This window comes from Stutzerimonas stutzeri, assembly GCF_024448955.1.
Lineage (GTDB): Bacteria > Pseudomonadota > Gammaproteobacteria > Pseudomonadales > Pseudomonadaceae > Stutzerimonas > Stutzerimonas stutzeri_AQ.
In genome coordinates this window covers 167575-223889 of the sequence record NZ_JAMOIH010000003.1, presented here as the reverse complement: position 1 = coordinate 223889, position 56315 = coordinate 167575, and the positions used below count along the sequence as shown (strand labels likewise).

The window sequence follows — 56315 nt, the reverse complement described above, 5'->3', positions numbered from 1 at the left end:
TGTCCGGCTCGTGATAAGCCGCGCGCAGATTGGGCGCCAGCAGGCGCATGGCCTGCAGCGCCTGGGCATCGCTGTAGAGGCTGGCCTTGCGGCTGACATACGCCTCGATGGCGTGCGTCAGCGCATCGATACCGGTATCGGCGGTCACCCGCGGAGGCAGCGAGAGGGTCAGCTCGTAGTCGATCAGCGCGGCGACCGGCATGAAACCCAGCCCGGCGCAGAGCATTTTCTCGTCGCTGGTCTCGTCGGTGATGATGGTGAAGCGGGTCGCTTCCGAACCGGTGCCGGCGGTGGTGGGAATGGCGATCAGCGGCAACCCGGCCTCGCTGACATCGCGCGGGAAGCGGTAGTCGCGCATCTCGCCGCCGAACTTGCCGAGGATGCCGATGGCCTTGGCCGAATCGATGGGGCTGCCACCGCCGAGGGCGATGATCGAGTCATAGTTGCCCTGGCGCACCATTTCGACGCCGGCATGAATCGAGGCTGCCGTCGGCTCGGGCAAGGTATCGGCGAAGCAGTCGCTGGGAATGTCGGCCTTGGCCAGCGTCTCGCTGATTCGCGCCACGTAGCCCAGCTCGACCATCATCCGGTCGGTGACGATCAGCGGGCGTTTGCAGCCCAGGTTGTGCAGCACCGAGACGATTTGCTGACTGGCGCCGGCGCCGACTTCCATCAGACGCGGCAGGACGATGCGATGGCTCATGGTGTTCTCCGGTGGGTCTCGCGAAGCGCTTATCACGACGGCGTGGCCGCCAGGCGAAACGCTTGCACGAACGAGTTGCACGGGGAGACTCGGGGTCTCGTTTGTTATTTGGATGGCTCGTCTCATTCAGAGGCCAGACTAGAAGCAGACCGTAGAATATACAAGCTAAAACGAGACATTATTTCTCAATATAGGATTTCAACGAGGGCATCTCGCTGACATTCGCTTTGCCGCGCAGGACAGCATCGCCCGTCAAACCGATGTCTAGACGAAGCTTCGTGGGCCTGGTTCAGCGATGTTCGGGTGAGCTGCTGGCGTCGGATGCAACCCGGTCGAGCAATTGCTGCAAGACCTTATCGGCGTCCGTCTGCAAGCGTTCGCGAGCGCGCCCGGCCTGTTCGCGAGCCGCAGTGTCATCGAGACTTGCCATATCGGCATCGACATTGATCAGCGCGGCGCTGAGCCCGGCATGGATCAGCAGCGCGCCGGCCTGCACGTCGCTGCGCACCACAGCCGCAACCCGCGGCCAGGCCTCGTTGGCCAGATCCAGTGCCTCCAGGCAACTGTGCGCGGTCGCCAAGGGCACGGCGCAGGCTTGGCGTGAGGCCGTTTGGAGATCGGCCGTATCGTCGCGGCTGGCGTGCAGATAAGCCTGGAAGGCGCGGATATCCGCATCGGCGAACGCGCCAGGCCGGCCGATCAGGCTTTCAGCCGTTTGTAACAGCCGACGCCGCGCGGGCTCGCTGCCGCGCGCCTCGCTGATTCTCAGCCCCTTGAGCACCAGCGCCAGGCCGATATCCGAAACCACCGCGGCGGCGGCACCGCAGCCTGGAGTAGGCCGGTCCGCCGCAGTCGCATTGCGGAAATCGGCCAGCGACAGCCGCCAGACGCTGTCACCAGCTGGGCTATCCATATTCAGACCGTGCCGTTGCCCCAGGCCAACAGGACGTCGAGCATGCGGTTGGAGAACGCCCACTCGTTGTCGTACCAGGCCAGCACCTTGACCAAATCGCCCTGCACGCGTGTATGGCTGAGATCGGCCACGCAGGATGCCGGGTAGCCGAAGAAGTCGCGCGAGACCAGCGGCAGGTCGTTGCACTCCATCACCCCGAGCGGCATCGTCTGCGCGCCGTCACGCAAGATTTGGTTGACCGCCTCGACGCTCGCAGGCGCACGCTCGGCGACGAAGGTGAGGTCCACCAGCGAGACGTTCGGCGTCGGCACCCGCACCGACAGGCCATCCAGCCGCCCGGCCAGTTCCGGCAGCACCAGACCGATGGCTTTGGCGGCGCCGGTGGTCGAGGGAATCATCGACTCCGCCGCGGCACGGGCGCGGTAAAGGTCCTTGTGCGCCTTGTCCAGCAGATTCTGGTCGTTGGTATAGGCGTGCACGGTATTGAGCAGGCCCTGACGAATCCCCATAGCCTCATGCAGCACCTTGGCCAACGGCGCCAGGCAATTGGTGGTGCAGGACGCATTTGAAATCACTCGCTGGGTGCCCAGCAGCTCATGGTTGACGCCATAGACTACGGTCAGGTCGGCGCCATCGAGCGGGTGCGAGGCGAACACCCGGTTGGCTCCGGCCTGCAGATGTTGGTCGACCAACGCGCGCTTCTTGAACTTGCCCGAGCACTCCAGCACCACATCGACGCCGAGCTGCTTCCAGGGTAATTGCGCGGGGTCGCGCTCCTGCAGCAGTCGAATCGATTGCCCACGGATCTGCAGCATGTCCTCGTGCAGGTCGACCTGGCCATGAAAGCGCCCGAAGGTGGTGTCGAAGCGCGTCAGATGCGCCATCGCAGCCCGGTCACTGAGGTCGTTGATCGCCTCTATACGAATCTGGCTTTCCAGATTCCGCTCGAACAGGGCTCGCAACACGGCTCGGCCAATACGGCCATAACCATTGATGGCAATACGCAACATGGCGGTCTCCCAGGGGATCGTTGAGGCTTGTGCAAGATTAGTCGGACGATCACGGCGGTCGTTCACTGCATCCGAAGAAGATCGCCGAACGGCGAACCCGAGCGGCCCACATCAGTCGTAACCAGACAGGTCCGCCAACCCGGCCTGCCGAACACTGGAAACGAACACCAGAAAAGGGAACGAGCATGAGCGAGTCAACCCAGCCACCCTGGTGGAAAGGCGCCACCGTCTATCAGATCTACCCGCGATCCTTCGCCGACAGCAACGGCGACGGCATCGGCGACCTCAATGGCGTGCTGCGCCACCTCGACCACCTGCAATACCTCGGCGTCGACGCCCTGTGGTTGTCGCCGATCTTCCGTTCGCCGATGCGCGATGCCGGCTATGACATCAGCGATTACTGCGACATCGACCCGCTGTTCGGCTCGCTGGAGGATATCGACCGTCTGATCACCGAAGCCCATGCGCGGGGGATCCGCGTGCTGCTCGATTTCGTCCCGAATCACACCTCCGATCAGCACCCCTGGTTCATCGAATCGCGCAGCTCGCGGGACAACCCGAAACGCGACTGGTACATCTGGCGCGACGAGCCGAACAACTGGCGCGCAGCGCTCAATGCCGGTAGCGCCTGGACTTGGGACGAGCACAGCCAGCAGTACTACCTGCACCTGTTCCTGCCCGAGCAGCCGGACTTGAACTGGCGCAACCCCGAGGTGGTCGAGGCGATGCACGGCGTGCTGCGCTTCTGGCTCGAGCGCGGCATCGACGGCTTTCGCGTCGACGTCATTCATTGCACGGGCAAAGAGCCGACATTTGCCGACGATCCGCGTTGCCTGGCCGGCCAGCCGCTGGTGGAATTCAACGACCAGCCCTACAGCCACGAGGTATTGCGTGGTTTGCGCCGGCTGGTCGACAGCTATCCCGGCGAGCGCGTGCTGGTCGGCGAGGTCAATATCCGCTCCACCGAACGGGTCCTGCAGTACTACGGGGCTGGCGACGAGCTGCACATGTCATTCAATTTCCAGCCGCTGGACGCGCCCTGGGAGCCGGTGATGTTCCGCACCTGCATCCGCGACGTCGAGGCGCTGCTGAAACCGGCCAACGCCTGGCCGACCTGGGTGCTGTCCAATCACGACAATCAACGCCAGCGCAGCCGCTATCAGGGCTCGCTTCGCAGCGCCCATGCCGCCGCGGTACTGCTGCTGACCCTGCGCGGCACGCCGTTCATCTTTCAGGGCGAAGAGCTGGGCTTGGAGGACGCGGTGATCGCGCCGGACGAGCAGGTCGATCCCGGCGGCCGCGATGGGTGCCGAGCGCCGATTCCCTGGCTGGCGACAGCGCCCCACGGCTGGGATGGCGCCGAGCCCTGGCTACCCTTTCCGCCCGAAAGCGACGAATTGGCGGTCGAACGTCAGCTGCGTGCACCAGGCTCGACCCTCGAGCTGTACCGCCGCCTGATCGACGCACGCAAAAGCAGCCCGGCGCTGCTGCACGGCGACTGGCACGAACTGCCATCGCACCCGAACGTGCTGGCCTACCGGCGGCAACTGGGCGATGACCTGCGGGTGATCTGCCTGAACTTCTCCGATGAACCCCATGCCTTTCCGATCAATGGGTACTGGCAGATCGAGATCGCCAGCGATGCCCAAGGCGAAGGCGAACCCTACAACGGCGAACTGGCGGCAGGCCAGGCGTTGATTCTCAGCCGGGAGGAACACTGATGCGCCCACTCTGGTACCGAAATGCGGTGATCTATCAGATCGACCCATCGTTGTTTCTGGACATCAACGGCGACGGCTGCGGCGACTTGCGCGGGGTTACCGACCGCCTCGACTACGTGCGCGGCCTGGGCGCGACGGCGATTTGGCTGATGCCTTTCTACCAATCGCCGTTCAAGGACGCCGGCTACGATGTCAGCGACCACTTGCAGGTCGACCCGCGCTTCGGTGACCTCGCCGACGTGGTGTATCTGCTGGAGAAAGCCGAGGAGCTGGGCCTGCATGTGATGATCGAACTGGTGGTGCAGCACACCTCCACCGAGCATCGCTGGTTTCAGGAGGCGCGGCGCGATCGGCAGTCGTCTTATCGAGACTATTACATTTGGGCGGATGAGCCGGACGACAGCATCGAGCCGATCTTCCCCACCGTGGAAGACAGCGTCTGGACCTGGGACGAGGAAGCCGGACAGTACTACCGCCACCTGTTCTACAGCCATGAGCCGGACCTGAACCTGGCCAACCCGAAGGTCATCAAGGAAATCGAGCGGATCATCGCGTTCTGGCTGCGCCTGGGCGTGTCGGGTTTCCGTGTCGACGCCGCCTCGCACCTGATCGAGCAGGCCGGCAAAGGCGACGGCGATAACGGCTACTGGCTGCTTGAGCATATGCGCGATTTCGTCACCCTGCGCCGACCGGAAGCCGTGCTGCTGGGCGAGGTCGACGTCGAGCCGGAGCAGTACCGGGATTATTTTGGCGAAGGCGATCGACTGACCCTGCTATTGAATTTCTGGGCCAACAACCACTTCTTCCTCTCGCTCGCACGCAGCGAGGCAGAACCCCTGCATCGGGCACTGGAGCACCAACCGGAACCGCCCGAACGTGCGCAGTACGCTATCTGGATGCGCAACCACGACGAGTTGGATCTAGAGCGGCTGACCGAGGACGAGCGCGAGGAAGTCATGCAGACCTTCGCACCCGACCCCGACATGCGCGCCTACAACCGCGGCATCCGTCGGCGGCTGGCACCGATGCTCGGCGGCGACGAGCGGCGCATCGCCATGGCCCATGCGTTGATGTTCGCCCTGCCCGGCACGCCGATCATCCGTTACGGCGAGGAGATCGGCATGGGCGACGATCTGTCACGACCCGAGCGCCTGGCGGTACGCACGCCGATGCAATGGTCCAACGAGCCCAACGCCGGGTTTTCCTGCGCGGGCGCATCGCAGCTGGCGGCGCCGGTGATCGAGGACGGCGAATTCGGCTACTCGCGGATAAATGTCTACGCTCAGACCCTGCGCGACGACTCCCTGATGGCCAAGACCGGCAACATGATCCGCACCCGTATCGGCTTGCGTGAGATCGGCGGCGGCCAGCATCGCCCGGTCGACACGGGTTGCCCCTCGGTCTTCGCCATCCGCCACGACAACGATTCGACCGTACTGATGCTGGTGAACCTGGCGGACCAGGATGTCGAGGTCGAAATCACCGAGCAGGATCTACAGAACATGGTCGACGTGCTGGCCGACAGCGATTACGAGCAGCCCCAGGGCCACCCGCTACGGCTACGTCTGCGCGGCTATGGCTATCGCTGGCTGCGTCGCAAACAGCAGCTGTTCGGCTAATGGCTATGGAAATCCAACTCGATGCCGATGACTGGCGCGGCTGGAATGCCGATGACTTCCCCACCGGCAGCTGGCGGCGTCACGACGGTGAGCTACAAGCCATCGCCGGCGCGCCGCGGGTCGATCTGGTGTCGCGGCGGCGCTATCGCGATTTCGTTCTGCGTTTCGAATTTGCCCTGCCGATCGCCGGAAATTCGGGCGTGCTCTACCGAGTCGAGAATGATGCCGAACAGAGTTGGCACAGCGGCCCGGAGATGCAATTGCTCGACGACGCCGGCCATCCCGACGGCCGCGAGCCCACCACGCGCAACGGCGCGCTGTACGGGTTGCTGGCAGCCAAGCAGGAAACGCCCATCGAGCAGGGGGAGTTCGTCAATGCGGCAGTGAGTGTTCGCGAGGGTCATGTCGAACACTGGCTGCGCGGCCGTTGCGTGCTCGGCTATCGGCTCGACGATCCAGGCCTGCACGCCCGCATCGCGCAGAGCAAGTTCGCCGCCTTTCCACGCTTCGCCCAGGCCACGGAGGGCTTCATCGTGCTGCAGCACCATGGCGAGGCCGCACGCTTTCGCCGCTTGTCGATCGAAACGCCGGACTGAAAGCTCCGCTTGGACCCAGGCATGAAATTGAGCGAGAATGCGCGGCTTTCCAGGCAGCGGGAACGCTGGCGAAATGGATGCAGGATCGAAACGGGCTGGGCGCTCGCCATCGTGGCGTAGCGCCCAGTCGCCTTTCGGGACGGCGAATCGTCAGAAGTACCGGGCCGCCCACGCATGAGGTAGCGCGTTTGTGGAACAGCTGAAACAGAAGATCCGCGATGAAGGCATCGTACTGTCCGACCGAGTACTCAAGGTCGATGCCTTCCTGAACCATCAGATCGATCCCGTGCTGATGCAGCAGATCGGCCAGGAATTCGCCCGGCTGTTCCGCGACGAAGGCATCACCAAGATCGTCACCATCGAGGCCTCCGGCATCGCGCCCGCGATCATGGCCGGCCTGGAACTCGGCGTACCGGTGATCTTCGCTCGCAAGCATCAGTCGCTGACCATGACCGACCATCTGCTGACCGCCTCGGTGTATTCGTTCACCAAGCAGGTGGAAAGCACCATCGCGATCTCCACCAACCACCTGTCGGCTGCCGACCGCGTGCTGATCATCGATGACTTCCTGGCCAACGGCAAAGCCGCCAAGGGCTTGGTGTCGATCATTCAGCAGGCCGGCGCGAGCATTGCCGGGCTCGGTATCGTCATCGAGAAGTCATTCCAGGTCGGTCGCCAGGAGCTGGAAGAGGCGGGCTTCCGCGTCGAATCGCTGGCCCGCGTCGCCGCGCTGGCGGACGGTCAGGTGGTGTTCGTCGAGTAAACGACCCGCCGCGTTACTCTCTGCGCCACAGCGTTACCAGCGCGCCTTGGGTACCAGCGACCGGATCACTCACCGGCACGCCGACCCGCTCGGCGCGCGCCCGCGCCTCATCATGGCTGCGCTCGTCCGGGCGCAGCAGATCGTACTGCTGCTCCACCGGGTAGCCGCCGACCACCTCGAAGTCCTCGCTGGCGCTCAGCCGACAGTGGCCGGTACCAGCCGGCAGCACCAACGCATCACCCGCACGCACCTCCACTTCCTGCCCATGCTCGCCGCCAAGCATCAGCCGCGCCGAGCCACGCGAAACGCCGAGCACTTCATGGGCGGTGGAATGAAAGTGGTGATAGTCAAAGACGCTCGCGCGCCATTGCGCCGGCCACAGATGGCTGTCGAACAGGTTCTCGAAGGCGCTGGCGTAGTCGTCATCGGCCAGCGGTAATTGCCGGTACACCAGCGCCGGATGCGGGCTGTTCGGCGTGCGGCCGTCACTGGAAAAATGCAGCTGCTCGGGTTGCGGGGCGGAACTGGGCATGGGCACCTCATCGTCATGCCGAGGGCCGACATCGCATCGGCCCTCGGAACGGGTTCGTAGATTCGACCCGATGCCCCGTGGCTTTTCTCCCCGCCAGAAACGACAAAGCCGCCCGAAGGCGGCGATGTCTGTCCAGCAGAAGCTTAGAGGCCGGACATGTGCTGGATGGCGGCTTTCAGCTCGTCGTCCGAACAATCGGCACAGGTGCCTTTCGGCGGCATGGCGTTGATGCCGCTGATGGCATGCTTGAGCAAGCCATCCAGGCCGCCGGCTGCGTCGGCACGTGCAGTCCAGGCAGCCGAGTCGCCAGTCTTCGGTGCGTTGAGCAGACCGGAGCCGTGGCAGGCAGTGCAGAACTTGCCATATACGTCTTCGCCACTCCGAGCGGCGCCGCCAGCGGCCGCAGTTGCCGGACCGGCCGCTGCGCACTCTTCACCTTGAATACATACTTCGCCTACCGGCTTGAGTCGCTCGGCGATGTCGTCGTTGGTCGCAGCCTGAGCGCTCACTGCCCACAGGGCCACTACGGCAGTCTGTGCTACCAGGATCTTCTTAATCAGGTTCACCTTACACCCTCATGTGGCTAGACACGCCCGCGGCCACGGTTACGCGGGCGGCGGCTAGTATAGCGGCAAGCCATGCTTGCCGAAACAACCCATATCGCGCATGCCTGCCCAGCGACGCCGTGTCGCACCGCCAGCCCACCTGCGCCAATGCCGCCGGCAGGCTCAGAAATTCGCGGGCGTGGTCGCACTGATCAGCTTGGCAGGCGTATCGAACGGATTACGGAAACGATGCGGTTTGCTGCTTTCGAAGTAGTAGCTGTCACCGGTTTCGAGCAGATAGGTCTGCCCGCTCACCGTCAGTTCCAGACGTCCCTCAACCAACATGCCGGCCTCTTCGCCCTGGTGCGCCAGCATGTCCGTTCCGGTATCGGAACCGGGCGGATAGGTTTCGGCGAGAAACGCGATGGCCCGCCCCGGATGCGCCTTGCCGACGAGCTTCATGCTCACCGCACCGTCGGAAATATCGATCAGCTCACCCGCCTTGTAGACCACCTGGGTGTCGCCGTCCTGCTCGAAATCGGGCGAGAAGAACTCGACCAGCGACATGGGAATGCCGCTCAGCACCTTTTTCAGCGAGCTGATGGACGGGCTGACGCTGTTCTTTTCGATCATGGAAATCGTGCTGTTGGTAACGCCTGCACGTTTGGCGAGTTCGCGCTGGGACAAGCCCTTGAGTTTGCGGATGGTTTGCAGTCGAACGCCGACGTCCAATACGGGAGCCCTCAATCAAGCGCGAAATACAGTGCCGCTATGATGGCGAGGGCGTTCAGTATTTACAACACGTCAGGCCGAAATGAAGTGACTGACGGCAACGGACGGGATTCACTCCGGCAGCGCCGCTACGACCGACAGTTCGACGAGAATTTCCGGCTCGCACAGTTTGGCTTCGACGGTGGCCCGTGCTGGCGCGACGCCGTCGGGCAACCACTGATCCCAGATCGCATTCATGCCGGCGAAATCCGCCTCGATGTCCTTGAGGTAGATGGTCACCGACAGAATGTGCTGCTTGTCCGTGCCGGCCTGACGCAGCAGCCGCTCGACGTTATCGAGGGTTTCGCGCGTCTGCTGCTCGACACCGGCACTCATGTCTTCACCCACCTGACCAGCCAGATAGACGGTGTTGCCGTGAATGACGATCTGGCTCATGCGAGCGTCAGTGTGCAGGCGCTGTATGGGCATGCTTGTGCGGCTCCTTGGTCGTGCCGTAACGGGAAACATCCAGGCCATCAATGCTGATCTGGGTGCGTTTATTCGCCAGCAGATCGGCCAGCAGGCGGCCAGACCCGCAGGCCATGGTCCAGCCCAGGGTGCCGTGGCCGGTATTGAGATACAGGTTGCGATAGGCGGTGGCACCGACAATCGGGGTGCCGTCGGGAGTCGCCGGGCGCAGTCCGGTCCAGAGTTCCGCGCCGCTCGGATCGCCACCCAGCGGAAACAGATCGCCAACGACCATTTGCAGGGTTTCGCGCCGGCGCGGATTGAGCGACAGGTCGTGACCGGCAATCTCGGCCATCCCACCCACACGGATGCGCTGATCGAAGCGAGTGATGGCGACCTTGTAGGTTTCATCCAGCACCGTGGATACCGGCGCCATGGCCGGGTCGCTGATCGGCACGGTGAGCGAGTAACCCTTGAGCGGATAAACCGGAGCGCGGATGCCCAGCGGCTTGAGCATCTGGGAGCTGTAGCTGCCCAGCGCCAGCACATAGCGATCGGCGGTTTCCAGCTTGCCGTCGATCCACACGCCGTCGAGGCGGTCGCCGGAATATTGCAGGCGCTGAATGTCCTGATTGAAGCGAAACTCCACACCCAACTCACGCGCCATCTCGGCCAGCCTGGTGGTAAACAGCTGACAGTCGCCGGTCTGGTCGTTAGGCAGGCGCAGCGCGCCGCTGAGCTTGTCGGCCACCTTCGCCAGTGCCGGCTCGGCACGGGCGATGCCGGCGCGGTCGAGCAACTCGTAAGGCACGCCCGAGGCTTCCAGCACGGCGATGTCCTTGGCTGCGGCGTCCAGCTGCGCCTGGGTGCGGAACAGCTGAGTCGTGCCGCATTGCCGACCTTCGTAGTCGATACCGGTTTCGGCACGTAGCTCGTCGAGGCAATCACGGCTGTATTCGGACAGCCGCACCATTCGCTCCTTGTTCACCGCATAGCGCGCCGCCGTACAGTTGCGCAGCATCTGTGCCATCCACAGGTATTGCTGGATGTCGCCGGTGAGCTTGATCGCCAGCGGCGCGTGCCGTTGCAGCAGCCATTTTATGGCCTTGAGCGGCACGCCGGGCGCAGCCCAGGGCGAGGCGTAACCGGGCGACACCTGCCCGGCGTTGGCAAAGCTGGTTTCCATCGCCACGGCTGGTTGACGGTCGACGACCACCACTTCAAAGCCGGCACGAGCCAGATAATAGGCACTGGTCGTGCCGATCACGCCGCCACCCATTACCAGAACACGCATCGCCGCCTCCCACCCGCTCGCTGACCGGGTTTTCAGTCACTGTTAGTGCGGAGTATAGAAAGCGTCGACTAGTGGTTTTCTCTATATAAACAGCTATCTTTGCGTTTTATTCACGTCGAAAACGCTTTTTGTGGAGGCGATAATCCTGTGCGAACCAAGCATCAGACCCGCCGCGAGCTGGACAAGATCGACCGTCAGATCCTTCGTCTGCTTCAGGCAGAGGGCCGTATGCCGTTTACAGAGCTGGGCGAACGCATCGGCCTGTCCACCACGCCCTGCACCGAGCGAGTGCGCCGACTGGAGCGCGAGGGCATCATCATGGGCTACACCGCGCGGCTAAACCCGCAGCATCTCAAGGGTGGGCTGCTGGTGTTCGTCGAGATCAGCCTGGCTTACAAATCCGGCGACATCTTCGAGGAATTCCGCCGCGCCGTGCTCAAGCTGCCCCATGTGCTGGAATGCCATCTGGTGTCAGGCGACTTCGATTACCTGATCAAGGCGCGCATTTCGGAGATGGCCTCGTACCGCAAGCTGCTGGGTGACATCCTGCTCAAGCTGCCGCACGTACGCGAATCCAAGAGCTATATCGTCATGGAAGAAGTGAAGGAGTCGCTCGAACTGCCGGTTCCGGAATAGCAGCTTCATGCTTTCCAGCTTCTAAGCTGCTTTTTTGCCCCGCAACCACCCGCCGGTCTACCCTTGAAACAGGCCATCAACTCAAGGTTCGTTCATGCACACCCGCCAAGCGGCCATTCACAGCGAAGATCACGCAGCCTCCTATTACGCAGCCAGCGTCAACCAACGGCTCGCCCTGTCACGCCTGGAAGGTGAGCAGGTTGCGGACGTCTGCATCGTCGGCGGCGGTTTCAGTGGGCTCAACACAGCTATCGAACTGGCCGAGCGCGGCCTGTCGGTGGTGCTGTTGGAGGCGCACCGGATCGGCTGGGGCGCCAGCGGGCGCAATGGCGGCCAGTTGATTCGCGGCGTTGGTCATGACGTCGAGCAGTTCCAGTCGATAATCGGTGCCGAGGGCGTCGACGAACTCAAGCGCATGGGCTTCGAGGCGGTCGATATCGTCCGCCAGCGTATCGAGCGCCATGCCATCGACTGTGATCTGACCTGGGGCTATTGCGATCTGGCGACGAAGCCGCGACATGTCGAGGGCTTCGACGCCGATTACGCCGACCTCATGCGCCTGGGCTATCCGCATCCGCTGCGCCGCGTGGCGAAAGATGCCATGCGCGAGGTGATTGGCTCCGATCGTTACGTGGGCGGCCTGGTGGATATGGGCTCGGGACACCTGCATCCACTCAATCTGGCGCTGGGGGAAGCCGCCGCCGCGCAGTCGCTGGGCGTACGCCTGTTCGAACAGTCGGCAGTCACGCGCATCGATTACGGTCACGAGGTGCGCGTGCATACCGCGCAAGGCAGCGTCCGCGCCGGGCAACTGGTGCTCGCCTGCAACGCTTACCTGCGCGGATTGAATCCGGAACTCGCCGGCAAAGTACTGCCAGCCGGCAGCTATATCATCGCCACCGAGCCGCTGCCCGAGGCGCTGGCCCATGAACTGTTACCGCAGAACATGGCGGTCTGCGATCAGCGGGTGGCGCTGGATTATTTTCGTCTCTCGGCCGATCGGCGCCTGCTGTTCGGTGGCGCCTGCCATTATTCCGGTCGCGATCCGAAGGACATCGCCGCCTACATGCAGCCGAAGATGCTCAAGGTGTTCCCGCAGCTGCGCGGCATCGGCATCGACTTCCAGTGGGGCGGGATGATTGGCATCGGCGCCAATCGGCTGCCACAGATTGGTCGCCTGCCCGATCAACCCAACGTGTATTACGCCCAGGCCTATGCAGGCCACGGGCTGAACGCCACCCACCTTGCCGGGCGGCTGCTTGCCGAAGCCATCAGCGGCCAGGTTCAAGGGCGATTCGATCTGTTCGCCCGCGTACCGCACCCGACTTTCCCTGGCGGCCAGCGGCTGCGCTCTCCGCTGCTGGCATTGGGCATGCTCTGGTACAGGCTCAAGGACCAGTTCTGAATTTCACCGTTGCGCTGACGTCCAATCGTCATGGAACCCTAACAACGAAAAGGTGCTCCTTGCGCAAACATCTGGTGTTCGTGGCGATGCTGTTGCTGGCAGGCTGCGCCGGGCAGCTGGTTACCGCACCCACGAGCCACGCCCTGCCAAGCCAGGATTCGGAACTGGCACGGCGAATCGAAGCATTGGCCGCCGACCAGCCGTCCGGGCATTCGGGCTTTCGCCTGCTGTCTTCGAGCGCCGAAGCCTTCGCCGCTCGAGTCAGAATGATCCGTGCAGCAGAAACGAGCCTGGATGTGCAGTACTACATCGTCCATGACGGCCTCAGCACCCGTGCATTGATCGACGAAGTGCTCAAGGCTGCCGATCGCGGCGTCAGGGTCCGGTTGCTGCTCGATGACACAACCAGCGACGGCAGCGACTATCAAATCGCAACCCTGGCAGCCCACCCGAACATTCTCATCCGTGTTTTCAATCCCCTGCATGTCGGGCGCAGCAACATCGTTACCCGTACCGTGGGTCGCCTGCTGCATCTTTCACTGCAGCATCGGCGCATGCATAACAAGCTGATGCTGGCCGACAACAGCCTGGCCATCGTCGGCGGGCGTAATCTTGGCGACGAATATTTCGATGCCGAGAAAGGCCTGAACTTCAATGACATCGATCTGCTCGGCGCCGGGCCGGTGGCCCGGCAGCTGGCGACCAGCTTCGATCAGTACTGGAACCATGGTCTCAGCGTCCCCATCCAGCATTTCCTGCGCAGTCCGCCTAGCGTCGCGGCGCTGGACGAAGCGCGCCAGCAGATCGTGGAGTACCTGCAAGCGGAGCGCCAGCGCACTCCGCAGCGCTACCAGCGGCTGATGGCAGAACTGGACGGGCCGCCTCGCGCACAGTGGCTGCAGGGGCTGATCTGGGCGCCCGGCGAAGCCATGTGGGACCACCCGGACAAGATCACCGCCAACGGCATTCCCGACGAGCACCTGCTGCTGACGACCCAGCTGCAGCCGAGCATGGACGCCGTCACCCGCGAGATGACGCTGATTTCCGCCTATTTCGTCCCCACCCAGGACGGCGTGGACTACCTCGCGCGCCACGCCGAAAACGGCGTGGCCATCCGCATTCTCACCAACTCGCTGGAGGCGACCGATGTCCCGATCGTGCATGGCGGTTACGCACCTTATCGTCGCGAGCTGCTCGAAGCCGGCGTGCGCTTGTTCGAGTTGCGCCGGCAGCCTGATCAGGAAGCCTCCTATAACCTGAGCGGCGAGTCGGAATCCAGCCTGCACAGCAAGGCCGCGGTGTTCGACCGGCAGGAAGTATTCCTCGGCTCGTTTAACTTCGACCCGCGTTCGGTTCTCTGGAACACCGAAGTCGGCATCCTGATCGAGAGCACCGAACTGGCCGGGGAAGTACAACGGCTGACGCTTGAAGGCACCTCGCCAGCGGTGAGCTACGAAGTCCGGCTGGTCGAGCTCGACGGCGAAAAACAGCTGGTCTGGATCGCTGAAGACGAGGGGCGACGCAAGGTGCTCCTGGATGAGCCCGGCGGCGCCTGGCGGCGTTTCAACGCCTGGTTCAGTCAGTGGATCGGGCTGGAACGGATGCTCTGAGCGACCTTTGCAACGTACCGAGGTTGCAAGGTATTTGCGCCAATCTACCCAGCGAAACCGCCGCCTCGCTTGCTTTCGCTTCTCGCCATGGTACCAAGGTGCCATCGGGCAGCTAGGCTGCCGCACCGATGCCGGATACGGCACTGCTTCTATAAAAATAAAAAGGAGCGCGACATGCATCATCGTAAATGGATATTGATGGTGATTGTGCTGGCGAGCTGGTTCCCAGCGCTGCTCAATTCCGCCCAGGCTCAAACCTTCACCGCTCTGGAAAGCATGCAGATCCATGCCAACCGTGCAGTCAGCAGTCTCCTGCTCTACCGCGGCGAAGGCTTTCAAAAAGCTCATCTGGCAAGGATGGAAGGCGACCTCAAGGCACTAACCGACACGCTGAACAGCTTCCCCGCCGCCAGTAATGAGCTGCGCGAGCTGCATCAGACATTGCAAGCCACACTCCGCGAAGGGGCTGGCTTCGGTTACGAAGAAGACGACATGCCCTGGGGTTGGCCGCTGCAGATGAGCAAGGCGCTACGCGACTTCCTCAGCGAGGTACGCAGCCAGCAGGGCGCCGATTTCCGCGCCGAGCTGCCAGCCAAGGTGGAATATCTAACCGTTCAATACCTAAGCCGCGCCTATGTGGGCTCCTTCGAAACGGCTCGCGAACAACCGGACACCTACCTTGGGCAAGACGAGCGACATCTGGTGCCCTCCATCGATGAGCAACTCGCCGCCCTGGACAGCCAATCGAATCCGGCTATCGCCAAGCTGAAGACCCGCTGGGATTTCCTCAAGGTGGCGCTCGAAGACATGAACAGCGGTAACAACAGCTTCAATACCGCGTCGGGTCGGCCGTTCGCGCCCATCATGGTGGACCGCCACGCCCGCAGTCTCAGTGATCAGTGGATGGCGCTCGTTCCCTGACGATGCGCCAGGTCAGGCATCAATCGGGCGCTGACGCAGCCGTACCGGCCCGACTCGCGCCTCGATGTCCTGACGCAACGACTCACGCAAGCCGAGCATGAACCCTAGTTCGGCCGCGACGAACAGCGGCCCGATGATCAGCCCGGTGAGGTCGTCAACGAATGCAGGCTTACGCCCTTCGTAGTAATGCCCGACGAATTGGATGATCCAGCCCACCACGAACAATCCAACCCCCGCGCTCAGCCAGATGGCGGTCGTCTGCTGCGCCAGCTGCGCACCGACCCAGACGCAGAGCAGCAACACCGCCCCCATGAGTGCACCGAAGCGCAAGTCTAGCCGCAAATAGAACAGCACCGAGGCCAAGGCAACCAGCGCAACCGGGCTCAACCATAGTCCAGAAACATCCATACCGGGACGCGAAAGCAACGCCGCGACGGCCAGCACGATCATCGGAATGCCGATGAAATGGCTGAGCAGGTTGCGCGGGTCGCGGTGGTAGGCAGCGTACTGTGCCAAGTGATCGGTCAAGGTTTTCATAGGGCGAGCTCCAGATGCTGTCCGGCAAGCTTAGCCAGCTTGTCCACATGCGGGGCGGCAACCCGTGGTGGACGAGTGCCAAAGGTCAAGGCGCTTGTGCCAACGCGCCGTTGCCCGTTAAGGCTCGGGGCGATAGCCCAACCGCAGACCACCCCAATGACGATCGCCCACCATGATCGGCACCGAAAGGTCATGCATCAACTCGCCGGTATCGCGGCTATAGGTCTGCAACAGCACCTTGCGCTGGTGGCTGCCACAGCGCCCGCCGGTGCGGTCATTGAACAGCCGCTTGCTGCGACTCTTACCCTTGTCGACCTCCGGATCGCCGACCGGAGGCTGGCTGAAGGCGCGGTTGTGAGTCGGCACGTAGCCGTCCGGCGTAGTGGCGATGGCGTAGATCAGCGCATCGTCACGCTCGAGCAACGGCTCCTGAATCGCCGGCAGGACTTCATCGGCATAGCGATCGAAACGGGTGCTGTAGCGGATCGGATTGGTCCCCGGCTGCGCTTTGTAATTGCGATCGAAAAGATCATCGACCGTTAGTCGCCCAGCTTGCAGATCCGCCTCGAAACGCGCACCGATAGCCGCCGCGCCTTCTCGTGCCAGATCGAAGATGCCCTGGTGATAGTCGTCGAGCTGCACTTCGGCGAGCTGCTCGCTGACGGTTTCCGCCTGGCCGACAAGCTTCTCCGCGGACTGCTCCAGCTGGCGGGTTTGAGTCTCGCTCTCCAGCACGTCACCACGCAGCTGGTCCAGTGCCACGAAAAGCTGCGCGAGTCGCTCGTGATTATTGGCGGTACCGGAGGCAATTTCCGCCACCTGGGTTTCGACATCGCCAGCCAGATCGGCAATACCGGTGAGCTGGGCGCCGGTGCCTGCAATCTGCTCGGCGGCTTCGTCGAGTTCGCTGGCCTGCTTCTGAATATGGCTGACCACTGCCCCGCTCTGCTCGCGGATATCGCTCACCATCCGTCCAACCGCTTCGGTGGCGCTGCTGGTGCGCCCGGCGAGGTTGCGCACCTCATCGGCGACCACCGCGAAACCGCGACCGGCCTCCCCGGCACGCGCGGCCTCGATCGCCGCGTTGAGCGCAAGCAGGTTGGTCTGGCTGGCGATGGACTGGATCACATCGGTGATCTGGCGTATCTCTTCGGTGCGCGCTGAGAGTCCGTCGAGCAGTTCGCGACTGGCTTCGGTCTGTGCGCTGAGCCGCTGCATGCGTTCGATCGCATGCTGCAGTTCGGCTCGCCCGCTGTCGCTGCTGCGCCGCACCGCTTCGGCGGCCTCCAGTGAGTGACGCGCGCGGGTAGCGCTGTCCTGCTCGGTCGCGGTCATCGCCTCGGCGCCGTTGGCTATCTCGCTGATCGCCGCCAGCTGCGATTGCAGGCGTGCCGCAAGTTGCTCGGCACTGAATGACACTTGAGCCGCCGACAGGGCATTGTGGCAAGTGTGCCGCGAAAGGCTTTTGCTCAGCGCAGCAGAGCTCTGGGCATTGGCGTCGCTCGAACCAGGCGGATCCGTTTGGACGCGCCACGGACCTAACCAGGGCCATAGGCTGAGCAGCAATATCGAAAGGGCTGTGAGGTAGAACGGCAGTTTCATCCACTGAAGGAAGGACAAAAGCGCCAGCAGCGAGACCGCGTGCAACAGGCAGACATTGGGGTGTAGGCGGAAGGCAGGGCGCATCGATGGCCTCTTGTTTTCATCCGGTAACGAGCGAGTTGTACCCCTCTTGGCCACCAATGAACATAACCCCTTGGTAGCAACTGGCCTTTATCAAGCGGCATGGACGCGACTCCACGTCCATACCGCTCGGCATTCGGGTCTACCGGGTTAGCGGCAGCTCATTGCCAACCTTAAGCCGCTCTCTAACGCTCCGGGTGTGAATTCAGCGCGGCGCATCCGGCGCGGTTAGCGGCAGACCGAGCTGCACCCGCCGCCGCAGCCAAGGGCTCGGGCGATAACGCGGCTCGTGGCCATAGCAGGTTTGCATGCCTTCCAGAATCGTGAGGATTCGTGCGGGGTTGTAGTGTTCGGCAAACCCCAGCGGCCCCTTTGGGTAGCCGAGCGCGACAGTTACGGCGCGATCGAGCGTATCCGGCGAAGCGATGCCCTTCTGGGCGATTTCGCAGCCAAGATTGACGATGCTGGCAATGATGCGCTGGCTGACGAAACCCGGCGAGTCGTTGATCACCTCCACCGGCACGCCGTCCGCACCGAGCGCCTGGCGCGCCTGCGCTTCCAGCGCCGGATCCAGCGCAGGCTGGCGCATCAGCACGCGGCGCTTGTCGAGGTCGCCGAACGGGTCAAGGGCGATGGTACGCACCGCTGGTAGCGCCAGCCGCTCGATATAGTTGCTGGCGTCCTCGCCCAACGGCGTGATCAGGCAGATCGCCTGGCTCGACGGATCGATGCCGTCTTCAAGTACGGCACCCGCCTGTTGCAGGATCGCGCCGACCTGACTGCGCAGCTCGGGCTCGATGCTGTCGAGCCAGAACGGCCGATCGAGGGTCACCGGCTCGAAACGGGGCTCCGCCGGGCGGATCTGCTGACCCTCTTCGTAGCGATAGAACCCTTGCCCCGTCTTGCGCCCAAGCAACCCAGCCGCTACTCGCTGCGCAGCGAGGTAGGACGGCGTATAGCGCGGGTCGTAATAGAACTGGTCGTGTACCGACTCCATCACCGCATGGGAAATGTCCAGCCCCGTCAGGTCGAACAGCTCGAACGGGCCCATGCGGAAACCGGGACCGTCGCGCAGAATACGGTCGATCTGCTCCGGCGTGGCAATGCCTTCGCTAAGGATGCGCTGCGCCTCGGTGCCGTATGCGCGGCCGGCATGATTGACCAGAAAGCCCGGAGTATCCGGGGTGATCGCCGGGAAGTGACCAGCCTGCTCGGCCAGTTGCACCAGCCGCTCGATAACCGCAGGGTCGGTGCGCTCGCCGCGAACCACCTCGACCAGCTTCATCAAGGTCACCGGATTGAAGAAGTGGTAGCCGGCGACCCGCTCGGGACGCGCGCAGGCACTGGCAATGCGGGTTACCGAAAGCGATGAGGTATTGGTCGCGAGCACGGCGTCGGCGGCAACCAACCCTTCCAGCTCGACGAACAGGCTCTGCTTGGCTTCGAGATTTTCGACGATGGCTTCGATCAGCAAATCGCAGCCGGACAGCTCGACCAGCTGATGAGCCGGCTGCATGCGCTCCAAAACCGCCGGCAATTCATCGGCACTTAAGCGGCCCTTGGCTACGCTGCGCTCGAGCAGTTCACGGTTGAATTGCAGCGCTTGTTCGATGGTTTCGGGACGACTGTCATACAGCCAGACCTGCTGACCGGCGCTGGCGAACAATTGCGCGATGCCGCGCCCCATGGCGCCAGCGCCGATGATGCCGATACGGGAAAACATACGAACCTCCTCGATGAAGATAGCGTTGCGACTGTCTCGGACCCACCCTTAAAATTCCGCAGTGCGGAATAACATTCCGCCTTGATTGACCCAGAGCCTAAAGACTGCCAGTCTCCTTAGCAAGCCATCCTCGACCGAAACGCCATGTCCACTTCTCCCTATTCATCTGCCCAACTGCAACAGGTTCAGGCCTCGGTGACCGGCTTCTTCCAGGACATCGGCTGCCAACTGCTAGCCTACGGTCCGGAGCACGCCGTCCTCACCCTGGATCTGCTGCCCCGCCACCTGAACAATGCTAGCAACATGCACGGCGGCGTCATGGCAACTCTGATGGATGTCGCCATGGGGTTGTGCGGCACCTGGGAGGCGGACCCGACGGAGCGACGCGTAGCGCTGACGCTGTCCATGAACATCAATTTCAGCGCGCCCGCGGCCGCGGGCTGCCGGGTCAGAGCGATTGCCCGCTGCCGCTCGGCCGGGCACAAGGTGTTCATGGCCAGCTGCGATCTGCTGGATGAGCAGGATCGGTTGATCGCGTTCGGCGAAGGGGTATTCAAACGCGGCGCCCGGCGTCGTGAGCTGCCTGCCTGAATGAGCGTTTTGCTGCCGCTGGCGCTGCTCTTCGAACTGCTGGCGCTGATCACTCGGCTACAACCGCTGAGTGTCGCCAGCGGCATCTTGCTGGCGGTGTTCTTCGTCTGGCATTGGCGTTCGCTGATGCCCTACCCGCGGCGACTGGCCATGGTCACCCTGGCTCTACTCGGTTACTGGTTGCTGTCCGGCGGGGCGAACTGGCAACAGGCTGCGCGCATGTTGTCATCGGCGGCGTATTACGCAGCCTTCATCGGTGCGTTGGGGCTGATGCATTGTCTGGTCAAGCGGCTTCATCAGCTCAGCGACCTGCATCGCCTGTTGCTGGCGGGACCACGCGCGTGGCTCTATCCCGGTTACCTGATGAGCACCTTCGCGATCAGCTCGGTGCTCAGCTTCGGCATGCTCAATCTGATTTGCGGCTCGCTGGAGAGCCACCTCGAACGTCGTCCCTACAGCGACGCCCAGCGCCACGAGGGCCGGCGCGGAGTAATGGTCACCGCGCTGCGCGGCTTCGCGCTGGTTCCTTTATTAGCGCCGACCAGCGTCGCCGTTGCCATCCTTACCCGCGAGTTGCCTGGCCTGAGCTGGAGCGCACTGCTGCCGTTCGGGCTCATCGGCGGCCTGCTCCTGTTGCTGTTCGGCTGGCCGACCGAGAACCGTCGTTTGCGACAGCTGGCCGACCAACCTGTCGTCGATTCCTCGATGCAATCGACGCAACCCGGCGGCAGCTTGCGCGGCCTGTTCATCGGTAGTCTGATCGGCATCGTCTTGATCGCCGTGCTGGCCGCGTTGACCTGGCTTTCCGCGACCCAGGCCGCGATGCTGCTGGTGCCGCTCGCGGTGATCGTCATCCTGCTCTGGCAAGGAACAGCGCCGCGCCAGGTGTTCCGAGAGGTCAGCGATACCCTGCTCGGCATGCGCAACGAGACGTTCATTTTCGCCAGCTCTGCACTGCTCGCCGGGCTGGTGGCGGCGATCTTGCCGGTGCATCACCTGGCCGATCACCTCGGCGATATCCCGCTCGCGCTGTTCGGATTGGGTGCGATCGGCACTCTAGCGATCATGGCGCTGGCGCTGCTTGGCGTCGCCCCGCTCATCTCGCTGAACCTGTGCGCGTCGCTGCTGGCGCAGCTGGCAAGCCAGGGCCTTGCGGTGCTGCAGCCAGCAGTAGCGCTGCTGTTCGGTTTCTCCCTGGCGATGCTGCTGTCGCCTTACGGGCCCTCGGCATTGTTACTGGCGCGCCACGCCCAGCTATCGCCCTGGCGCATCGCCGTGGGCTGGAACGGACGCTTCGTGCTCAGCGTGCTCATCCCGCTGCTGCTGGTACCGCTGCTGGCATGAGCCACTGCCGCTCACATCCAGCCGTACTCAGCCATCGACAATGGCTCGCCATCCCCAACGATGAAATGATCAAGCACCCGCACATCGATCAGCGCCAACGCATCGCTGAGCTTGCGGGTCAGTTGCCGATCAGCCTGACTCGGCTCAGCGACGCCTGACGGATGATTGTGGGTCAGAATGACCGCTGCGGCGTTCTGCGCCAGCGCGCGTTTGACGACCTGCCGCGGATAAACGCTGGCGCCGTCGATGGTGCCGTGAAACAGCACCTCGAATGCCAGCACGCGATGCTTGGCGTCGAGAAACAGGCAGGCGAACAGCTCATGCGGTTCATGCCGCAACCGCGCCTTGAGGTAATCGCGTACCGCCTGCGGGCTTTCCAGCGCCGAATCGCGACGCATGCGCTCGGCCAGATGCCGGCGCGACATTTCCAGTACGGCCTGTAGCTGGGCGAACTTCGCCGGCCCCAATCCCAGATGATCGCTGAACGACTCAAGCTCGCTTTCCAGCAGCGCGCGCAGGCTGCCGAACTCACTGAGCAGATGCCGGGCCAGATCCACGGCGCTCTTGCCGGCCACGCCGGTGCGCAAAAAGATCGCCAGAAGCTCCGCGTCGGAAAGAGCCGCCGCGCCGTGTTCCAGCAGTTTTTCCCGCGGGCGTTCCGCCGCAGGCCAGTCCCGAATGCTCATGTCACCTCCATGTTGAGCTCGCGCCGCACTAGGGTCTGTTGCCGTTCGCGGCTCGCAGCGAAACGGGAACAGACCCTTTGGGGCGCTGTGCTATCTTAGCGGCCTTTTATCCACGGCAACCGGCTCCCAGCCGGAACCAGTTCTCACCCGTAACAAGGCAGGCCTATGCAGCGGCTTTATCGTAAACGCATCGTCCTGGGCGTCGGCGGCGGCATCGCCGCCTACAAGAGTGCCGAGCTGGTTCGCCGGCTTCGCGACCAGGGCGCCGAAGTACGTGTTGTGATGACCAGCGGCGGTCGAGAATTCATCACGCCGCTGACCCTTCAGGCCCTTTCCGGGCATCCGGTTCATCTGGACCTGCTCGATCCGGCCGCCGAAGCCGCCATGGGACATATCGAGCTGGCGCGCTGGGCCGATCTGGTCTTGATCGCCCCCGCCACGGCGGACCTCATGGCACGTCTGGCTCAAGGCGTCGCCAATGACCTACTGACCACCCTGGTGCTGGCCACCCACGCACCGGTCGCGCTGGCCCCGGCGATGAACCAGGCGATGTGGGCCGATCCCGCAACCCAGGCGAATCACGTTCTGCTGCAGCAACGAGGCATTCGCATGTTCGGCCCCGCGGCGGGCAGCCAGGCCTGTGGCGACGTCGGAATGGGGCGGATGATGGAGCCCGATGATCTGGCCCATGCCGCCGCCGACTGCTTCGAGCGCAGCCTGCTGACCGGTCTTCATCTGTTGATCACTGCCGGGCCGACTCAGGAAAACATCGACCCAGTGCGTTACATCACCAATCACAGCTCCGGCAAGATGGGCTTCGCCCTGGCTGAGGCTGCCGCTGAAGCGGGGGCGCGCGTGACGCTGGTCGCCGGTCCCGTCTTCCTGCCGACTCCCGACCGCGTGCAGCGCATCGATGTGGTCAGTGCCCGCGACATGCTCGCGGCATGCGAGGCTGCAATGCCTTGCGACCTGTTCATCGCAGCCGCGGCCGTTGCGGACTATCGTCCAGAAGTAGTCGCGCCGCACAAATTGAAGAAGGACCCCACCAAAGGTGACGGCCTGCTTCTGCAGATGGTCCGCAACCCGGATATCCTCGCCACGCTGGCCAGCCGCGAAGACCGTCCCTTCAGCGTCGGCTTCGCCGCCGAAACGGAGAATCTGCTGGAATACGCCACGCGCAAGCTGCGCGACAAGAATCTCGACCTGATCGTAGCCAATGATGTGGCCAACCCCAGCATCGGCTTCAACAGTGAAGAAAACGCCGTCACGGTCATCGATCGCCAGCAGCACGAAACCCGTTTCAGCCAGGCCAGCAAAGGGCACATCGCCCGCCAGCTGATCGCCTTCATCGCCGACCGTTTCCATAAGGCCTGACCGACATGCACAAACTCCAAGCGAAAGTTCTCGATCCACGCCTTGGCCGGGACTTCCCCCTCCCTGAATACGCCACCAGCGGCTCCGCCGGGCTTGATCTGCGCGCCATGCTGCAAGTGGACACCACACTCGAACCAGGTCAGACCCTGCTGATTCCTACCGGCTTGTCGATCCATATCGCCGATCCGAATCTCGCGGCGCTGGTGTTGCCGCGCTCGGGGCTGGGTCACAAGCACGGCATCGTACTCGGCAACCTGGTCGGGCTGATCGATTCCGACTACCAGGGCGAATTGATGGTGTCTTGCTGGAACCGCGGGCAGACATCTTTCAGCATCGCCGTTGGCGAACGCATCGCGCAATTGATGCTGGTGCCGGTCATCCAGGCGCAGTTCGAACTGGTGAACGAATTCTGTGACAGTGACCGCGGCACCGGTGGCTTCGGACACTCTGGCAGCCATTGAGCCAGCCGCTTTCGGGACGATCAGAGGAGCTCCATGAAACGCTTCAAGCGCACAGCCAAGGACACCGGCGTACTCAACCCCGCCGACACAGCCCCCGCTCAGCCGCGCCGTAACGCTGGGCTGAAGATGCTCATGCCCGGTCTGCTACCGGGTTTGCTGGGGCTTGCGGCAGCCAGTGCGCTGCTCTGGGTCGCCTATCAGACCAGTCAGCGAGAACACGCATCCGAACTGGCCCAGGCCTGGGGTCAGAGCCAGGCCTCGGCAGTGGAACAAGCCCTGCGCCAATTGGCCGATGACGTTCGCTCAACCGCCAGCGATCCCCAACTGCTCGACGCGCTGCGTAGCGAACAGCCCGACCAGCTACGCACCACCGAGCGCGAGTTGAGCTATCGCGACGGGGTGGTCGATGCGCATTTGAGCCTTCGCGGCCAAGCCCGCCAGAACGCGGAGCGTCCCGGCCCGCTGAATTTCGCTGCTTTGGACTTGTTACAGCGCGCCGAGAATGGCCAGCCGCCGATGCCCGAGGCGTTCAAGGTAGACAACCGCTGGCTGCTATATAGCGCCGTAGCTTTGCGCCCGGACCCTCAAGGGCCTGTGCAGGGCACGTTACTGCTGGTGACGACGTTGGAGCGCCTGCTTTCCACCTTGCCAAAACTGCCCAGCGAGGCTGGCCAGTTCCGTCTGGTCCAGCAATTCAGCAGTGCGCCAGCTCAGCTTCTCGCGCAACGAGGCGGCAACGGCGTGGAAAGCGAAGCGATCGCCCTGCCTTCCGCCAACCCCAACTGGAAGCTCAGCTTCCTGCCTGGCGCCGAGTCCAGCACCGCGTCGCTTTCTCCTCTTTTGTTGCTCGCCGCTGCACTGGCGGCACTGTGCGGCTTCCTGCTGGGCTTGCAATTGGTGCTGAGCGCCCAGCAGCGGCGGCTTCGCGAAGATGTCACACAGTTGGCACGGCTGGTCCAGGAACTCTCTACGGGCAAGGCCATCAAAACACCGACTTTGAGCCTGCCGGCGCTCGACACGCTGGCCAAGAGTCTGGCCCGTCTGCCGCTACGAACTACCGGCACCGAGCCGCCGAAAGCCTCGACTGCACCGCAGCCGGCGGCCCGACAAGCCCCATCCAACGAGTACGTCGATCCGTTGTTCCAAGACACCGACATTCTCGATATAGACATTCTCGACGAGGACCAGGACTGGCTTGGCCTCGACACCAAGGAGCGAGAAACCGCAATGAGCGCCCCGAAAGCCCCGCAACTGCCCGCGAGTATCTTCCGCGCCTACGACATCCGTGGCGTAGTCGGCGACACCCTGACTAACGAAACCGCCTATTGGGTAGGCCGCGCAGTCGGCTCCGAAAGCCTGGCTCAGGGCGAACCCAACGTGTCGGTCGGCCGCGATGGCCGCCTGTCCGGCCCGGAACTGGTCCAGCACCTCATCCAAGGCCTGGCGGACAGCGGTTGCAGCGTCAGCGACGTCGGCATGGTGCCGACTCCGGTGCTCTACTACGCAGCCAACGTGCTGGCCGGCAAATCCGGCGTGATGCTGACCGGCAGTCACAACCCGCCGGATTACAACGGCTTCAAGATCGTCATCGCCGGCGACACCCTGGCCAACGAACAGATCCAGGCGCTGCGCCAGCGCATCGAGACCGGCAATCTCGCAGAAGGCACCGGCCAGGTTGAGCAAGTCGACGTGCTGGAAAGCTATTTCAAGCGCGTGCGTGACGACATCGCGCTGGCCAAACCACTCAAGGTAGTGGTCGACTGCGGCAACGGCGTCGCCGGCGTGATCGCGCCGCAGCTGATCGAAGCACTCGGTTGCAAGGTGATCCCGCTGTTCTGTGATGTGGATGGCAACTTCCCCAACCACCATCCGGACCCGGGCAAGCTGGAAAACCTCGAAGACCTGATCGCTAAGGTCAAGTCCGAAAACGCCGACCTGGGCCTGGCTTTCGATGGCGACGGCGACCGCGTCGGCGTGGTGACCAACGCAGGCACCGTGGTGTACCCGGACCGTCTGCTGATGCTCTTCGCCAAGGATGTGGTTTCGCGCAATCCCGGCGCCGACATCATCTTCGACGTCAAATGCACGCGTCGCCTGACGCCATTGATCAGCGGCTACGGCGGTCGCCCGGTGATGTGGAAGACCGGCCACTCGCTGATCAAGAAGAAGATGAAGGAAACCGGCGCGTTGCTGGCCGGCGAGATGAGCGGCCATGTGTTCTTCAAGGAGCGCTGGTACGGCTTCGACGACGGCATCTACAGCGCCGTGCGCCTGCTGGAGATTCTCAGTCAGGACAAGCGCACCGCCGAGCAGGTATTCGCCGCCTTCCCCAATGACATTTCCACCCCGGAGATCAACATCAAGGTCACCGAGGAAAGCAAGTTCACCATCATCGAAGCGCTGCATCGCGACGCCCATTGGGGCGAAGCGAACATCACCACGCTCGATGGCGTGCGTGTCGACTACCCGAAAGGCTGGGGCCTGGTGCGCGCGTCCAACACCACGCCGGTGCTGGTGCTGCGTTTCGAGGCCGAAAGCGAGGACGAACTCAAGCGCATACAGGAAGTCTTCCGTGCACAGCTTTATACTGTCGCGCCTGATCTCACCCTGCCGTTCTGACTTGCGGAGCCTTGCATGACCCTCAGCCGTGAAGCCGCCACCCAATTCGCCCAGGTTCTGTCCGAAGCGCTGCCTTACATCCGCCGCTTCGTCGGCAAGACGCTGGTGATCAAGTACGGCGGCAACGCGATGGAAAGCGAGGAGCTGAAGACCGGCTTTGCCCGCGACATCGTGTTGATGAAGGCCGTGGGCATCAACCCGGTGGTCGTGCATGGCGGCGGGCCACAGATTGGCGATCTGCTCAAGCGTCTGAATATCGAAAGCCAGTTCATCGACGGCATGCGGGTCACCGACAGCCAGACCATGGATGTGGTGGAGATGGTGCTTGGCGGCCTGGTCAACAAAAGCATCGTTACGCTGATCAACCAGCATGGCGGCAGCGCCATCGGCCTGACCGGTAAGGATGCACGCCTGATCAGCGCGAAGAAGCTCAAGGCGACCCGGCAGACTCCCGGTATGAGCCAGCCGGAAATCATCGACATCGGCCAGGTCGGCGAAGTCACCGGGGTCAATGTCGGGGTACTGGATATGCTGGTGCGAGGCGACTTCATTCCGGTCATCGCGCCGATCGGCGTCGGTCCCGACGGTGAGTCGTACAACATCAACGCCGATCTGGTCGCGGGCAAGGTCGCCGAAGCGCTCAAAGCCGAGAAGTTGATGCTACTGACCAATATCGCTGGCCTGATGGACAAGCAGGGCAAGGTCCTCACCGGACTGACCACCGCGCAAGTCGACGAGCTGATCGCCGACGGCACCATTTATGGCGGCATGCTGCCGAAAATCCGTTGTGCCCTGGACGCCGTCCAGGATGGTGTCCAGAGCGCCCACATTATCGACGGTCGCGTACCCAATGCGGTGCTGCTGGAAATCTTCACCGACATCGGTGTCGGCACTCTAATCACCAATCGCAAGTAACACCGGACCGCCAACAAAAAACCAGCGTTTCATGAAAATGCTGGGTTTTTTATGCATCGCTATTCGGATTGACCGAGCAACTCGGCGACTCGTTGGCGCTCCTGAGCGAAGCGGGTTTCCGCGTGCTTGCGGGCCCGCTGGTAACGCTCGATATCACGACGCAAGCTGGCCTGTTCCCTGCTGAGGTTGTCGATCTGCTTCAGCAGCGGCTTAGGCACCTCACGACCGGCACGCTCATGTCCTGCCGCCTGACTTTGCAGGTTGGCCTGCTGGGTGCGAAGCGACTGCAGATTGCCACGCGTGATGCCGATGACGCTGTCGAGCTCCGAAAATTTTCGCGCCTGTGCTCGCTCGACATCCCTGACACTCGCGTACAGGCGCAGCAGTTGAGCATCCGAGCTGGCACGAGCCTGGGCCTCGAGCAGGCGCTGGCGCTCTTCGGGGGTCGGCGCAGGGGGCACCACCCGAGTCACACGCCCCTGATCGTTGAGGACCTCATATCCCTTGCCGATATGCTGAGGCGGGACACCGTGGCGATCGAGCACCACCACACCTTTGTCATCGACATAGCGATACAGATCGGCCTGAGCAGCGGCAGCCCCTAGCAAGCCCAACAGCACCAGCAACCTGCACCCTATCTGCATACTTCCGCCTCTTTCTATTGATGCGCTCGGCGCAGCCACTCGAAACGCCTATCTGCTTTGGACAACGCCAGCTTATACAAGCCGGCCAGACCGAGCAGCAATAAGCACACCAACAAAAACCTCGGTGTACAGAAACAGCACCATCAACGGCGCTAAGCGAAATTTCTTTTGAAGCGCGACACAGAACAATCGTTATTCGTCAGTTGCTGACACAAAACAGAACATCGGGCTCAGGCCTAACGTCCTAACAACGGACTACGCGACGATTCAACTGGTTGATTGGTCGAACAAGCCGCACTCAGATCCCGTACTGGTCCCGGTAAGCCTCTACGGCCGGCAAATGCCGCTTGAGTTGTTCATCCTGAGCCAGGAAGTCCAGTACCTGCACCAGGGAAACGATGCTCACCACCGGCATATCGTAATCACGCTCCACTTCCTGAATGGCCGATAACTCACCCTGCCCACGCTCCTGCCGGTTGAGCGCGATCAGCACGCCAGCCGCCTGCGCGCCTTGCGCACGGATGATTTGCATGACCTCACGAATTGCCGTTCCGGCAGTAATCACGTCATCGACGATCAGCACCCGACCGTTGAGCGGTGATCCCACCAGGGTGCCGCCTTCGCCGTGATCCTTGGCTTCCTTGCGGTTGAAGCACCAGGGCAGGTCGCGTTGGTGATGCTCGGCCAGCGAAATAGCCGTCGCTGCCGCCAGCGGGATGCCCTTGTAGGCCGGGCCGAAGATGACGTCGAAATCAATGCCGCTTTCGACGACCGCAGCCGCGTAGAAACGACCCAATTGAGCCAGTGCCGATCCGGTATTGAACAAGCCGGCGTTGAAGAAATAAGGACTGGTGCGCCCGGATTTGAGGGTAAATTCACCGAAGCGCAGAACCCCGCGCTCGATGGCGAAGCGAATGAAGTCGCGCTGGTACGCCTGCATGAAGGATATTCCCGGAAGACACTGATTTAGCTAATTGCAAAGAGCTTGGGTTATCATACACGCACGTGTTTTTAGGGGCCATTTATGCGGATTATCAGCGTCAACGTGAATGGCATTCAAGCGGCGGCACAGCGGGGACTTCTCAGCTGGCTGCAAGCGCAGAATGCCGATGTCATCTGCCTGCAGGATACCCGCGCCTCCGTAGTAGAACTTGACGATCCGGCCTACCAGCTCGACGGTTACTTTCTCTATACCGTCGACGCGGAAATTCCAGAACAGGGCGGCGTCGCGCTGTATTCCCGACTGCAGCCGAAGGCCGTGATCATGGGACTCGGCTTCGAAACCGCTGACCGCTATGGCCGTTATCTACAGGCCGACTTCGATAAGGTCAGCATTGCCAGTCTATTGCTACCAACCGGCCGCGGCGGCGACGAAGACCTGAACCAGAAATTCAAGTTCATGGACGACTTTGCCCATTATCTGGACAAACAACGTCGCAAGCGTCGCGAATACATCTACTGCGGCTCGTTGTACGTCGCCCATCAGAAGCTGGACGTAAAAAACTGGCGCGATTGCCAGCAGGCCACCGGCTTCCTTGCGCCGGAACGTGCCTGGCTCGACGAGATATTCGGCAACATGGGCTATGTCGATGCGCTGCGTGAAGCCAGCCGAGAAGGCGACCTGTACAGCTGGTGGCCGGATACCGAGCAAGCGCAGATGCTCAACCTGGGCTGGCGCTTCGATTACCAGATACTGACCTCGGGCATGCGCCGCTTCGTGCGCAACGCCCGCCTGCCCCGTCAGCCACGCTTCTCCCAGCACGCCCCGCTGGTAGTGGATTACGACTGGACGCTGAGCCTCTGAGCTGCAAGCGAGTCAGCATGGAAGCTGACACCGAGGCGCCTCTCAACTTCCCGCATCTACTCGTGCTCGTGCTTAGGCCTGCCGCTACCTGACGAAGCGCCAGCAAAACGGGTAGCGATAAGGCTTGCCCTCGTTGGCGCGAATGCCGGCGATCACCACCAGTACCAGCGCCACCGCGCTGATCAGCGCCATGAGCGGGAAGCCGATCAGAATCCAGGCGAGCACGCCGCAGATCATCAACAGAATGCTGAAGGTGATCTGGAAATTCAGCGCCTCCTTGCCCTGCTCGTCAACGAAGGGATCCATATCCTTCTTCAGTTGCCAGACGATCAGCGGGCCCAGCACGTTGCCGATCATCGGCACCAGAAACCAGAAGAACGCCGAGTAATGACAGAACATTGCCCACTGCCGTGCTTTCGGCGAGGGCTGTGGAATCAGCTCTTGATCAGACATGGCGCTCTCCTTCGACTCAGTCGGCGAGCGCCGCGGACTGCAATGCAAACAGCTCTTTCATACCATCCTGCGCCAGCGCGAGCATGGCGTTGAGCTCGGCAGGCTGGAACGGCGCGCCTTCGGCCGTGCCCTGTACCTCGATGAAGCCACCGGCACTGGTCATCACGACGTTCAGGTCGGTTTCCGCAGCGGAGTCCTCCAGATAATCCAGGTCGAGCACCGGCTCACCCTGGTAGATGCCGACCGAAACCGCAGCGACCATCTGCTTGAGCGGATCACCGCCCTTCAACCCGCCGCGCTTTTTCAGCAGTTTCAGAGCATCGACCAGTGCAACCATCGCACCGGTGATCGAGGCTGTACGGGTACCGCCATCAGCCTGAATCACATCACAATCGATGTAGATGGTGTTCTCGCCCAGCTTGCTCATGTCCAAGGATGCCCGCAGGGAGCGCCCAATGAGCCGCTGGATCTCGAGGGTACGCCCGCCCTGCTTGCCTCGGCTCGCCTCACGCTGATTACGCTCGCCAGTGGCACGCGGCAACATGCCGTATTCGGCGGTCAACCAGCCTTGCCCTTGGCCCTTGAGGAACCGCGGTACGCCGTTCTCGATGCTGGCGGTGCAGATCACCTTGGTATCACCGAACTCCACCAATACCGATCCCTCGGCATGCTTGGTGTAGTTGCGGGTGATGCGGATCGAACGCAGCTGGTCGGCGGCGCGGCCACTGGGACGCTTCATGGGACAATTCCTACTTCATGGATTCGGGTGCCCGGCATTATAGGCGCCTTTGATGCGCAGTTACGCGGCCTGTCGGCTGATCGAGCAAAGCGCTGGAGTTGAATGACCAACAACCAGCGCCAAGCGGGGTCGTCACGCTCGCCCATATCGCGCCTCATGCGCCTTCGCGCCGTTTTGATTTACAATCCTCCGCCTTTCGCATCGTACCGAGGGCTACCGCAATGATTCACAGCATGACTGCCTTCGCACGTGCCGAGCAGGCCGGCGCTCACGGCACCCTCATCTGGGAGATCCGTTCGGTAAACCATCGTTACCTGGAGCCGCACCTGCGCCTGCCCGACACCTTCCGTGATTTGGAAGGCGCTGTTCGTGAGGCACTGCGCAAGGGACTCTCACGCGGCAAGGTCGAGTGCACGCTGCGCTTTGCCGAGGACGCCACGAACCGCTCGATGCAGGTGGACAGCCATCGCGCCAGCCAGCTGATCGCCGCAGCGGAAAGCGTTGCAGCACTGATCAAGCAGCCGGCGCCGATCAACCCATTGGAAGTGCTGTCCTGGCCGGGCGTGCTGGTGGGTGATTCAGCCGATCCTCAGGTGCTGAACAACGCTGCCCTGAAACTCTTTAACGCCACCCTGACGGAGCTGAAGAATGGGCGCCAGCGCGAGGGCGAAGAGCTGGCCCGCCTGATCAACGAGCGCCTCGACGCCATCACCGAGGAAACCGCCACGCTGCGCTCCCAAGTCCCGCAGATGCTTGCCGCGCAGCGGCAAAAAATCCTCGACCGCTGCGCCGAAATGCGCGTCGAACTGGACCCTCAACGCATCGAGCAGGAAATGGTGCTGCTTGCACAAAAGAGCGATGTGGCCGAGGAGCTGGATCGTCTCGGCACCCATGTCAGCGAAGTGCGGCGAGTGCTGAAAGCCGGCGGTGCCGCTGGTCGGCGTCTGGACTTCCTGATGCAGGAACTCAACCGCGAAGCCAATACGCTCGGCTCCAAGGCGTTCGACACGCGCAGCACCCAGGCAGCGATAAACCTCAAGGTGCTCATCGAACAGATGCGCGAGCAGGTTCAGAACATCGAATAGCAACCACGCCTGGCGCAGGATGCGACCGTCGCATATCCGTTCCGCCGGGCTTCATCAGACAACCGTCCCAGAGAAATTCATGTCAGCCTCAACCGGTACGCTCTACATCGTTTCCGCGCCTTCCGGGGCCGGCAAGACCAGCCTGGTCAAAGCGCTGCTCGACGCGCAACCACAGGTTCGAGTCTCGGTTTCGCACACCACTCGCCCCATGCGTCCGGGCGAGGTGGATGGTGTCAACTACCACTTCGTCAGCCGAGAAAAGTTTCTCGAACGGCTGCAGCACGATGAATTCCTCGAACACGCGGAAGTCTTCGGCAACCTCTACGGCACCTCTCAGCGCTGGGTCGAACAGACCCTCGACGAAGGTTACGACCTGATTCTGGAAATCGACTGGCAAGGTGCCCAGCAGGTCCGCCGGCTGATGCCACAGGCCAAATCTATCTTCATCCTGCCCCCTACTCAGGAAGCGCTCCGCCAGCGCCTGACCAACCGCGGCCAGGATAGCGACGAGGTGATCGACAAGCGCATGCGCGAGGCCGTCAGCGAGATGGCTCACTACGTTGAATACGATTACCTCGTGATCAATGATGACTTCGCTCATGCATTGATCGATTTACAGGCGATCTTCCGCGCTAATCAGTTGCTGCAAAGCGCGCAACAAAAGCGCTTCGAGGGCTTGCTCAAGCAGCTACTGGCTTAGGGCTGAAAGCTGCTTTTCACTTTTACCGCTTCCCTAACAGCTGGTGATTTTTTAGACTATCCCGTCCGCTCGCCCACTCGGGCACGCTTTACGAATTTGATGAGGAACACCATGGCCCGCGTTACCGTTGAAGACTGCCTGGACAACGTAGATAACCGCTTCGAGCTGGTCATGCTCGCTACCAAGCGCTCGCGCCAGCTGGCTACAGGCGGCAAGGAGCCTAAAGTGGCCTGGGAAAATGACAAGCCGACCGTGGTTGCGCTGCGTGAAATCGCCTCCGGCCTGGTGGATTACGACGTCATCGCCCAAGACGACATCGTCGACGACGAGCCGTTGTTCATGCAGTACGAGGAAGAGCCCAACGAGGCCATCTGATTAAATGCCAGGTCGAAGTCGAGCCGCCAATACGGAGCCGCCCTGCCGGCGAGGAGCAATCCCTTGCTAGCCATAGACGCTCTTGCCGATCGCCTGTCGACCTACCTCGGCGCAGACCAGGTCAATCTGGTCCGCCGTGCTTACTTCTACGCCGAGCAGGCCCACGACGGCCAGCGCCGGCGCAGCGGTGAAGCCTACGTCACCCATCCTCTCGCGGTAGCCAACATCCTCGCCGACATGCACATGGACCATCAGAGCCTGATGGCCGCGATGCTGCACGACGTCATCGAGGACACCGGCATCGCCAAGGAAGCGCTCACCGCGCAGTTCGGCGAGACCGTTGCCGAACTGGTCGATGGGGTCAGCAAGCTGACCCAGATGAACTTCGAGACCAAGGCCGAGGCCCAGGCCGAGAACTTCCAGAAGATGGCCATGGCCATGGCCCGCGACATCCGCGTGATCCTGGTCAAGCTCGCCGACCGCCTGCACAACATGCGCACCCTGGAAGTGCTGGCCAGCGAGAAACGCCGCCGCATCGCCAAGGAAACGCTGGAAATCTACGCGCCCATCGCCAACCGCCTGGGCATGCATTCGATGCGCGTGGAATTCGAGGACCTCGGCTTCAAGGCCATGCACCCGATGCGCTCCGAGCGTATTCGCGCCGCCGTCCGCAGAGCGCGCGGCAACCGCAACGAGATCGTCGAGAAGATCGAGCAATCGCTGATCCACTGCCTCGCGCGCGAAGGCCTGGAAGGCGAGGTGGTAGGCCGCGAGAAACATCTGTTCAGCATCTACAAGAAGATGCGCGGCAAGCGCAAAGCGTTCAATGAAATCATGGACGTCTATGCCTTCCGCATCGTGGTCGACAAGGTCGACACCTGCTATCGCGTACTCGGCGCCGTGCACAGCCTGTACAAGCCGCTGCCCGGCCGTTTCAAGGACTACATCGCGATCCCCAAGGCCAACGGCTATCAGTCGCTGCACACCACCCTGTTCGGCATGCATGGCGTGCCCATCGAGATCCAGATCCGCACCCGGGAAATGGAAGAGATGGCCAACAACGGCATCGCCGCGCACTGGCTGTACAAGTCCAACGAGGACGAGACTCCGAAAGGCACCCATGCCCGCGCACGGCAGTGGGTCAAGGGCGTGCTGGAGTTGCAGGAACGCGCCGGCAATTCGCTGGAGTTCATCGAGAGCGTCAAGATCGACCTGTTCCCCGACGAGGTCTACGTCTTCACGCCCAAGGGCAGCATCATGGAGTTGCCTAAGGGCTCGACCGCCGTCGACTTCGCCTACGCGGTGCATACCGACGTCGGCAACACTTGCATCGCCTGCCGGGTCAACCGGCGCCTGGCGCCTCTTTCTCAGGCGCTGGAGAGTGGCAGCACGGTCGAGATCGTCACCGCCCCGGGCGCACGCCCCAACCCGGCGTGGCTTAATTTCGTCGTCACCGGCAAGGCGCGCACGCATATCCGCCACGCACTCAAGCTGCAACGCCGCTCGGAGTCGATCAATCTGGGCGAGCGCCTGTTGAACAAGGTGCTCACCGGCTTCGAAACCAGTCTGGACAGCATTTCACCTGAGCGCATCAGGGCCGTGCTCAACGAATATCAAATGGAGGTCATCGAAGACCTGCTCGAAGATATAGGGCTGGGCAACCGCATGGCCTACGTCATCGCCCGCCGGCTGCTGTCCAGTGACGGCGAGCAGGCACCGAGCGCCGAAGGGCCGCTGGCCATTCGCGGCACCGAAGGCCTGGTGCTCAACTATGCCAAATGCTGCACACCGATCCCCGGCGACCCCATCGTGGGTCACCTGTCCGCGGGCAAGGGCATGGTGGTGCACCTGGACACCTGTCGAAATATCGCCGAAGTTCGCCACAACCCGGACAAGTGCATCCAGCTGTCCTGGTCCAAGGACGTCACCGGCGAGTTCAATGTGGAATTGCGCGTCGAACTGGAGCACCAGCGCGGCCTGATCGCCCTGCTGGCCGGTAGCGTCAACGCCGCCGATGGCAATATCGAGAAGATCGGCATGGACGAACGTGATGGCCGCATCAGCGTGGTCCAGCTGGTAGTCAGCGTGCACGACCGGGTTCATCTGGCCCGTGTAATCAGGAAGCTGCGTACCATTAAAGGCGTGATGCGGATTACGCGAGTCAAGGCTTAAGCAACAGCCGAGACGAGTGCTGAAGGCTGGACGGGCATGCGGCTGATAAGCGCTCTTTCGTTCCGCCTCCAACCTCTTTTATCGGCTTTCCCCCACCGGCTGTTTTATCCTTCGTGCCCCAAGTCGATTCCCGAGGAGTGCAGAAATGAGCAAGACCGTCATCAACACCGACAAAGCCCCCGCCGCCATCGGCACCTACTCCCAGGCGATCAAGGCCGGCAACACCGTGTATCTGTCCGGCCAGATTCCGCTGGACCCAAAAACCATGGAGTTGGTGGAAGGCTTCGAAGCGCAGACCGTGCAGGTGTTCGAAAACCTTAAGGCAGTAGCCGAAGCGGCTGGCGGTTCGCTGAAAGACATCGTCAAGCTGAATATCTTCCTGACCGATCTGGGCAATTTCGCTACGGTCAACGAGGTCATGAGCCGCTACTTCCAGCAACCCTACCCCGCCCGCGCCGCCATCGGCATCGCCGCGCTGCCAAAAGCCGCGCAGGTTGAAATGGACGCCATTCTGGTACTCGACTGACCCCTGACCCGAACGGACGCAGGGAGCGCGACTGATGGCAGTACCCGGACTTACGCCTCGCTTGCTGCTCGCGTTGGCCGGATTGCTCGCCGCCTGCGTTCTGTACCTGGCTGAACCACTGATGCTGCAGAGCCTGCGCAACGGCTTGTTCGATCAGTACCAGCGCTGGCATCCGCGGCCAGCGCCGGCGCAAACACCGGTTCGGGTGGTCGACATCGATGAAGCCAGCCTCGCGCGCCACGGCCAATGGCCCTGGCCGCGCGATCTACTGGCGCAGTTGCTGGAGCGCCTGCAGCAGGCAGGCGCCGCCGTGGTGGTCTTCGACGTGCTCTTCGCCGAGGCCGACCGCAGCTCGCCACGCTATCTGCTGAACCAGCTGGACCTCCCGCCCGCTTTGGCCGACACGCTGGAGGCCCTGCCCGACCACGATCACCTATTCGCCGAGGCGCTCGAACGACAGCCCAGCGTCCTTGGCTTTGCCACCGCGCACTCACCGTCGCAGCCCCGTCCGCTCAGCCGTTTCGGTGTGCGACAGCGTGCGGATGCCACCCTACCGCGTTTCACAACCTACCCCGGCACCGTCAGCGCATTGCCCTTGCTTGAAAGGGCTGCGGCAGGCGGCGGCGCCATGACCTTTCACCCTGACGCGGACGGCGTCGTGCGCCGCGTACCGGTGATGATTCGCGTCGGCGAGCAGCTCTACCCCTCGCTGTCCGCCGAAGCACTGCGGCTCTATCTCGATCAACAGCTGTACCGCATCGAGACCGCGAGCAATGGAGCGGTCGAACAGGTTTCGATAGGCCCGCTGACGCTCCCGACCAACCGCCGAGGCGAGCTCTGGCTGCATTATCGCCGCGACATGACCGCACAGACCCTGCCCGCCTGGCACGTACTGGAAGGCATGGCCGCCGGGCAACTCGACGGTAGCATCGTGCTGATCGGCAGCTCCGCCCAAGGCCTGCAGGATCTGCGCTTCAGCCCACTTGGCGGGATGCTTCCGGGCGTCCAGGTGCACGCCCAGGCGATCGAACAGGCGTTAACCGGCTCGCCACTCCAACGCCCGTCCTGGGCCAGTCCACTGGAAGCGCTGGTCCTGTTGCTCGCCGGATCGCTGCTCTGTGTTCTGATCCTCACCAGCGGCGCGCTCACCGCCGCCTGGATCGCAGCGATAGCGATTGCGGCACTGAACATCGCGGCCTGGTGGGCTTATTCGCGCCATGGGCTACTGCTTGACGCCCTGACGCCATCGATCGGTCTGCTGCTGGTCTATCTCGGCGCCAGCCTTGCGCGGCACCGCGCCAGCGAATATCAGCAGCGTTGGATACGTGATGCCTTCTCGCGCTACATCTCGCCGAATCTCGTCAGGCATCTGGTGCGCCATCCCGAACAGCTACAGCTCGGCGGCGAGCGCCGTTATTGCAGCTTCGTCTTCACCGACATCACCGATTTCACCACCCTGATGGAGAGCCACTCGCCGGAGCGCGTGGTCGGCATGCTCAACGAATACCTCGAAGGACTCATCCAGATTGCCTTCCGCCACCAGGGCACCCTCGAACGCATCGTCGGCGACGGCATGGCGATTCTGTTCTCGGCGCCCCTGACTCAGGCTGATCACCAGGTTCGCGCGCTGGCCTGCGCGCTGGAGATCCGCAGCTTCACCCGCGCCCACGCAGCCGTTCAACATGCCGCTGGCATCCCGCTCGGCCGCACGCGCATCAGTGCACACAGCGGCGAGGTCGTCGTCGGCAATTTCGGTGGCGCCACCCTGTTCGACTACCGGGCGTTGGGCGATGCGGTCAACGTCGCGGCTCGTCTGGAAAGCCTCAATCGTTATCTGGGCACCGATCTCTGCGTTTCGGAGGCCATCCGTGTCGCCAATCCGGACGTGCCGATGCGCGCCATCGGCGACGTGCTGCTCAAGGGCAAGACGCAGCCGATCCGCCTTTACGAGCCCTGCGAAACTGCCATCGACAGCGACTACGATGCGGCATATCGGCTACTGGCAAGCGAGCACGATCAGGCCGCCGACGCCTTCGACCAGCTGTCCGCCACGCGGCCGGACGACCTGCTGGTGCGCTATCAGCTGCAGCGACTGCGGGCCGGCCAGCGCGGCGAGTGCATTACGTTGACAGAAAAGTGAGGGCGTCAGCGAACGCTGATTTCGACCCGGCGATTGCGCGGCTCGGACACACCATCGGGCGTGTCGATCAACAGGTTGCGCTCACCATGTGAGGACACACGTAGATCGATTACCTCGATGGCTCGGTTGCGCAGCATGTCCGCAACCGCCTGGGCCCGAATCAAGCCCAGCTGCTCGTTCCAGTACGGGCCGCTGAGGGTGTCGGTGTGGCCAATGACCGAGACGGCTGACGGACCACGCAGGCGGATCGCCTCGAAAACCTGCTCGACAGCTCGCTCCGATTCCTCGGTCAGCTCTGCGCTGCCGATCTTGAAATAAAGCTGGAAGCGCTGCGGCAGTGCGGGTTGAGCCGCCAACGCCGCCGAGAAATCGTGTGCGATCCGCAGCTGACCGACGTTGAACGGTCTGGCGGCCGAGGCGCCGCCGATGATGACCCCCTGATGCGCCTGATCCAGCCGTGTCTGGCCTTTGGCATCATCGATCACCACAGCGCCAGTGGTGCCGTCAGGACTTTCCAGCAGCACCACATAGTTGCCCGTCACGCAGCCCGACAGCAGCACGAGACACAGCAGCGCAACCGAATACCGCAGCAGCATCCTGATCACTGAACGACCTTCACCAGAAAATGCGTACCGCGCACGCCAATGGTGCCCGTTGGGGTTTTCAGCTCGACCGCTTCAGGCTTGAGCTTGGCGATGACGCCTGAAATGAAATTCAAGGTCCCGCGGCTGATATGGCCGCTCAGGCGCAGCTCTTCGCGGGTGGGTTCGAACGCGTACTCGTCCAGGGTGAATTCGCTGTTCGGGCCAAAGGACATGACCGTGTTATCACTGAGCGTCACCCCCATCGCGCCGTCGGCACCGGTGCGCAGCACCGCGCCGAGGATCACTGCCTGGCCAATGGCCGCGTCGATGGTCTGATCACGGCTGGTGACGGTCGCCTCGCCCTGTACCTTCATGATGTAGCCGACCGGCTCGACTAGCGTCTGCGCCTGCGCCAGCGGTGCTAGCGCCAGCAGGCCCACGATCAGTAAAAGCCGAATACGGCTTGTCATGGCGCGGCTGCTATCGCACGTCATCATTTCAGTCTCCCCAACGGATCGCCGATTCAGGCCTTTACCCGCGCGCCCACGATCCACATCGGCGTAAGCGTCAGGCCAGCATCGGAGGATGCCGGATGGGGGTCGGCAAATACAAGCGCAACGGCACGACAGAGCCTCTCGCTCAGGCCGCTAGTTGACTAGGCCGAGGCGAAACGTTCGATCGAACGCGCAGACCCGCCATCCCACAGATTCCGATCGGCGAGCTGATGGGTATCGACATAGCGCGGCGCGCCGTTGATCTCTTCCAGCTCGGTCATGCCGGCGAGCTGGCTGACGATGCGGTAACGCTTGCCGGCCGCTTTGTCTTGCAGTGGATAAAGCGCCGCAATCTGCTGGGCCAATTCGGTAAGGGTGGACATGGTGCGGGAACTGCTCTGGATGCGAAAGGCAGGCTATGTACTACGGATCGCGAATAATTTCGCTCGGCGTCCGACGCCTAGCAGGCCGCTCATCGGAACGGCCATAGGCCGCACATGAAACGGCTGATGCAAGCTGCATGAATCATGTCCGATTACTTCGTTCCACGACCGAACGGTCATTCGTCGTAAACCTGCCCGCCATTCGTCGCCCAGGCTCGCGCATGATGGCACTTGCCGTATTCTCGCCGGCTATCGGAGCCGAAGCGCCCGACCCTGCAGTTCGGCATATAAATCGCATCCGACGAGCCCGTACTGCTCAGCGCCACGCAATTGGCGCTTGCGGGGTTTCCCCGCGTACAACTGTGGTCCGCCTCGAAAGCGGTTGTTTGTCAAACGTCGGGCTTCCCGATTGGATGTGAAATGAAAACACCACGTCTGCTACAAGGCCGCCGCGGCCCTGTGCTCTCCGTTCTGCTGGTGCTGGCACTCATCGCCGGCCTGGCCTATTGGCAATTCAAGCCGGGTATGCCGGCCGCGCCTTCCACAGGCACTGCGGCCAGCATGCTCGAAGCTCTGCGGGAATCCACCGAGCCCTGGGAAGCCAACCGCCAGGATCTTTCGGTCCTGATGAACGATCTGCGTAGCGCCACCATCGCCAGCGCGGCGCTCGGTAAGGACGCGGTCTACATCAGCCTGAACGACGGCTTGCGCTACTGGATCCCCGATCAGTCGGGCCGCGTGGCACAGTTGCTGCTCGATCATTACGCCAGCAGCGAAGGCCAGCTGTTCCCGCTGACGCTGTTCGAAACGGACGGTGAAGCGCCCTGGTACAAGGCGCTGGTGCCCTATGCCCCCTTCATTCTTCTGCTGGTCGGTGCGCTCAGTTATCTGGCAATCAAGAGCCAGGCCTTCCGTGTGCAGCGCAAGGGCAGCGGTATCGGTTTTGCCGACGTGATCGGTGCCAGCGAGGCCAAGCAGGCACTCACCGACGTCACCGCCTACTTGCGCGACCCTGCCGCCTACGCCGCGCTGGGCGCCCGCCCGCCCAAGGGCGTGCTGCTGACCGGCGAGCCCGGCACCGGCAAGACCCAGCTGGCCAAGGCGCTGGCGACCGAGTCCAATGCCAGCTTCATCCAGGTCACCGGCAGCGACTTTTCCTCGATGTATTTCGGCGTCGGCATTCAGAAGGTCAAGGCGCTGTTTCGTACCGCGCGCAAGCAGGCGCCGTGCATCATCTTCATCGATGAGATCGACGGCATCGGCAAGCGCGCCGAACAGCAGCGCTCCAGCGATGCCGAGAGCAACCGCATCATCAACCAGTTCCTCGCCGAGATGGACGGCTTCGACGGCGCCAGCGGCGTGCTGGTGCTGGGCGCGACCAACTTTCCCAACTCGCTCGATCCGGCGCTGGTGCGCGAAGGCCGCTTCGACCGCTCAATTGCCGTCGGCCTGCCGGGACTCGCCGATCGGGAAGCGCTGTTCCGCCTGTACGCGGGGAAGATTCGCGCCGCGCAGGACCTCGATTTCGCCCAGCTGGCTCGTAATACCGTCGGCCTGACACCAGCCGCCATCGCCTATATCGCCAACCATGCGGCGCTGCTCGCGGCGCGCGCCAGCGCGACGACCGTCGACATGAGCCACTTCGTCGACGCCGTGGAAACCTGCCGCATCGGCGAACAGCCGTCGGGCGTCACGCCCATGTCGCCGGCCGATCGCAAGCGCATTGCCGTGCATGAAGCCGGCCACGCATTGGTAGCCGCCGCGCTGAAAGTGGGTCGGGTGGAAAAGGTCACCATTCTGCCGCGCGGCCAGGCACTAGGCGTGACACTGGTGACGCCAGTGGAGGACAAGCGCCTGCACATGGAATCCGAGCTGCGCAATCGCATCCAGATGCTGCTGGCCGGTCGTGGCGCCGAACAGCTGTATTTCCATGAAGTGTCGTCCGGCGCCGGTCAGGATCTGCAGGAAGCCTCGAAGATCGCCCTGTCGATGGTCGGCGCACTGGGCATGGGCCCGAACGGTTCGCTGCTGAGCCTGCAGGCCGTGCGCGACGCGCATATCGAATTCGATTCCGGCGAGTCGATTCGCGCCGCGGACAACTTGCTCAAGCAACTCGACCGTGAATGCATGGCGTTGCTGCAGCGGCTCAAGCCAGCGCTGGACGAGATCGCCGAGCAGCTGCTGGCCGAGGAAACGGTACCCGGCGAAGAGGTGCTGGCGGCTATCGAGCGCCTGCCCGAGCATCACCACGAGGCCAGCGTCAGTTCTATCATCGGCCACGCCATGAGCAGCATCGACCGCGTCGCGGCCAGTGCCATGGCGGACGCCCAATTCCTCGAATTGGCGCCGGTGGAACAGCCCGAGGACGACGGTCCGGGAATGGTTTAACAAAGGCTAAAGCTGGCTTTGAAGCATCGCGCGTAGGGCCGAACTTGTTCGGCCTCGGTCTTCGTTACACACCGCATGGCCGAATAAGTTCGGCCCTACAGATCGAAGCCGACTGGGCTTTCTTTAATCAATCACCACCAGACGGTTCGGCAATTCGTTGCGCTCATGGGTGGCTGGAACGTGCTGCTTGAGCAACGAGCCGCACGCCTCGATGCAGCTCAGAAAGCCCTGAAGCACCTGCCCGCTGCGCACATCGTCCGTGAAATGCGCGACGATCGATTGCCAGGCGCTGTCGTCGATCCGGCTGGATATGCCCCGATCCACAAGGATCTCGACGTAGCGCTCGGCTTCGCAGACAAAGATCAGCATGCCGGTGCCGCCCTCGGTGTGGTGCAGATTCAGCTCCATAAATTGCCGACGCGCCAGGTTGCAGGCACGCCAATGCCGGACCGAGCGCGGAATCAGCCGAGTGGTCAGGCTGGGAATGCGGAATATCACCGCCAACACGATGAACGTCAGCCACTGCACCAACAGCAATTGCCAGGCGGACAACCAGCCGGTGAAGAACAACAACGCGCCGGGTAACAGCAGCGCAATCAGGCTGGCCCACAGCAACGGGATGTAGCGATAGTCGTCAGCCTGCGCCGCCAGCACCGTCACCAGTTCGGCATCGGTGTCACGCTCGACGCGGTCGATCGCCGCGGTTACCTGCTGCAGTTCGTTTTCGGTCAGTAGGGTCATTGCTCGTTCATCGTTGAGGTAGTTTCTCGTTATGTTGTTGAGCGAGTGGCGGGCCGGGCGTCAGTCACCAGCCACCCGAAGCGCCGCCGCCACCGAAGCCGCCGCCTCCTCCGCCGAAGCCGCCCCCACCAAAACCGCCACCGCCGAAGCCACCGCCGCGCCCCATGCCGCCGAGCAAGGCGCCGAGTAGCAAGGCTTTGCGACCACCGTTACGGCCACCCCGGCCACCACCAATGACAAAGATCGCCACCAGCATCAGAAAGAAGCCGAGGATGCCCAGCCCGCTTGGTTCCTGCGCGCCCATCGGCATTGCCGGGCGCATGGCCGCGCTCTGCAGCGGGTCGCCACCGAGCACCTGCACCATGGCCGCCGCGCCTTCGCTGATGCCACGGGCGAAATCGCCCTGCTGGAAGGCCGGCGCGATGATGCCGTTGATGATCATCGAGGATTGCGCGTCGGTCAGGCGCCCTTCGAGGCCATAGCCGACTTCGATGCGAATCCGGCGATCGTCACGCGCGACGATCAGCAGCGCGCCGTTGTCCTCGCCCTGCTGCCCGATGCCCCATGCACGGCCGAGCTGCACGCCGAATTCCTCGATGCTGCGGCCTTGCAACTCCGGCACCGTGACCACTACCACCTGCTCGCTGGTGGCTTGCTCATGGGCGGCGAGCATGCTAGTCAGACGGGCCTCGGTCTGGGTGTCGAGCAGCTCCGCCTGGTCCACCACCCTGCCGGTCAGTGTCGGCAGTTCGGCGTCTTGGGCGAAGACGCTACCGCTGCAGAACAGCAGAACCGAAATCAGCAATAGCCTGAATGTCATTGAAACTGCACTTGCGGCGCCTGATCGGCATTCTCGGCGGTGGCCTCGAAGTTCTCGCGAATCGGCATGTCGCTGTACATCAGGGTGTGCCAGATGCGGCCTGGGAAGGTGCGAATCTCGGTGTTGTAGCGCTCCACAGCCGTGATGAAGTCGCGTCGCGCCACGGCGATGCGGTTTTCCGTGCCTTCAAGCTGCGACTGCAGGGCGAGGAAGTTCTGGTTCGACTTCAGTTCCGGGTAGCGCTCGGACACCATCATCAGCCGGCTCAGGGCGCCGGTCAGCTGGTTCTGCGCCTGCTGAAACTGCTGCAACTGTTCGGGGTTGTTCAGCGTGTTGGCGTCGACCTGTATAGACGTCGCCTTGGCTCGCGCCTCGACCACAGCGGTCAGGGTTTCCTGCTCCTGACGGGCGAAGCCCTTGACCGTCTCGACCAGGTTCGGAATCAGGTCAGCACGGCGCTGGTACTGGTTTTCAACCTGCGACCAGGCTGATTTCACCTGCTCGTCATACTGGGGAATGTTGTTGATGCCACAGCCGGCCAGCAGCCAGGACATGAACATGACAACCAACAGTTGTCCGGTGATTCGATAGCGCTGCATCTGCATGATTCGCTCGTCCGCTCAAGATTTGAGTACCTAAATAGGGATGGTCAGACGGCGGGAGAGTTCAGCGAAAGTTAGATCACCCCGGCCTGCCGCAGGGACGCGACCTGCGCTGGAGCCAGACCCAGCAACCGCTGCAGCAGCGCCTCGCTGTGTTCGCCCAACAGCGGCGGTGCCTTGCGATAGTCCACGGGCGACTCGGAAAGGCGAATCGGGCTCGCCACCTGCGGCACGCTGCCCGCCAGCGGATGCGGCATTTCCACGCGCAGACCGCGCGCCTGAACGTGCGGGTCGGCGAATACCTGCGCAACGTCGTTGATCGGCCCGCAGGGCACGCCAGCGCGCTCCAATACCGCCACCCACTCGGCAGTGGTGCGGAACACCGTGACTTGGCGGATCATCGGAATCAGCTCCGCACGGTTCGCAACCCGCGCCTTGTTGCTGGCGAAGCGTGGATCGTCAGCCCACTCGGGACATCCGGCCACATCGGCGAACTTGCGGAACTGCCCGTCGTTGCCGATGGTGAGAATGATGTCGCCATCGGCGGTGGGAAAGTCCTGATACGGCACGATGTTCGGATGGGCATTGCCCATGCGCTTGGGCGCGACGCCGGTGGTCAGGTAATTCATCGCCTGATTGGCCAGGCAGGCGACCTGCACGTCCAGCAGCGCCAACTCGACGTGCTGGCCGACGCCGCTCTGCTCACGACGGTTGAGCGCAGCCAGTACGCCAACGGTTGCATAAAGGCCGGTGAGGATATCGGTCAGCGCCACACCGACCTTGACCGGCCCGGCACCCTCCTCGGCATCGCTGCGCCCAGTCAGGCTCATCAGCCCGCCGAGGCCCTGGATCATGAAGTCGTAACCGGCACGCTGGGCATAGGGGCCGTCGCTACCGAAGCCGGTGATCGAGCAGTAGATCAGTCCCGGATTGATCGCCTTGAGGCTTTCGTAGTCCAGCCCGTAAGCCGCCAGCCCGCCGACCTTGAAGTTCTCCAGCAGCACATCGCACTGCATCACCAATTCGCGAATGATGCGCTGGCCTTCCGGCTGGGTGAAATCCAGGGTCAGCGACTCCTTGTTGCGGTTCGCCGACAGATAATAGGCCGCCTCGGAGGTGCTCTCGCCCTGCTGGTCCTTCAAATACGGCGGCCCCCAATGACGGGTATCGTCGCCCGTACCGGGCCGCTCGATCTTGATCACTTCAGCGCCGAGATCACCCAGGATCTGGCCGCACCAAGGACCGGCGAGCACGCGGGACAGATCGAGGACGCGGATGTGGGATAGGGCGCCGGACATAGAGATCTCTTGGGTAGCAATAAGATAGAGCGGGTCGGCGTTTGCGTAGGAGCGAGCTTGCTCGCGAATGGCGGTGTGCGCTCTTCGCGAGCAAGCTCGCTCCCACAGGTCACCGCTTAGAAAAACGCCTGAATCCCCGTCTGCGCGCGGCCGAGAATCAGCGCGTGCACGTCGTGGGTACCTTCGTAGGTGTTGACCACTTCCAGGTTGACCAGATGACGCGCCACGCCGAATTCGTCGCTGATGCCGTTGCCGCCCAGCATGTCGCGGGCCAGGCGCGCCACGTCCAGGGCCTTGCCGCAACTGTTGCGCTTCATGATCGAGGTAATTTCCACGGCAGCGGTGCCCTCGTCCTTCATCCGGCCCAGACGCAGACAGCCCTGCAGCCCCAGGGTGATCTCGGTCTGCATGTCGGCGAGCTTCTTCTGGATCAGCTGGTTGGAAGCCAGCGGGCGGCCGAATTGCTGGCGGTCCAGGGTGTATTGGCGGGCGGTGTGCCAGCAAAACTCGGCGGCGCCCAACGCGCCCCAGCTGATGCCGTAGCGGGCTGAATCCAGGCAGGTGAAGGGTCCGCGCAGGCCGCGCACATCGGGGAAGGCGTTCTCTTCCGGGCAGAACACATTGTCCATGACGATCTCGCCGGTGATCGAGGCGCGCAGGCCGACCTTGCCGTGAATTGCCGGAGCGCTCAGACCTTCCCAGCCCTTTTCCAGCACGAAGCCGCGGATGGCGCCCTCGTCGTCCTTGGCCCATACCACGAAGACGTCGGCGATGGGGCTGTTGGTGATCCACATCTTCGCGCCGGACAGGCGGTAGCCGCCATCGACCTTCTTCGCGCGAGTGACCATCGAGCCCGGATCGGAACCGTGGTTCGGCTCGGTCAGGCCGAAGCAGCCAATGAATTCACCGCTGGCCAACTTGGGCAGATACTTCTGCTTGGTTTCCTCGTTGCCGAATTCATTGATCGGCACCATCACCAGCGACGACTGCACGCTCATCATCGAGCGGTAGCCGGAATCGATGCGCTCCACCTCGCGGGCGATCAGGCCGTAGCACACGTAGTTCAAGCCGCTGCCGCCGTAGGTTTCGGGAATGGTCGCGCCGAGCAGACCGGTATCGCCCATCTCGCGGAAGATCGCCGGGTCGGTCCTTTCATGGCGGAAGGCTTCCAGCACACGCGGCGCCAGCTTGTCGGCGGCGAACTGCGCGGCACTGTCGCGCACCATGCGCTCCTCTTCGGTCAGTTGCTGATCGAGCAGCAGCGGGTCAATCCAGTTGAAGCTTGCCTTGCCGGCCATGGGCGAATCCTCTGATTATTGTGCAGCGCAGGAAAGAATGGAGAAATCCTAGGCCCGAACACCACGGTCGGCAAACGACGATTTCGCATCCACCTGTGCGTATTGCTCACTTCGGATTAAGCTTTGGGGCAGAAAACCATCTTCAACCATGAGATGTACGCATGCGCCGCAAGATTCCGAGCACCGCCGCCCTGATCGCCTTCGAGACGGCGGCGCGGCACCAGAGCTTCACTCGCGCCGCCGAGGAGCTGGCCCTGACCCAGAGCGCCATCTGCCGGCAGATCGGCGGACTGGAAGAGTTTCTCGGCCTGGCGCTGTTTCGTCGCTCACGACGCGGCGTGCAATTGACCGAAGCCGGCCAGTCTTACGCCCGGCGCATCGCGGCGCAGCTGGACGCTGTGGAGCGCGACACTCTATCCGTTATGGGCCAACAGGGCGCGATGAGCCTCGAATTGGCCGTGGTGCCCACCTTCGGCACGCAGTGGCTGGTGCCTCGGCTGAGGGATTTCCAGGCGAGGCACCCGCAGATCGCCCTCAACCTGACCAACCGAACCCGCCCCTTCCTCTTCGCTGACACTGAGTTCGATGCCGCCATCTATTTCGGCGATGCCGAATGGTCAGGTACCGAGGCGCATTTCCTGATGCCCGAAGATCTGCAGCCGGTGTGCAGCCCGGCGCTGCTGCCGGATGGCGGGCCGCTGTCCGTCGAGGCACTGGCCAGGATGCCGCTGCTGCAGCAGAGCACCCGGCCCTATGCCTGGCGGCAGTGGTTCGATTCGCTGGGGGTGAAGGTCGCCCGCGACATGACCGGGCCGCGACTGGAGCTGTTTTCCATGCTCGCCCAGGCGGCGGAGCATGGGATGGGGGTGGCGCTGATTCCGCCGTTTCTCATTCAGCAGGAGCTGGCCGAAGGGCGGTTGGTGGTGGCGCATCAACATGCGTATCGCAGCGAGGCGCGGGCGTACTACTTGATGATTCCGGAGCGCAAGGCGGAGTCGGCGGGGCTGATTGCGTTCAGGGATTGGCTGAAGGCAGAAGCTCAAGCGTGGCGGGCGCAGTCCGACGGTGCTTCGCTCTAGTGTCCTGAGCCGGGGCGGGAACCCGCCGTGAGTGCATACCTTCCGGTGAAGAAAGGGACCCGCGGGCCGGACGTTCGTCTTTCACAAATCCGCGACCGAATAAATTCGACCCTACGGTCCTGTGGGATCCAGACGACTTGGACTTCTCCTGCAGAAGGCCGAACGCAGCAGATCGCGAGGGAGCACGACGTAGGGCCGAACTTGTTCGGCCTCACGCAAATCCTAGCTGAATAAATTCGGTCTCCAGGACGGCTCGGACGAGGTACGGAACAGTGCAATCCATAACCTGGAAAACGCGGCTTTAGGCGAAGCCTATTTCTTCTTCTTCGGCTTCAAATACTTGGTCAGCCCCTGAAACCACATCACCAGCGCCGGGTTGCCCTGAATCTGGATGTCCTTGTTCTGGATACCCTGCATGAAAGCCAGCTGCTTGTTTTTGGCATTCATGGTAGCGAAGCCATAGGCACTGTCCTTGAAGCCGATGGCGAAAGCCGGCTCGGCAGCGGGACCGCCATAGCTGGTGACGCGCTGATCCTTGACGACGTAATGCCGCGCTACCTTACCGTCCAGGGTATGCAATTGGAAGGTCAGATCCTTGTCGCCCAGCTGCTGCTGGAAGTCGGGATTGGTGCGGCTGGCCTTGGCCATCAGGCGGCCCAGCATCCAGAGAAGGAAACGAAATTTCATGAACTTGCCGACCGTTAGCGAAAGGTGTCGCATTGTAGCGACTGATCGGAGCAGCGGAAGTGCGGGAACAGCTGGGTCCGGAGCGGACCGGCGGGTCAGGCTGACCCGGAGCCGCGGGGGCTCCGGGCAGCGCGTATCAATTGATCGCGTCTTTCAGCATCTTTCCCGGCTTGAACGCCACGGTATTGCTGGCCCTGATAGTGACGGGTTCGCCCGTCTGCGGGTTCTTGCCCGTGCGGGCGCCACGGTGGCGTTGCACAAAGGTACCGAAACCAACCAGGGTGACGCTGTCCTTGCGGTTGAGCGCGTTGGTGATTTCATCAAGTACGGCGTTGAGTACACGGTTGGCCTGATCCTTGGTGAGATCGGCCTTGTCGGCGATAGCAGCAGCGAGTTCCGGTTTGCGCATGGTTAGCCTCTAAGACTTTTTGTTTTTGTATTCGCTGTCTCCAAACAGCGTTCCGACGCACTGCGACAGCTCTATACTGCGGCAGCGCACGAAGGAGCATGGCACGCTGCTAGCACTCGCGCCAGCCCCCGCCAGCGCTTTACCGGGTCATTCAGAAGACTTTAACGACAGAAGCTGAGGCACTTCCGCCAAGACCGGCGGTAGCTGCTTATTCAAGTCCAGCCGCTCCCGTACAGCCGCCCCGGTCAGCGCGTAACCCAACAGATTGCCATCGATGCCGCGGAATAGAGCCTTGAGGTCGCTGCCCTCGCCTTCCACACTCCAATGCCCATCGCTGCCAGCCGCCGGTGGCGATACCACCAGAGGACAAACCGGGGTTTTCACCGTGATCGGCATCGGTCCGTAAGTCACCGAGGTCGGCTTGCCGGCAAGCGTTTGTGCAAGCGCGCGCACGCCGCTCATCAAGGGCATCACGTACAGCAGATTGAGCCCACCGACCTCAGCGCAATCCCCCAACGCGTAGACGTGCTCGGCAGAGGTCTGTAGCAGTCGGTCAACGGTAACACCGCGATTGACCTCGATCCCTGCCGCCGCCGCGAGTTCGGTGCGCGGGCGCAGGCCAACGGCGCTCACCACCAGATCGCAGCTCAACCGCTGGCCGTCCGACAGCTGTGCTTCGAGGGCGTCGCCACTCCGGTCCAGGCGCTCCAGCACCGGGCCAAGGTGAAAGCGCGCACCCAGCAACTCCAGCCCTCGCTGCACGGCCGCCGCAACGTCCACCGGAAGCAACGACGGCATGATCTGTTCGCAGGGTGCGACCAATTCCACCTCGTACCCACCATGCAGTAAGTCATTGGCAAATTCACAGCCGATCAGCCCGGCGCCAACGATCAGTACACGTCGCTTGCCTCTTGCAGCTTCGCGGAAGCGGCCGTAGTCGAGCAGGTCGTTGATCGGGAAAATAGCGTCCTGCGCATCGCCTGCGATCGGCACCTGAATCGTCTGCGCGCCCCAGGCGATCACCAGATCGCGATAGGGCACCGGCTCGTTGCCGATCCACACGCGGCGATTGTCAGGGTCGAGGCGCGTCACCCGAGTATGGGTGCGGACTTCGGCGTTGAGCTGACTGGCCATCTGCCCGGCGCTCATCATGCCGAGGGCATCGGCATCCTTGCTCATGGCAAAACCGGTGGACAGCATCGGTTTGGAATAGGAACGACCGTCATCGGCGGTGATCAGCAGCAGCGGCGTCTCGCTATCGTGCTTGCGGAACTCCCGCGCCAGGTTGTAGCCCGCCAGGCCAGTGCCGATGATGACCAGAGGGGCGGTCGACGCAGCCGTATTGTTCGATTCGTTCATATCAACCGATCGCGATCATTTCGAAGTCCATTTTGCCGACGCCGCAGTCGGGGCACAGCCAGTCTTCGGGCACATCTTCCCAGGCGGTACCTGGGGCGATGCCTTCGTCCGGCCAGCCTTCGGCTTCGTCATAGATGAATCCGCATACCACGCATTGCCATTTCTTCATTGGAACTGCCTCGGTCGCTATTGATGCGCTGACGCTATACCAGAACGCCGCAATCCACCAACTCCGGCGCCCAGACAATGGACCAGCGAAATTTTTTAGAGCAAAACAAAACGGGCGGCCTAAGCCGCCCGTCCGGGTCCACGTACGCCTTAGCTGGCGCTAGCGATTCCCGCCAGTGGATCGGTGATACCCATGACGTAGAACCCGATCAGGCCGATGCTGCCAGCCAGGATGAGGTAATACAGGGTCGGCAGCATGGTCTTGCGCAGGGTCACGCCTTCGCGCCCCAGCAGGCCCACGGTTGCCGAAGCCGCCACCACGTTGTGAATGGCGATCATGTTGCCCGCCGCCGCACCGACCGATTGCAACGCCACCATCAGCGCACCGGACAGTCCCAGCAGGCCCGCGGTGTTGAATTGGAATTGCGACAGCATCAGGTTGGACACGGTGTTGGAGCCGGCGATGAAGGCACCCAGCGCACCGACCGCAGGGGCAAAGAACGGATAGACGTCGCCCACGCTGTTGGCTACCAGCTGCGCCATGGCCACAGGCATGGAGACCAGATCCGAGCCATTGACGCCGGAGTTGATCAAGATCCGCACCATAGGAATGGTGAAGATCAGCACGAAGCCGGCACCCAACAGAGTCTTGCTCGACTCGGAAAGCGCCGCGCCCAGCTCACGGGCCTTCATCCGGTGCAGGAAGAAGGTAACCAGCACTACCATGCAGAGAATCCCTCCCGGCAGAAACAGCGGTTCCAGGGTGCCGGACACGCCGGTTTCACCGAGGATATCCCGCCAGCCGAAGCTGACCGACATCAGTGCCGCCTTGACGTCTGGGAAAACCCGCGAGATCACCAGGAAGGCGGCGAGCAGCAGGTACGGGGCCCAGGCCATAGGCACGGAGATGGGCGTCTTGCCGGCCACATCCTCGATCTTCATCTCGATCTTGCCCATCCAATCGGCAGGCCACTCGCTGGCCGGGGCGAAGTCCCAGGTTTCCTTCGGCAACAGGAAGCCAGCCTTGGCAGCCGGGACAACAATGGCCAGGCCCACCAGGGCGCCGATCATCGAGGGGAATTCCGGGCCGAGGAAGACGCCGGCGGCGGCATAGGGAATGACGAACGCCAAGCCAGTGAAGATCGCGAAAGGCGCCATCGCCAGCCCTTCGGACCAGGATTTTTTGCGCCCGAAATAGCGGGTCAGGATGCACAGCATGATCAGCGGCATGAGGATGCCGCACAGCGCGTGGATGATCGCGACGCGCGAGAAGATCAGATGGAAGAAGACCTCCCAGTTACTGCCCACCGCCGCCAGCTGCGCGCCGATACCAGTCTGATCGAGCCCGCCACCGACCCCGACAATGATCGGTGTACCGACAGCGCCGAAGGATACCGGGGTGGATTGAACCATCATCCCCATGACCACGGCGGCCAGTGCCGGGAAGCCCAGCGCAACCATCAGCGGCGCAGCCACCGCAGCTGGCGTACCGAAGCCCGAGGCGCCCTCGATGAAGCAACCGAACAGCCAGGCCACGATCAGCGCCTGTACGCGCCGGTCAGGGCTGATGTTGGAAAAGCCCCGGCGAATCGCGGCGATGCCACCGGAATGCTTAAGGGTGTTGAGGAGAAGGATGGCGCCGAAGATGATCCAGAGGATCGCGGCAGTGAGAATCAGGCCTTGCAGCGTGGAAGCCAAGACCCGGTTGAAGGTCATGTCCCAGGCCAGCAGGCCGATCAGCGCGGTAAGCACGAATACCAGCGGCATCGCGTACTTGGCCGGCCAGCGAAAGCCGATCAACAGTACGCCCGCCAACACCAGTGGCACGAAGGCCAGTATGGACAGCAGTGTCTGACTCATTGTTGGGTTCCTTGTTTTTTGTTGTGAACCACTTCTTTCTCCGGGAAGCCCCGGCGCCCCGCATGGATGTCATAGCCTCATGTCATCCAAAGGTGCTGGTCGACCGGTAAGTCGACCCGCCCCCCATGCTCGAAAGCCCCGGACACCTTTCAGCGTCCGGGGCCTACAAATTAAGCCAATGGCCGGCTTAAGCCAGCCATCAGCAATCTTCTGAATACCCTCAAACTCAGCTCTGCTGCTTGAAGCGCTGGCGCCAGGCATGCAACAGCGGTTCGGTATAGCCGCTGGGCTGCTCGCGACCCTTGAAGACCAGGTCACAGGCGGCCTGGAAAGCCGCAGATTGAGCATAGTCGGCGGCCATCGGACGGTAGAGCGGATCGCCTGCGTTCTGCTGGTCGACCACCTTGGCCATGCGCTCCAGGGTTTCGCGAACCTGAGCTTCACCGACTACACCGTGGCGCAGCCAGTTGGCCAAATGCTGGCTGGAGATACGCAGCGTGGCGCGGTCTTCCATCAGGCCGACATCGTGGATGTCCGGCACCTTGGAGCAACCGACGCCCTGCTCGACCCAACGCACCACGTAGCCGAGGATGCCCTGACAGTTGTTGTCCAGTTCCTGCTGGATAGCTTCGGCCGACCAGTTGCGCTCCGGCGCGACCGGAATGGTCAGCAGATCGTTGGTCAGCTGCTCGCGCTCGCTGGCCAGATCGATTTTCTCCAGCTCGGCCTGAACGGCCTGCACGTCGACCTGGTGGTAGTGCAGCGCGTGTAGCGTGGCGCCGGTCGGCGACGGTACCCAAGCGGTGTTGGCGCCGGCTTTCGGGTGGGCGATCTTTTGCTCAAGCATCGCCGCCATCAGATCGGGCATGGCCCACATGCCCTTGCCGATCTGCGCCTTGCCGCGCAGGCCACAATTCAAGCCGACCAGTACGTTGTTGCGCTCGTAGGCCTGGATCCAGGCGGTGCCCTTCATGTCGCCCTTACGCAGCACGGCGCCAGCTTCCATGATGGTATGCATCTCGTCACCGGTGCGGTCGAGGAAGCCGGTGTTGATGAAGGCCACACGGTTCTTCGCGGCGCCAATGCAGGCCTTGAGGTTGACGCTAGTGCGGCGTTCCTCGTCCATGATGCCGACCTTGAGCGTGTGGCGCGGCAGACCGATCAGGTCCTCGACGCGGCCGAACAGTTCGTCGGCAAAGGCGACTTCGGCCGGTCCGTGCATCTTCGGTTTGACGATATACATGCTGCCGGTGCGCGAGTTGCCCTTGCGCTGCTGGTCGTGTTTGGCGATCAAGCTGGTGACTACGCCATCCATGATGCCTTCAGGGATTTCATGGCCTTCGCCATCGATGATCGCCGGGTTGGTCATCAGGTGACCGACGTTGCGGATGAACAGCAGCGAGCGACCGTGCAGCTTCAGGTTGGAGCCGTCGGCGGCGGTGTACTCGCGATCAGCATTGAGGCGGCGAGTGATGCGCTTGCCGCCCTTCTCCAGGTCTTCGACCAGATCGCCCTTCATCAGGCCCAGCCAGTTGCGATAGACCAGCACCTTGTCATCGGCATCGACCGCTGCGGTGGAATCTTCGCAGTCCATGATGGTAGTGACGGCTGCTTCTACCAGCAGATCCTTCACGCCCGCCGCATCGGTCTGGCCAATCGGGCTGTTGGGGTCGATCTGGATCTCGACGTGCAGACCGTTGTTCTTCAACAGAATCGCCGTCGGCTCGACCGCTTCACCCTGATGGCCGATAAATTTTTCCGGTTGCTTAAGGCCGGTGACACTGCCGTTTTCCAGGGTGACCTTGAGCTGGCCATCTTGCACACGGTAGCTGACCGAATCAGCGTGACTGCCTTCTGCCAGCGGCGCGGCCTGATCGAGGAAGTTGCGTGCGAAGGCAATGACCTTGGCGCCGCGCACTTCGTTGTAGCCCGGGCCTTTCTGAGCGCCGTTCTCTTCGCTGATGGCGTCGGTGCCGTAGAGCGCGTCATACAGCGAACCCCAGCGGGCGTTAGCGGCGTTCAGCGCATAGCGGGCGTTGCCGATCGGCACCACCAGCTGCGGGCCGGCCTGGGTGGCGATCTCGCTGTCGACGTTGCTGGTGCTGATCTTCACCTCGCCCGGCTCGGGCAGCAGGTAGCCGATGGATTCGAGGAAGGCGCGGTAGGCCGGCATGTCGGCGATCGGGCCCGGATTGGCCTTGTGCCAGTTGTCCAGCTCGACCTGCAGGCGATCACGCTCGGCGAGCAGCGCGCGGTTCTTCGGCGCCAGGTCATGGACCAGCTGATCGAAGCCGCTCCAGAAGGCCGCAGCGTCGACGCCGGTGCCGGGCAGCACTTCGTCTTCGATGAAACGCTGCAGGTTGGCCGCGACTTGCAGGCGGCCCAGGGTTACACGTTCGCTCATGACAAACCTCTCTGTTCGTTACCGACCCTTGCCGGGTAGCCGCTGACAGCCGGTTCGGCGAGCGACTCACTCGCCCGCAGCTCCCGGCCGTCAGCGCTTACGCTGGCTAGTCCTTGTTCAGTTGCTGACGGCCGCGACGCCGGCCTTGGCTACCTGGGCGTCCTGGGTGGCGGTCACGCCGGAAACACCCACCGAGCCGATTACCTGGCCATCGACGATCACCGGCACGCCGCCTTCCAGCGAGCAGACCACCGGCGCGGACAGGAAGGCGTTGCGGCCGCCATTGACCATGTCCTCATATCCTTTGGTTTCGCGACGACCGATGGCGGCGCTGCGCGCCTTCTCGGTGGCGATGTAGCTGGCGACCGGCGCACAGCCGTCGAGACGCTCCAGGCCCAGCGGATGGCCGCCGTCGTCCGCGACGACGATGGTCACGGCCCAGCCGTTGTTCTGCGCTTCTGCGCGGGCGGCGGCGAGGATGGCGGTTACTTCGGTCTGGGTCAGCATGGCTTTGGTTTTCATGTGTTCTCCTGTCGAATGGGTCTGCGTCACGGCGCAACTGTTGTGTAGGAGCGAGCTTGCTCGCAAACCGACGGGACTCCGAGCTGCGGTTATTCGCGAGCAAGGACTCGGCGTCCCCCTCGCTCCTACGGGTTTCGGGTTACTGCATCGCCTCCTCGACGATCTCGATCCAGTGCCGCACCGGTGTACGGCCGGCACCATCGAGGTGAGTCTGGCAGCCGATGTTGGCGGTGACGATGACTTCCGGCTTGCCGCTTTCCAGCGCGGTCAGCTTGTTGTCGCGCAACTGCTTGGAAAGTTCAGGCTGGGTGATCGAGTAGCTGCCCGCCGAACCGCAGCACAGATGTGCGTCCGGTACGGCGGTGAGCTGGAAGCCCAGTCGGCTGAGCACGTCTTCGACCGCGCCATTCAGCTTTTGTGCATGTTGCAAGGTGCAGGGGCAATGGAACGCCATACGCTTGTCGGCCTTGACGTTCAGCCGCTCGAGTTCGGCGCTGCGCATGACCTCCACCAGGTCCTTGGCCAACGCACTGACTCGGGCAGCCTTGACCGCGTAAGCCGGGTCATCCCGCAGCAGATGGCCATAATCCTTGATGAAGGCACCGCAACCACTCGCCGTCTGCACGATGGCTTCGGCGCCGCCTTCAATGGCGGGCCACCAGGCGTCGATGTTGCGTCGGGCACGGTCTAGCCCGGCCTGCTGGGCGTTCAGGTGGTAATCCACGGCGCCGCAGCACCCGGCTTCACGTGCCGCGCTGACGCTGATACCGAGCCGATCGAGCACCCGTGCGGTAGCGGCATTGGTGTTCGGCGACAAGCTCGGCTGTACGCAGCCTTCGAGCATCAGCACGCGACGTGCATGCATGACCTGCGGGCGCGGCTTGGCCGGGGTAACCTGGCGCGGCATGTGCGAGCGCAGCGTGGCCGGCATCAGCGGTCGCAGTGCATTGCCGGCGCCAAGCAGCGCCTTGAACAGGCCCGGACGCGGTATCACGTTGCGCAGACCGGTGCGTAGCAAGCGTTCACCCGCTGAGCGCTGAACTTGCTGTTCCATGAAGTCACGACCGATATCCAGCAGGTTGTGGTACTGGACGCCGGACGGGCAGGTGGTCTCGCAGTTGCGGCAGGTCAGGCAACGATCCAGGTGCGTCTGCGTGCTTTCGGTGACTTCGCCGCCTTCGAACATCTGCTTCATCAGATA

General features: G+C 62.7%; 55 protein-coding genes (2 of these 55 only partly in view). 23 read left to right on the top strand and 32 right to left on the bottom strand.

Features of this window, described 5'->3' with window-relative positions; all coding sequences use genetic code 11:
• The 3 genes from NA645_RS04570 to gap all read right to left on the bottom strand — a co-directional run.
• Nucleotides 1–703, bottom strand: partial view of an iron-containing alcohol dehydrogenase gene (locus tag NA645_RS04570; RefSeq protein WP_256047737.1) — the 5' portion only. 464 nt of this gene lie to the left of the window's left edge; 703 of the gene's 1167 nt are visible here — the first part of the coding sequence; its start codon is at nt 701–703; its stop codon lies off the left edge, out of view.
• Nucleotides 704–992: 289 nt separating this feature from the next.
• The gene (locus NA645_RS04565) at nt 993–1616 is read right to left on the bottom strand and encodes a cyclodeaminase/cyclohydrolase family protein (RefSeq protein WP_256047736.1); all 624 of its coding nucleotides are present in this window, start codon (nt 1614–1616) and stop codon (nt 993–995) included.
• A 2-nt stretch (nt 1617–1618) separates the two neighbouring features.
• Nucleotides 1619–2626 (bottom strand): type I glyceraldehyde-3-phosphate dehydrogenase, encoded by a 1008-nt coding sequence (gap, locus tag NA645_RS04560; RefSeq protein WP_256047735.1) that lies wholly within the window; start codon nt 2624–2626, stop codon nt 1619–1621.
• A gap of 185 nt (nt 2627–2811) precedes the next feature.
• Here gap and NA645_RS04555 point away from each other — a divergent pair, with 185 nt between their 5' ends.
• The 4 genes from NA645_RS04555 to xpt all read left to right on the top strand — a co-directional run bounded on the left by NA645_RS04555 (nt 2812) and on the right by xpt (nt 7325).
• Nucleotides 2812–4347 carry an alpha-amylase family glycosyl hydrolase gene (locus tag NA645_RS04555; protein ID WP_256047734.1) on the top strand — a complete coding sequence of 512 codons (1536 nt, stop codon included), beginning with the start codon at nt 2812–2814 and terminating at the stop codon, nt 4345–4347.
• Nucleotides 4347–5966: an alpha-amylase family protein gene (locus NA645_RS04550; protein WP_256047733.1), complete on the top strand. Its 1620-nt coding sequence runs from the start codon at nt 4347–4349 to the stop codon at nt 5964–5966. The genes NA645_RS04555 and NA645_RS04550 overlap by 1 nt, the downstream gene beginning before the upstream one ends.
• Nucleotides 5966–6562 (top strand): 3-keto-disaccharide hydrolase, encoded by a 597-nt coding sequence (locus tag NA645_RS04545; RefSeq protein ID WP_256047732.1) that lies wholly within the window; start codon nt 5966–5968, stop codon nt 6560–6562. The genes NA645_RS04550 and NA645_RS04545 overlap by 1 nt, the downstream gene beginning before the upstream one ends.
• Before the next feature lie 190 nt (nt 6563–6752).
• Nucleotides 6753–7325: a xanthine phosphoribosyltransferase gene (gene xpt, locus NA645_RS04540; protein WP_131651465.1), complete on the top strand. Its 573-nt coding sequence runs from the start codon at nt 6753–6755 to the stop codon at nt 7323–7325.
• 13 nt (nt 7326–7338) lie between these two features.
• On the opposite strand, the gene NA645_RS04535 is transcribed toward xpt, so the two are convergent.
• The 5 genes from NA645_RS04535 to dadA all read right to left on the bottom strand — a co-directional run bounded on the left by NA645_RS04535 (nt 7339) and on the right by dadA (nt 10875).
• Complete coding sequence (locus NA645_RS04535) at nt 7339–7857, bottom strand: cupin domain-containing protein (protein WP_256047731.1); 519 nt, start codon at nt 7855–7857, stop codon at nt 7339–7341.
• Nucleotides 7858–8000: 143 nt separating this feature from the next.
• Nucleotides 8001–8423: a c-type cytochrome gene (locus NA645_RS04530; protein WP_256047730.1), complete on the bottom strand. Its 423-nt coding sequence runs from the start codon at nt 8421–8423 to the stop codon at nt 8001–8003.
• A 162-nt stretch (nt 8424–8585) separates the two neighbouring features.
• A complete protein-coding gene (locus NA645_RS04525; protein ID WP_256047729.1) occupies nt 8586–9134 on the bottom strand; it encodes a cupin domain-containing protein in 549 nt (182 codons plus the stop codon).
• Nucleotides 9135–9245: 111 nt separating this feature from the next.
• Nucleotides 9246–9602: a RidA family protein gene (locus NA645_RS04520; RefSeq protein WP_256047728.1), complete on the bottom strand. Its 357-nt coding sequence runs from the start codon at nt 9600–9602 to the stop codon at nt 9246–9248.
• The gene (gene dadA, locus NA645_RS04515; protein WP_256047727.1) at nt 9577–10875 is read right to left on the bottom strand and encodes a D-amino acid dehydrogenase; all 1299 of its coding nucleotides are present in this window, start codon (nt 10873–10875) and stop codon (nt 9577–9579) included. The genes NA645_RS04520 and dadA overlap by 26 nt, the downstream gene beginning before the upstream one ends.
• A 147-nt stretch (nt 10876–11022) precedes the next feature.
• Between dadA and NA645_RS04510 the strand changes: the two genes are divergently transcribed.
• The 4 genes from NA645_RS04510 (at nt 11023) to NA645_RS04495 (ending at nt 15447) form a co-directional block, all read left to right on the top strand.
• Nucleotides 11023–11511, top strand: coding sequence for an Lrp/AsnC ligand binding domain-containing protein (locus NA645_RS04510; protein ID WP_045431082.1), 489 nt, complete (start codon nt 11023–11025; stop codon nt 11509–11511).
• 94 nt (nt 11512–11605) lie between these two features.
• Nucleotides 11606–12916, top strand: coding sequence for an NAD(P)/FAD-dependent oxidoreductase (locus tag NA645_RS04505; protein WP_256047726.1), 1311 nt, complete (start codon nt 11606–11608; stop codon nt 12914–12916).
• A 59-nt stretch (nt 12917–12975) separates the two neighbouring features.
• A complete protein-coding gene (locus tag NA645_RS04500; RefSeq protein WP_256047725.1) occupies nt 12976–14526 on the top strand; it encodes a phospholipase D family protein in 1551 nt (516 codons plus the stop codon).
• A gap of 174 nt (nt 14527–14700) precedes the next feature.
• Entirely contained in the window at nt 14701–15447 is a 747-nt protein-coding gene (locus NA645_RS04495) for a hypothetical protein (protein WP_256047724.1), read from the top strand.
• 12 nt (nt 15448–15459) lie between these two features.
• On the opposite strand, the gene NA645_RS04490 is transcribed toward NA645_RS04495, so the two are convergent.
• From NA645_RS04490 to NA645_RS04480, 3 genes are all read right to left on the bottom strand, one after another.
• A complete protein-coding gene (locus NA645_RS04490) occupies nt 15460–15984 on the bottom strand; it encodes a DUF962 domain-containing protein (protein WP_256047723.1) in 525 nt (174 codons plus the stop codon).
• A 117-nt stretch (nt 15985–16101) separates the two neighbouring features.
• Nucleotides 16102–17670 (bottom strand): methyl-accepting chemotaxis protein, encoded by a 1569-nt coding sequence (locus tag NA645_RS04485; RefSeq protein WP_256047722.1) that lies wholly within the window; start codon nt 17668–17670, stop codon nt 16102–16104.
• Nucleotides 17671–17872: 202 nt separating this feature from the next.
• The gene (locus NA645_RS04480; protein ID WP_256047721.1) at nt 17873–19390 is read right to left on the bottom strand and encodes a 3-hydroxyacyl-CoA dehydrogenase; all 1518 of its coding nucleotides are present in this window, start codon (nt 19388–19390) and stop codon (nt 17873–17875) included.
• Nucleotides 19391–19534: 144 nt separating this feature from the next.
• Between NA645_RS04480 and NA645_RS04475 the strand changes: the two genes are divergently transcribed.
• Both NA645_RS04475 and NA645_RS04470 read left to right on the top strand, forming a co-directional pair.
• Nucleotides 19535–19981 (top strand): PaaI family thioesterase, encoded by a 447-nt coding sequence (locus NA645_RS04475; RefSeq protein WP_256047720.1) that lies wholly within the window; start codon nt 19535–19537, stop codon nt 19979–19981.
• On the top strand, nt 19982–21325 hold the full coding sequence (locus NA645_RS04470) for a hypothetical protein (RefSeq protein WP_256047719.1): 1344 nt from the start codon (nt 19982–19984) through the stop codon (nt 21323–21325).
• 11 nt (nt 21326–21336) lie between these two features.
• Here the strand turns inward: NA645_RS04470 and radC are convergent, their stop codons facing one another.
• Complete coding sequence (gene radC, locus NA645_RS04465; RefSeq protein WP_197445243.1) at nt 21337–22011, bottom strand: RadC family protein; 675 nt, start codon at nt 22009–22011, stop codon at nt 21337–21339.
• Between the two features lie 165 nt (nt 22012–22176).
• Here radC and coaBC point away from each other — a divergent pair, with 165 nt between their 5' ends.
• From coaBC to argB, 4 genes are all read left to right on the top strand, one after another.
• Nucleotides 22177–23385 carry a bifunctional phosphopantothenoylcysteine decarboxylase/phosphopantothenate--cysteine ligase CoaBC gene (coaBC, locus tag NA645_RS04460; RefSeq protein WP_256047718.1) on the top strand — a complete coding sequence of 403 codons (1209 nt, stop codon included), beginning with the start codon at nt 22177–22179 and terminating at the stop codon, nt 23383–23385.
• 5 nt (nt 23386–23390) lie between these two features.
• Nucleotides 23391–23846 carry a dUTP diphosphatase gene (gene dut, locus NA645_RS04455; RefSeq protein ID WP_256047717.1) on the top strand — a complete coding sequence of 152 codons (456 nt, stop codon included), beginning with the start codon at nt 23391–23393 and terminating at the stop codon, nt 23844–23846.
• 1227 nt (nt 23847–25073) lie between these two features.
• A complete protein-coding gene (algC, locus tag NA645_RS04450; RefSeq protein ID WP_256047827.1) occupies nt 25074–26465 on the top strand; it encodes a phosphomannomutase/phosphoglucomutase in 1392 nt (463 codons plus the stop codon).
• Nucleotides 26466–26480: 15 nt separating this feature from the next.
• Nucleotides 26481–27380 carry an acetylglutamate kinase gene (gene argB, locus NA645_RS04445; RefSeq protein WP_256047716.1) on the top strand — a complete coding sequence of 300 codons (900 nt, stop codon included), beginning with the start codon at nt 26481–26483 and terminating at the stop codon, nt 27378–27380.
• 59 nt (nt 27381–27439) lie between these two features.
• Here the strand turns inward: argB and NA645_RS04440 are convergent, their stop codons facing one another.
• Both NA645_RS04440 and pyrE read right to left on the bottom strand, forming a co-directional pair.
• Nucleotides 27440–28024: a DUF4124 domain-containing protein gene (locus NA645_RS04440; protein WP_256047715.1), complete on the bottom strand. Its 585-nt coding sequence runs from the start codon at nt 28022–28024 to the stop codon at nt 27440–27442.
• Nucleotides 28025–28322: 298 nt separating this feature from the next.
• Entirely contained in the window at nt 28323–28964 is a 642-nt protein-coding gene (gene pyrE / locus NA645_RS04435; protein ID WP_256047714.1) for an orotate phosphoribosyltransferase, read from the bottom strand.
• Nucleotides 28965–29048: 84 nt separating this feature from the next.
• Between pyrE and NA645_RS04430 the strand changes: the two genes are divergently transcribed.
• Nucleotides 29049–29828 carry an exodeoxyribonuclease III gene (locus NA645_RS04430; protein ID WP_045160384.1) on the top strand — a complete coding sequence of 260 codons (780 nt, stop codon included), beginning with the start codon at nt 29049–29051 and terminating at the stop codon, nt 29826–29828.
• A gap of 84 nt (nt 29829–29912) precedes the next feature.
• Here NA645_RS04430 and NA645_RS04425 read toward each other — a convergent pair whose 3' ends face one another.
• Both NA645_RS04425 and rph read right to left on the bottom strand, forming a co-directional pair.
• Nucleotides 29913–30281, bottom strand: a complete 369-nt coding sequence (locus NA645_RS04425; RefSeq protein WP_256047713.1) for a DUF4870 domain-containing protein — start codon at nt 30279–30281, stop codon at nt 29913–29915.
• Between the two features lie 16 nt (nt 30282–30297).
• The gene (rph, locus tag NA645_RS04420; RefSeq protein ID WP_131651444.1) at nt 30298–31020 is read right to left on the bottom strand and encodes a ribonuclease PH; all 723 of its coding nucleotides are present in this window, start codon (nt 31018–31020) and stop codon (nt 30298–30300) included.
• Between the two features lie 221 nt (nt 31021–31241).
• Between rph and NA645_RS04415 the strand changes: the two genes are divergently transcribed.
• The 6 genes from NA645_RS04415 to NA645_RS04390 all read left to right on the top strand — a co-directional run bounded on the left by NA645_RS04415 (nt 31242) and on the right by NA645_RS04390 (nt 38018).
• Nucleotides 31242–32105 carry a YicC/YloC family endoribonuclease gene (locus NA645_RS04415; RefSeq protein ID WP_256047712.1) on the top strand — a complete coding sequence of 288 codons (864 nt, stop codon included), beginning with the start codon at nt 31242–31244 and terminating at the stop codon, nt 32103–32105.
• Between the two features lie 79 nt (nt 32106–32184).
• Nucleotides 32185–32805, top strand: coding sequence for a guanylate kinase (gmk, locus tag NA645_RS04410; RefSeq protein WP_256047711.1), 621 nt, complete (start codon nt 32185–32187; stop codon nt 32803–32805).
• A 111-nt stretch (nt 32806–32916) separates the two neighbouring features.
• Complete coding sequence (gene rpoZ, locus NA645_RS04405) at nt 32917–33180, top strand: DNA-directed RNA polymerase subunit omega (RefSeq protein WP_256047710.1); 264 nt, start codon at nt 32917–32919, stop codon at nt 33178–33180.
• Nucleotides 33181–33243: 63 nt separating this feature from the next.
• Entirely contained in the window at nt 33244–35352 is a 2109-nt protein-coding gene (gene spoT / locus NA645_RS04400; RefSeq protein WP_256047709.1) for a bifunctional GTP diphosphokinase/guanosine-3',5'-bis pyrophosphate 3'-pyrophosphohydrolase, read from the top strand.
• Nucleotides 35353–35497: 145 nt separating this feature from the next.
• Entirely contained in the window at nt 35498–35878 is a 381-nt protein-coding gene (locus tag NA645_RS04395; RefSeq protein ID WP_256047708.1) for a RidA family protein, read from the top strand.
• Between the two features lie 34 nt (nt 35879–35912).
• Nucleotides 35913–38018: a CHASE2 domain-containing protein gene (locus NA645_RS04390; protein WP_256047707.1), complete on the top strand. Its 2106-nt coding sequence runs from the start codon at nt 35913–35915 to the stop codon at nt 38016–38018.
• Between the two features lie 5 nt (nt 38019–38023).
• Here NA645_RS04390 and NA645_RS04385 read toward each other — a convergent pair whose 3' ends face one another.
• From NA645_RS04385 to NA645_RS04375, 3 genes are all read right to left on the bottom strand, one after another.
• On the bottom strand, nt 38024–38614 hold the full coding sequence (locus tag NA645_RS04385; RefSeq protein WP_256047706.1) for an OmpA family protein: 591 nt from the start codon (nt 38612–38614) through the stop codon (nt 38024–38026).
• Nucleotides 38615–38619: 5 nt separating this feature from the next.
• Entirely contained in the window at nt 38620–39072 is a 453-nt protein-coding gene (locus NA645_RS04380; protein ID WP_256047705.1) for a FecR family protein, read from the bottom strand.
• A 185-nt stretch (nt 39073–39257) separates the two neighbouring features.
• Nucleotides 39258–39479 (bottom strand): hypothetical protein, encoded by a 222-nt coding sequence (locus tag NA645_RS04375; RefSeq protein WP_256047704.1) that lies wholly within the window; start codon nt 39477–39479, stop codon nt 39258–39260.
• 420 nt (nt 39480–39899) lie between these two features.
• On the opposite strand from NA645_RS04375, the gene NA645_RS04370 reads away from it, so the two are divergent.
• Entirely contained in the window at nt 39900–41867 is a 1968-nt protein-coding gene (locus tag NA645_RS04370; protein ID WP_256047703.1) for an AAA family ATPase, read from the top strand.
• A 123-nt stretch (nt 41868–41990) separates the two neighbouring features.
• On the opposite strand, the gene NA645_RS04365 is transcribed toward NA645_RS04370, so the two are convergent.
• The 5 genes from NA645_RS04365 to NA645_RS04345 form a co-directional block, all read right to left on the bottom strand.
• Nucleotides 41991–42608 (bottom strand): TPM domain-containing protein, encoded by a 618-nt coding sequence (locus NA645_RS04365; protein ID WP_256047702.1) that lies wholly within the window; start codon nt 42606–42608, stop codon nt 41991–41993.
• Nucleotides 42609–42672: 64 nt separating this feature from the next.
• Nucleotides 42673–43428: a TPM domain-containing protein gene (locus NA645_RS04360; protein ID WP_256047701.1), complete on the bottom strand. Its 756-nt coding sequence runs from the start codon at nt 43426–43428 to the stop codon at nt 42673–42675.
• Nucleotides 43425–44033, bottom strand: coding sequence for a LemA family protein (locus tag NA645_RS04355; RefSeq protein WP_256047700.1), 609 nt, complete (start codon nt 44031–44033; stop codon nt 43425–43427). The genes NA645_RS04360 and NA645_RS04355 overlap by 4 nt, the downstream gene beginning before the upstream one ends.
• Before the next feature lie 71 nt (nt 44034–44104).
• Nucleotides 44105–45328, bottom strand: a complete 1224-nt coding sequence (locus NA645_RS04350; RefSeq protein WP_256047699.1) for a CaiB/BaiF CoA transferase family protein — start codon at nt 45326–45328, stop codon at nt 44105–44107.
• Nucleotides 45329–45444: 116 nt separating this feature from the next.
• A complete protein-coding gene (locus tag NA645_RS04345; protein WP_256047698.1) occupies nt 45445–46626 on the bottom strand; it encodes an acyl-CoA dehydrogenase in 1182 nt (393 codons plus the stop codon).
• Between the two features lie 161 nt (nt 46627–46787).
• On the opposite strand from NA645_RS04345, the gene NA645_RS04340 reads away from it, so the two are divergent.
• Nucleotides 46788–47705: a LysR family transcriptional regulator gene (locus NA645_RS04340; protein WP_256047697.1), complete on the top strand. Its 918-nt coding sequence runs from the start codon at nt 46788–46790 to the stop codon at nt 47703–47705.
• Nucleotides 47706–48017: 312 nt separating this feature from the next.
• Here NA645_RS04340 and NA645_RS04335 read toward each other — a convergent pair whose 3' ends face one another.
• From NA645_RS04335 to glcF, 8 genes are all read right to left on the bottom strand, one after another.
• Complete coding sequence (locus tag NA645_RS04335; protein ID WP_256047696.1) at nt 48018–48392, bottom strand: helicase; 375 nt, start codon at nt 48390–48392, stop codon at nt 48018–48020.
• Nucleotides 48393–48528: 136 nt separating this feature from the next.
• Nucleotides 48529–48801 (bottom strand): HU family DNA-binding protein, encoded by a 273-nt coding sequence (locus NA645_RS04330; protein ID WP_131651415.1) that lies wholly within the window; start codon nt 48799–48801, stop codon nt 48529–48531.
• Between the two features lie 147 nt (nt 48802–48948).
• Nucleotides 48949–50160 (bottom strand): NAD(P)/FAD-dependent oxidoreductase, encoded by a 1212-nt coding sequence (locus NA645_RS04325; RefSeq protein WP_256047695.1) that lies wholly within the window; start codon nt 50158–50160, stop codon nt 48949–48951.
• 1 nt (nt 50161) lies between these two features.
• Nucleotides 50162–50329, bottom strand: a complete 168-nt coding sequence (locus NA645_RS04320) for a rubredoxin (RefSeq protein WP_122167216.1) — start codon at nt 50327–50329, stop codon at nt 50162–50164.
• A gap of 149 nt (nt 50330–50478) precedes the next feature.
• Nucleotides 50479–52188, bottom strand: coding sequence for an L-lactate permease (locus tag NA645_RS04315; protein ID WP_256047694.1), 1710 nt, complete (start codon nt 52186–52188; stop codon nt 50479–50481).
• 226 nt (nt 52189–52414) lie between these two features.
• Nucleotides 52415–54592: a malate synthase G gene (locus NA645_RS04310; RefSeq protein WP_256047693.1), complete on the bottom strand. Its 2178-nt coding sequence runs from the start codon at nt 54590–54592 to the stop codon at nt 52415–52417.
• Nucleotides 54593–54709: 117 nt separating this feature from the next.
• Nucleotides 54710–55114: a heme-binding protein gene (locus NA645_RS04305; RefSeq protein WP_256047691.1), complete on the bottom strand. Its 405-nt coding sequence runs from the start codon at nt 55112–55114 to the stop codon at nt 54710–54712.
• Between the two features lie 139 nt (nt 55115–55253).
• Nucleotides 55254–56315: the 3' portion of a glycolate oxidase subunit GlcF gene (gene glcF / locus NA645_RS04300; protein WP_256047690.1), read on the bottom strand. The gene runs 156 nt beyond the window's last position; the window shows 1062 of its 1218 coding nt (coding positions 157–1218); its start codon lies beyond the right edge, outside the window; its stop codon occupies nt 55254–55256.

Excerpts from the sequence above, each read along its gene's own strand:
- NA645_RS04565 (WP_256047736.1), bottom strand. The coding sequence starts at position 1,616 with ATGGATAGCCCAGCTGGTGACAGCGTCTGGCGGCTGTCGCTGGCCGAT.
- gap (WP_256047735.1), bottom strand. The coding sequence starts at position 2,626 with ATGTTGCGTATTGCCATCAATGGTTATGGCCGTATTGGCCGAGCCGTG.
- NA645_RS04555 (WP_256047734.1), top strand. The coding sequence starts at position 2,812 with ATGAGCGAGTCAACCCAGCCACCCTGGTGGAAAGGCGCCACCGTCTAT.
- NA645_RS04550 (WP_256047733.1), top strand. The coding sequence starts at position 4,347 with ATGCGCCCACTCTGGTACCGAAATGCGGTGATCTATCAGATCGACCCA.
- NA645_RS04545 (WP_256047732.1), top strand. The coding sequence starts at position 5,966 with ATGGCTATGGAAATCCAACTCGATGCCGATGACTGGCGCGGCTGGAAT.
- NA645_RS04535 (WP_256047731.1), bottom strand. The coding sequence starts at position 7,857 with ATGCCCAGTTCCGCCCCGCAACCCGAGCAGCTGCATTTTTCCAGTGAC.
- NA645_RS04520 (WP_256047728.1), bottom strand. The coding sequence starts at position 9,602 with ATGCCCATACAGCGCCTGCACACTGACGCTCGCATGAGCCAGATCGTC.
- dadA (WP_256047727.1), bottom strand. The coding sequence starts at position 10,875 with ATGCGTGTTCTGGTAATGGGTGGCGGCGTGATCGGCACGACCAGTGCC.
- NA645_RS04505 (WP_256047726.1), top strand. The coding sequence starts at position 11,606 with ATGCACACCCGCCAAGCGGCCATTCACAGCGAAGATCACGCAGCCTCC.
- NA645_RS04495 (WP_256047724.1), top strand. The coding sequence starts at position 14,701 with ATGCATCATCGTAAATGGATATTGATGGTGATTGTGCTGGCGAGCTGG.
- NA645_RS04490 (WP_256047723.1), bottom strand. The coding sequence starts at position 15,984 with ATGAAAACCTTGACCGATCACTTGGCACAGTACGCTGCCTACCACCGC.
- NA645_RS04485 (WP_256047722.1), bottom strand. The coding sequence starts at position 17,670 with ATGCGCCCTGCCTTCCGCCTACACCCCAATGTCTGCCTGTTGCACGCG.
- NA645_RS04480 (WP_256047721.1), bottom strand. The coding sequence starts at position 19,390 with ATGTTTTCCCGTATCGGCATCATCGGCGCTGGCGCCATGGGGCGCGGC.
- NA645_RS04475 (WP_256047720.1), top strand. The coding sequence starts at position 19,535 with ATGTCCACTTCTCCCTATTCATCTGCCCAACTGCAACAGGTTCAGGCC.
- NA645_RS04470 (WP_256047719.1), top strand. The coding sequence starts at position 19,982 with ATGAGCGTTTTGCTGCCGCTGGCGCTGCTCTTCGAACTGCTGGCGCTG.
- radC (WP_197445243.1), bottom strand. The coding sequence starts at position 22,011 with ATGAGCATTCGGGACTGGCCTGCGGCGGAACGCCCGCGGGAAAAACTG.
- coaBC (WP_256047718.1), top strand. The coding sequence starts at position 22,177 with ATGCAGCGGCTTTATCGTAAACGCATCGTCCTGGGCGTCGGCGGCGGC.
- dut (WP_256047717.1), top strand. The coding sequence starts at position 23,391 with ATGCACAAACTCCAAGCGAAAGTTCTCGATCCACGCCTTGGCCGGGAC.
- algC (WP_256047827.1), top strand. The coding sequence starts at position 25,074 with ATGAGCGCCCCGAAAGCCCCGCAACTGCCCGCGAGTATCTTCCGCGCC.
- argB (WP_256047716.1), top strand. The coding sequence starts at position 26,481 with ATGACCCTCAGCCGTGAAGCCGCCACCCAATTCGCCCAGGTTCTGTCC.
- NA645_RS04440 (WP_256047715.1), bottom strand. The coding sequence starts at position 28,024 with ATGCAGATAGGGTGCAGGTTGCTGGTGCTGTTGGGCTTGCTAGGGGCT.
- pyrE (WP_256047714.1), bottom strand. The coding sequence starts at position 28,964 with ATGCAGGCGTACCAGCGCGACTTCATTCGCTTCGCCATCGAGCGCGGG.
- NA645_RS04430 (WP_045160384.1), top strand. The coding sequence starts at position 29,049 with ATGCGGATTATCAGCGTCAACGTGAATGGCATTCAAGCGGCGGCACAG.
- NA645_RS04425 (WP_256047713.1), bottom strand. The coding sequence starts at position 30,281 with ATGTCTGATCAAGAGCTGATTCCACAGCCCTCGCCGAAAGCACGGCAG.
- rph (WP_131651444.1), bottom strand. The coding sequence starts at position 31,020 with ATGAAGCGTCCCAGTGGCCGCGCCGCCGACCAGCTGCGTTCGATCCGC.
- NA645_RS04415 (WP_256047712.1), top strand. The coding sequence starts at position 31,242 with ATGATTCACAGCATGACTGCCTTCGCACGTGCCGAGCAGGCCGGCGCT.
- gmk (WP_256047711.1), top strand. The coding sequence starts at position 32,185 with ATGTCAGCCTCAACCGGTACGCTCTACATCGTTTCCGCGCCTTCCGGG.
- rpoZ (WP_256047710.1), top strand. The coding sequence starts at position 32,917 with ATGGCCCGCGTTACCGTTGAAGACTGCCTGGACAACGTAGATAACCGC.
- NA645_RS04395 (WP_256047708.1), top strand. The coding sequence starts at position 35,498 with ATGAGCAAGACCGTCATCAACACCGACAAAGCCCCCGCCGCCATCGGC.
- NA645_RS04390 (WP_256047707.1), top strand. The coding sequence starts at position 35,913 with ATGGCAGTACCCGGACTTACGCCTCGCTTGCTGCTCGCGTTGGCCGGA.
- NA645_RS04385 (WP_256047706.1), bottom strand. The coding sequence starts at position 38,614 with ATGCTGCTGCGGTATTCGGTTGCGCTGCTGTGTCTCGTGCTGCTGTCG.
- NA645_RS04380 (WP_256047705.1), bottom strand. The coding sequence starts at position 39,072 with ATGACAAGCCGTATTCGGCTTTTACTGATCGTGGGCCTGCTGGCGCTA.
- NA645_RS04375 (WP_256047704.1), bottom strand. The coding sequence starts at position 39,479 with ATGTCCACCCTTACCGAATTGGCCCAGCAGATTGCGGCGCTTTATCCA.
- NA645_RS04370 (WP_256047703.1), top strand. The coding sequence starts at position 39,900 with ATGAAAACACCACGTCTGCTACAAGGCCGCCGCGGCCCTGTGCTCTCC.
- NA645_RS04365 (WP_256047702.1), bottom strand. The coding sequence starts at position 42,608 with ATGACCCTACTGACCGAAAACGAACTGCAGCAGGTAACCGCGGCGATC.
- NA645_RS04360 (WP_256047701.1), bottom strand. The coding sequence starts at position 43,428 with ATGACATTCAGGCTATTGCTGATTTCGGTTCTGCTGTTCTGCAGCGGT.
- NA645_RS04355 (WP_256047700.1), bottom strand. The coding sequence starts at position 44,033 with ATGCAGATGCAGCGCTATCGAATCACCGGACAACTGTTGGTTGTCATG.
- NA645_RS04350 (WP_256047699.1), bottom strand. The coding sequence starts at position 45,328 with ATGTCCGGCGCCCTATCCCACATCCGCGTCCTCGATCTGTCCCGCGTG.
- NA645_RS04345 (WP_256047698.1), bottom strand. The coding sequence starts at position 46,626 with ATGGCCGGCAAGGCAAGCTTCAACTGGATTGACCCGCTGCTGCTCGAT.
- NA645_RS04340 (WP_256047697.1), top strand. The coding sequence starts at position 46,788 with ATGCGCCGCAAGATTCCGAGCACCGCCGCCCTGATCGCCTTCGAGACG.
- NA645_RS04335 (WP_256047696.1), bottom strand. The coding sequence starts at position 48,392 with ATGAAATTTCGTTTCCTTCTCTGGATGCTGGGCCGCCTGATGGCCAAG.
- NA645_RS04330 (WP_131651415.1), bottom strand. The coding sequence starts at position 48,801 with ATGCGCAAACCGGAACTCGCTGCTGCTATCGCCGACAAGGCCGATCTC.
- NA645_RS04325 (WP_256047695.1), bottom strand. The coding sequence starts at position 50,160 with ATGAACGAATCGAACAATACGGCTGCGTCGACCGCCCCTCTGGTCATC.
- NA645_RS04320 (WP_122167216.1), bottom strand. The coding sequence starts at position 50,329 with ATGAAGAAATGGCAATGCGTGGTATGCGGATTCATCTATGACGAAGCC.
- NA645_RS04315 (WP_256047694.1), bottom strand. The coding sequence starts at position 52,188 with ATGAGTCAGACACTGCTGTCCATACTGGCCTTCGTGCCACTGGTGTTG.
- NA645_RS04310 (WP_256047693.1), bottom strand. The coding sequence starts at position 54,592 with ATGAGCGAACGTGTAACCCTGGGCCGCCTGCAAGTCGCGGCCAACCTG.
- NA645_RS04305 (WP_256047691.1), bottom strand. The coding sequence starts at position 55,114 with ATGAAAACCAAAGCCATGCTGACCCAGACCGAAGTAACCGCCATCCTC.